We start from the raw sequence: 57,671 nt of genomic DNA, 5'->3' as shown, positions 1-57,671 counted from the left end.
AGTCATTATCAATGACTTTAGAATTGCGTCTGCCTCTTGTTATTTACCGCTTTCGGAAAGTAAATTAATTCCTAAGGAATTAGGAACAAGGCACCGGGCGGCAATTGGACTGGGAGAGAAAACAGATGCTTTGACATTAATAGTATCCGAAGAAACGGGCGCAATTAGTATTGTAAAGAATGATTTTTTACATCGTGATCTAGATAAAGAAGAACTACATGATTTGCTTAACAAATATCTTTATACAGAGATAGAAAAAAAAGACTCAAAAAGTCAAGATTCTAATATGTTTAAAACCCTCTTTAACAGGATGCGCTCAAGTAAAGGTGGCAAAAATAATGAATAAGATATTTGAAAAAAACTGGGCTGTGGGAATTATTTCATTAATTTTTGCTCTATTTATTTATACTTTTGTTACTAACGAAAACAATGCCCGTAATGCAGCCGTGAATTCTCAATTAGCTTCTAGTTTTAATACATCGGAGACTTTGTATAATGTGCCATTATATTTAGGCGATCATCCCGATGATATTTACGTTAGTGATCTTAAAGAAAGTGTGACCGTTCGTCTTGATGGCCCTAAAAACATTTTGAACCAAGTGACACGCGAAAACATTATGGTTCAAACTGAGAAAATTTTTAAAGGTCAAATTGGTGATCGAGAACTATTATTATTAATAGACGGCTTACCCGATGAAATCACTTATACCATCTCGCCTTCTAAAGTAAAAGTAGAGGTCCAACAGCGTAAAGTTGTGACGGTTGCTGTTGAAGTTTCACTTGATGATCTTCAATTAGAATCAGATTTTAAGGTAGAGTCTGTTAATATTGATCCAAAAGAAGTTAAATTAGTAGGCAGTCAAAGAGCCATTAATGCCATTGATTTTGTGGGCATTAGTATTCGCTCTAACCAACCGGTTGCAGAATCCTTTGCAGGTAATTATCGCTTACAAATTTTAGACAAAGATGGAAAGCCTCTCGATGTGAACTCAGAAACAATGGATATTAAAGCACAAGTGAACATTGTCCAAAACTCGAAAGAATTTCCTTTGAAAATTACTGCTATAGGAGAAGATAATACAAAAAATAATTATCGTTATTCCATTGTTGGTCAAGATAAAGTCACATTATTTGGTAGTCAGAAAATCCTTAATCCGATTAAAGAAGTAGAACTTGTTGTAGATGTTTCCGAACAGATAGAATCAGGTCAAGTTATAGGGTTACTGAATTTACCGAGTGGTATTTCGAGCGCGAGTATCAATGAGGCTAAAGTAGAAGTTATAATCGAGCCAGTGAAATTAAGTCAATAGTAACGTAATGAAAAGATTTAAGAAAGCTCACTTATAAGATTTAAAAAGGAGAAGAAAATGGGAAAATTTTTTGGAACGGATGGTGTTAGAGGAGTTGCTAATCAGGAATTAAGTCCAGAACTAGCATTCAAATTAGGTCGATATGGAGGATATGTTCTTTTACAGCACGCTGAATCTGTTGAAACACCAAGAGTCTTAGTTGCAAGAGATACACGTGTTTCTGGACAAATGCTAGAAGCTGCTTTAACCGCAGGTCTTTTGTCAGTTGGGATTGAAGTGATGCAATTGGGTATTGTACCCACTCCAGCCGTAGCCTATTTAACTAAAACGCAAAATGCTGTAGCGGGGATCATGATTTCTGCTTCACATAATCCTGCAGAAGATAATGGGATTAAATTTTTCGGTACCGATGGTTTTAAATTATCTGATCAGCAAGAAGAAGAAATAGAAGAACTACTAGATTCAGAAGAAGATAATTTGCCTCGACCAGTCGCTGAAGGCTTAGGCTTAATAGACGAATTCCATGAAGGAACTATAAAATACCTGAACTTTTTACAATCAACTATTTCAGTTGAATTAAGTGGATTGAGTGTCGCTATTGATGCGGCAAATGGAGCCACTTCACCCTTAATCAATCAATTATTTGCTGATTTAGACACTGATTTTTACACCATGGGTGATCGACCTAATGGGATAAACATTAATGATCAGGTTGGATCAACTCATCCAAAAGCTTTGCAAGAGCTAGTTAAGGAAAAAGAAGTGGATCTAGGATTAGCCTTTGACGGTGATGGAGATCGTTTAATTGCAGTTGATGAAAAGGGAAATCTAGTTGATGGAGATAAGATACTCTTTATTTGTGGAAATCATCTGAAGCAAAAAGGACGATTAAATGATAATACGATTGTCTCAACGGTTATGAGTAATATAGGTTTCCATAAAGCTTTAGAAGCCAATGAAATGGTTGCAATAAAAACGAATGTTGGAGATCGCTATGTTGTAGAAGCTATGCGTGAAGGTGGTTATACCTTAGGTGGTGAACAATCTGGACATATCGTCTTCTTAAATTTAAACACAACAGGAGACGGTCTATTAACAGCCGTACAATTAATGGCTGTTATGAGTGAAACGGGGAAGAAACTATCGGAATTAGCAGAAGAGGTCATCATCTATCCGCAAAAGTTAGTCAATGTTCGAGTTAGAGATAAACATACTGTTTTAGAAGAAGCAAAAGTTCAACAAGTCATTGAATCGGTTGAAAAAGAAATGGCCGGTGAAGGAAGAATTTTAGTTCGCCCAAGTGGAACGGAACCATTACTGCGAGTAATGGCCGAAGCTCCGACCGACGAATTAGTGGATAAGTATGTGCATAAAATTGCAGATGTTATTCGCCAAGTTAGAGGGATTGAATAAAATAAGCGCTTCATGAAATAGAATTTTCATGGAGCGCTTTGTTTTATTAAGCTAAACTAGAAAACTTTCGTCGATAAGCTGAAGGGGTCATATGATTACTTTCCTTAAATGTTTTTGAAAAGTGTGAAGGAGAATGAAAGCCAACTATATCAGAAATTTTTGAAATCGTAATAGACGTTTGAGCTAACAGTTTTTCTGCTTCAGACAGTCGCACATGAATTAAATAATCAATGGGAGAAAGTCCTGTTTGTTGTTTAAACAGTCTAATCATATAGTATTTATTGATATCAACAATATCAGAAAGCTGTTCAAGAGTTACTTTTTCAGAAAAATGTTCACGAATATAGTTTTTGATTATTTCGATTTCTTGGTGACGCACTTGAATAGAGGAGTCTTTAATGGACAGTTCATGGTGCCTCAGCACATGAACCATGACACACTCAATTAGTTTTCTTAAAACAAGTTCAGACCCTCTAAAGGGTTGTTTATATTCGATAAGGGCAAGATCTAAGTAATTTTTAATGGTCTGCGATTGATCGCAAACGATAAAAATATTATCCATTGATTCAATTTCAGCAGATGAAGTAAACAAAATTCCGGAAATTTCAACACGAAACCATTCTAATTTACGGATTGGTTGGATTTCAATCGAATGGTTAGGATTTAGGATGATGATATCACGTTTCTTAAAACCACCTATTTTCTCTTCAGAGATGAAATCAGCTGCCCCTTTATGAACATAAATTAAAACCAATTTATCTGAAGATTGGACTGTGAATCTTTGACTGGATGTGATTTTTTCGGATTGAATACTGTCTAGTTTAACAGAAGCTGAATTAATATCAGAAATATACATAGCGACCCTCCTTATTTTATATCTTCCCTACAATATATCATTTTAACAATATTATACACTAATTTTATTCCGATTGGTATAGTTAGAGTATTAAAAATTTTATATGATATTTTATTAATAAAAAGAAGCTTAACCATATAAGATTAAGCTTTGTGATATAAATTTTTTTAAACTTAATGAGAAATCATTTGAAAAACTTATTAAAACAATAAGAAAATCTTATATAATCAAAAAAATGGAATAGATGGACAATAAGGGTTATTTAAAATAGAAATAAGATACTAATAAAATCCTTTAAAATCAACTGTTAAAAGAAAAAATATTCTTTTATTTAGTAGCGCTTCAAGGATTATGGAGTCGTTTTATTTTGCATAAAATACTCTGTATAAAGATTGAGCCAGCGAATAATTTTATGATCAAATAATGTCAAGATGTCTGCATCGGGAATAATTAATAGATGGCGAATTAGAAAGGCCCCTTGATAATAGATTGATTGAATAAAATCGGAATTTTCATAAAGAGTGGTGGCGAATTCAGTGAGAATATACGCCAATGGGACGGTATCTTTTTTAATAACTGTTAATTTACCAGCTTCGAAGGCCACTTCTTTAGAAGTGGTAGTTTGCTCGGACAGCTCAGAGGTTTCGGATTTTTCCTGAGTTGTCGTTATTTTTTCTTGATTATGATTATCATTATCTTCTTGATCGTTAGTGACGGTTGTTAATTGATTGCTTGTGATTGTTGACTCATCTTTACTAGCTTGACGACTTGTTTGAGTACTTTCATTCGGATCGAAAGTAATCGGTGGAGTAGGAGCAATCACTTCCTGGGTGGTAGTTGTTGATTCATCCTCGGGTTTTTCAACGCTGGTGGTTTGTTTGTTGCTTGGGTTTTTAACGGGATTAGTCTCAACTGGACTGGATAGCCTGTGGAAGCCTGAAGCTTGCGTTTCAATATAGGGAGATTTGATGCTGATGATAAAAAAACACATCAACATTATAAAGCATAGAATAGTCTTTGAATGGTTTAATTTTAGCTTGTTTTTCTCACACACTTTTATGCTCTCCTCCCTAATGATTTGTTAATACTAGTTTATCATTAATTATTTAATTTATGTGGTTTGTTACCTGAATGTTGCCAGCTTGAGAAGAATGTCATTTAATGTTGCTTTGTTAAATATATATTTAATGATAAACTATTTAAAAGAAAAAAGCCTAATACTTAAGGAGGATTTATTATGAGAGTTGAAATCTATAACAGTTCAGAAGAGGCATCATTAAGAGCTTTAGAAATATTCAAGCTTAGTCAGCAAGAGGGGGCTGATGTATATGGTATGGCGACTGGATCGACCCCGGAAAGATTATATGAGCTTTTAAGTCAGTCGGATATGGACTTCAGTCAGGCTGTTGCAATTAATTTGGATGAATACGTTGGATTAGATGACGAGAATCCTCAAAGTTATGCTTTCTATATGAATGACCATCTCTTCAAAAACAAACCCTTTAAAGGCTCTTTTATTCCGAATGGACAGGCTAAAGATATCGATACTGAGTTAGCTCGATACGATCAAGTAATTAAAGACAATCCGGTTGATTTGCAACTATTAGGCTTGGGTTCGAATGGCCACATAGGGTTTAACGAACCTGGGTCCGATTTAGAAGCTGGCACATCCCTAGTGAGTCTGACGCAATCTACAATTGATGATAATCAACGTTTTTTTGGTTCTAAAGAAGAAACGCCTACCAAAGCAATTACGATGGGTGTGGGAGCTATTATAAAAGCTAAAAAAATAATAATTATGGCCTTTGGTAGTCAAAAGGCTCAAGCTGTACGAGGTATGATTGAAGGCCCTATTACATCAGACTTACCGGCTAGTGTTTTACAAAAGCATCGGAATGTTTACGTACTCTTAGATAGAGAAGCGGCATCCTCATTGACTCGTTAAAGTCTAAGAATAAATAATGGTGCTTCATCTTCGCTGATATTAAGTGTTAAAGATAATAGCTTTATATTCACTCTTTTATTGCAATCGCTTATAATAGATTTATATGAAAGGATGTGCTAAGGATATGTTTATGTATATTTTGTTAGGTGTAATAGGTATAATCGCTCTTTTTTGGGTAGGTGTTTATAACAATTTAATTAAAGCTCGTAACGGGGTAGAAGGTTCTTTTAGTCAAATTGACGTTCAACTTCAAAGAAGAAACGATCTGATACCGAATGTGGTTGAAACAGTTAAAGGATATGCTGAGCACGAACGCCAAACACTAGAAAATGTGACCAAAGCGCGTCAGCAGTTAGTTAATCTACCTGCTGATGCAAGTCCAGAAATGATCAATAGCAAATCTAACAGCTTAACTTCAGCATTATCACGTTTGCTTGTCGTAGCGGAACAATATCCTGATCTAAAAGCGAACGCTAATTTTCAAGAATTACAAAGATCACTTGAAGATACAGAAAACAAGATTGCAGTTTCTCGCCAACTTTATAATTCAAGTGTACAAACCTATAATGAGAAGGTTCAAGTTTTTCCTAACAATGTGGTAGCGGGAGTCCATGGATTTGGCGAGAAAACTTATTTAGAAGCTCCAGAAGCTGCTCGTCAAGCACCTCAAGTCTCTTTTGACTAATAATTTTATGCCTTCTTTAAAATTAGGCTTTGCATTGGCAATCAAAGAGAGTAGAATGTGAGTTACCGATCTTTAAAAGAAAGGAGGTAGAGAATGAATCGGATTAATCTTTATGTGCATTATGATGCCGTTACTAATTATTTTATGACGCGAGGAATAAGTCTAAAAATAATGGATTTCAATCGTCAATATTTACCACAAAATATTATTTTAGCGAATGCACCGGAAGAATTCGGTCGTTTTGACGTTCAAACGGATTTTAAAATTCTACGCAATCAGACAGAAGTTTTAGACTATTTTGAACTTTGTCAAAAAGAAGGGCGTCGAATGTCTAATTGGATTGATTTCGATAGTATGGAATTGATGCACCAATTAACCCCCGTTGAAATTTCAGAACTACTCTACCTTTTTCACGCTAATAAAGCCTTGAGATCACCTTTCTTTTATAAGTTGCAAAATAACTATGTTTATTTAACCATGTCAAATGGCCTAAATAAAACATATTATCGGCATATGTCTCACTTTTATGGGCGCTTTGCTCGGGCTCTAAGTGAACATCTGTCTAACATAATCAATGAAAATGTTGGGTGGTTTACAAGACGGAAAAAAGTAATAGCACCAATGCCCGTTAGACTAGTAGAGGAATTAAGCCCCCTATTTATGAATGGGTTAAAAATTGATTTAAAACAAGCCATTAAAGAAAATGATACTTGGAGTATCCCTCTATATATAATTGAGGATGAATTAACTTATTTAACACGTAATTTCGATCGTAAAGATGCTGTTGGACAGATAATTTACCAAGAATCAACCAGTCAATGGCGCATCGAAGACTTAAGCCAACAGTTGGAAGACAAGACGGAGGGAACTCAATGAAAATAATATTACTATATGGTGGGCAAAGTGCTGAGCATGAGATCTCTATTATTTCAGCTCATAATATTTCGCAAGCAATTATGTACAATTTATATACAGTGCAGCCGATTTATATCACCAAAGATGGGCAATGGATTCAAGGGCCGGAAATGAATGAACCTTCTTTAGGTGATCAGCAATTAATATTTAATGAATCCGATCATGCAAAGTGGTCAACCACAAATACACCTTCAAAAGGAGTGGTTATAAAACCGGGAGAGATTCAAGAGGAGGATGCCATAGTCTTTCCTGTTTTACACGGTCCTAATGGTGAAGATGGCACTATTCAAGGCTTTGTAGAAGTTTTAGATATGCCATATGTTGGAGCAGGGATTACCGCTTCAGCAAATGGTATGGATAAAATCATTTCTAAATCTTTATTTACCCAAGCAGGCATTCCTCAAGTTCCTTATGTTTCCTTTGATGATGTAGAGTGGAAAAATCAGCAAGAAAACTTAATTATTAAAGCTGAAGGAACATTACTGTACCCAATGTTTGTCAAGCCAGCTAATATGGGATCGAGTGTTGGGATTTCTAAGGCTCAAGATAAATATCAGCTAATTGAAGCAGTTAATGAAGCTTTGAAGTATGACCGTCGCATTGTGGTTGAGCAAGGAATTAGTGCTGATGAGTGTGAAGTAGCCGTTTTAGGTAATGAAGATATTCACGTGTCTTGTGTGGGACGATTGGTAAAAACCCAAGATTTCTACGATTATTCCGAAAAATATATTAATAATACGGTTGAAATGGAAATTCCAGCTGATTTACCTGAAAGTCTATCTGAAGAAATTCAAAACTATGCGAAAAAAGCTTATCGGGTGATTGATGGTTCTGGATTAGCAAGGGCCGACTTTTTTGTCACTGCTAACCATGATATTTACATTAATGAGCTAAATACCATGCCAGGATTCACCCAATACTCGATGTATCCAAGTCTTTGGAAAGCAACAGGCTTAGAATATCGGGACTTAATTGAAGAACTCATTCAATTGGGGTTGAGCCGACATAAAACAAGGTCTCAAATGAAAAGTTATAAAAGTTAGGGAGCGAGTCTTTGAAAGCAATTCAAATTAACGAAATCATCAAGACTTTAAAACTAAATCCGTTTAATTATCAGCCAGTCTTAGGTCAAGAAATTACTAGTGTAGAGTTTGACTCACGTAAGGTCAAAAAGGCTAGTCTTTTTGTGCCATTAGTAGGGGGTACTACGGATGGTCATGACTATATTCAAAATGCAATAGATAATGGTGCCATCGCTTGTTTTTGGTCACGTCCTATAGAAGAAGCACCCTCTGAACAATTAATTGTTATCAAGGTTGAAGATACATTAGCGGCCTTTCATCAATTAGCAAATTATTATCGTCATCTTATTCAGCCTATTGTGATAGGTATCACAGGGAGTAATGGTAAAACAACTGCTAAAGACATGACAGCCATGAGTTTAACTTCAAAATATAGTGTCCATAAAACCCAAGGGAATTATAATAACGAAATTGGTATGCCTTATACACTATTACAAATGCCTGAAGATACGCAGGTATGTGTCTTAGAGATGGGGATGAGTGACTTTGGAGAAATTAGTCGATTAAGTAAAATCGCTGAGCCTGATATTGCTGTAGTGACTATTATCGGAGAGAGCCACTTAGAATTTTTAGGGAGTCGGCAAGGCATTACACAAGCAAAATTAGAAATATTAGATGGTCTCACTTCCAATGGTATTTTCTTATACCCTGGCAATGAGCCTTTAATTGAAGCAGAGTTGCAAAAAAAACAGGTTAAAATTAAAAGTTACTGCTTTGGTTTTGAAAAAAGTGATGATTTTTATGCTTACGCTATTAATCAAGAATATAATAAAACTTTTTTCCGCACGAATATTGATGAAAATGTGCTATGTTCGATCCCAATCATTGGAGCCTATAATGTTACTAATGCTTTAATTGCTCTAAGCATTGCTAAACTATTAGAAGTTCCTACCGAACAAGCTATTTTCCAATTATCACAATTTAAACTGACAGCCAATCGGGTACAATGGTTAACCACTAAAAATGGCGCTAGACTTTTAAATGATGCTTACAATGCCAGTCCAACTTCCATGCGAGCTGTTTTAAATACTTTGGCTGATGTTGAAGTAGAAGGTGCGGGCCGTAAAATTGCTGTTTTGGGTGATATTAGGGAGTTAGGAGCCAAAAGTGAAGAATATCATCGTAGTTTAAAAGATTCACTGGACGTAAGCGTGCTAGATAAGGTATACTTGTTTGGCGACCAGATGGCTTATTTATACGATGAATTGCAAAAAACTTTTGCAAAGGAACAGTTGTTTTATGAAAAAGCAGATCATCAACGTTTGATAGACGCTCTTAGTATAGAGACATCAAATGAAGATGTCATCCTAGTTAAGTCTAGCTTCGGTGTTGACTTACTGAGCGTTGTGACGGCGTTAACTGGAATCAAAACACAATGATCAACCATAAGGTTTAAAAACTTTATAAACAGATGATAGTGGGGCTGGGGTAAATACCCAGTCCCTTGTTGAAATTCTTATCAATAGAAGAAAAGGAAGAATTATTTGAAATTTAAAGATTTACAATTAGATGAACGATTAGTTAAAACACTTGATGAGTTAGGTTTTGAAGAGCCAACTCCCATCCAGCAAAAAGCAATACCTGTAGCACTGGAGGGCCGTGACTTAATCGGTCAAGCGCAAACAGGAACAGGAAAAACAGCAGCCTTTGGTCTGCCTTTATTAAATAAACTGGAAACCAACCATGATAATATTCAAAGTTTAGTGGTAGCTCCAACAAGAGAACTCGCTATCCAAGTTCAGGAAGAGTTATTTCGTTTAGGAAAAGGCGTTCGTTCGCGTATTTATGTGGTCTATGGTGGCTCACCAATCGGTAAGCAAATTGAGCGTATTAAACGTAATAAACCACAAGTTATTGTGGGGACTCCAGGACGACTACTAGACTTAATCAATCGAAAAGTTTTGAAATTAGAGCATGTACAAACTTTGGTTTTAGATGAAGCCGACGAAATGCTAAATATGGGTTTTATTGAAGATATTAAGTCAATTGTTTCTAAAACACCTCAAGCAAGACAAACGTTACTCTTCTCAGCGACTATGCCACCAGCAATTCGAAACTTAGCAGATCAATTTCTTAAATCACCAGCTCATGTACATATTGAAACAAAACATGTAACAGCAGACTTGATTGAGCAATTTTATGCTAAGTGCCGTGACGATGAGAAATTTGATGCCTTATCACGTTTTCTTGACGTTCAAATGCCTAAGCAAGCGATTATCTTCTGTCGGACTAAAAAGCGTGTCGATGAAGTCGGCCGTGGTCTAAACCTAAGAGGTTACAATGCAGAAGTGATCCATGGTGATATTACTCAACAGAAACGGTCTAGCGTGATTAACGCCTTCAAAAAAGGCAATGTAGAACTCTTAGTCGCAACTGATGTTGCCGCCAGAGGATTAGATATTACAGGCGTTACTCACGTCTATAACTATGATATTACGCAAGATCCTGAGTCTTATGTTCACCGTATCGGGCGTACAGGGCGTGCAGGCAATGAAGGTTTGTCATTAACCTTTGTCTTACCGACTGAAATGCCTTATTTAAGAACCATCGAAAAATTAGTCGGTAAACAAATGCAACCGATGAAACCACCAACCATTCAAGAAGCACAGCAAGGACAAATCCACCAAATTATCGAACAGATTAATGAGCAATTAGAAGGCGACCAGGTTAATCATAGTCGGCAAAATGCTAAACTACTTTTAGCTAACTATGAAGCGGAAGATTTAGTAGCAGCCCTTTTAGGACAAATTGTTTCAGAAAGCCGTGAAATTGCCGTTTCGATTTCACCGCAAAAACCATTACCAAATGCAGACCGCAAAAAACGGAATAATCGTGACAACTATCGCAAAAAGTCTGGCAAATCAAACCGCAATAAATATTCCGGTGGTAATAAAGGCAACTATTCAAAGTCTAACAAGAAAAATTTTAAGATGAAGAAAAAAGAGCGTTAATATTTGAGGTATTATAATGGAGATAGGAATTGATATTGTAGAAATTGATCGGATTGCTAAGGCCCTAGCTAGACACAAAGCTTTTCCAAATAAAATATTATCAGATCAAGAACTACGAGTATTTGATAAATATTCCTCTCAGCGGCAGCTCATTTATTTGGCTGGCCGCTTTTGTGCTAAAGAGGCTTATGTTAAAGCTATGGGTACAGGGATTGGACACTTGAAGTTTTCTGATATTTCAATTATCAATGACGAGAGAGGACGACCTAAGATTACAGCAGGTCCAATAATAAAACATGCCAAAGTATCGATTAGTCATGGTCAAGATTACGCAACGGCTATGGTTGTAATGGACTGTGATCAGCAAACGATTGACCAAGCCTATCAAAAATTTATAAACAAGTCGTAAGGAGTCAAAAAATGTATCGAGCAAGTGAGCACCGCCCAACGCAAGCAGTCATTAGTTTAGAAAACATTAAACATAATATCAAGCTATACCAAGATAAGAAAGCTTCACATCAACAAATATATGCAGTAGTTAAAGCCAACGCTTATGGACATGGAGCAATTCCAATTGCTAAGGCAGCCATTGAAGCAGGTGTGAATGGATTGTGCGTTGCCACAGTAGATGAAGCCATCCAACTCCGCAAGCTGGGTCTGACTAAAATACCAATTTTAGTAATCGGCTTAACATTACCCTATGGAATAGCCGAGATTTTATATTATGATTTAACGATTACTGTTTCAGATTTAAGCTTTTTTGACCAGTCTTTCCACCAGCTTAAAAAGAATCAGCAAGAGAATCTGTTGAAAGAGAATCCATTAAAATTTCATTTGAAGCTGGATACGGGGATGTCACGAGTGGGGTTAAGGACCAAAGAAGAAGTACTAGCCTTTGTTGAAGGCGTTAAAGCTTATTCGTGGCTAAATTGGCAAGGGGTTTTCACTCATTTTGCAACGGCTGGTGGTGGCCCCTTAAGTTATATTGACTATCAATGGGAGCGTTGGCAAGCTTTAATTTCTTATATTCCTGATTTTGTGTCTTTAAGACACTTTGATAATTCAGCCATGGGACTTTATCCTGCAATTGGCGACCGATCAGATATTATACGCTTAGGTATTTCCATGTATGGTCTCAATAGTAGAGACTGTGTCCCTGAAGATTTAGTGACGGACCAGCAAATTACTGATTATCATTTAGATAAAGAGGGTTTACGCAGTAAAAATTCTACAAATGAACTTAATTTGAAGCCAGCATTTCAATTGTTGTCTGAATTGTCCTATGTGAAGAAAGTTGAAAAAGGAACGCGTATTTCTTATGGAGCAAGCTATGAAAGTCCAGAGGATGAATGGATTGGTACTATTCCGATTGGCTATGCCGATGGTTGGCTTCGCGCTTATGCTAAAATTCCTATTTTGGTAGAAGGATATGCATGCCCTGTTTTAGGTGTGATTAATATGGATCAATTAATGATTCGTTTACCCAAGGAATTCCCTGTGGGAACGGAAGTGACAATAATCGGTCAAGATGGTAAATATTATAATCACCCCTCTTTGTTGGCACATATGGCAGGAACTATTTCCTATGAAATATTATCATGTATTAGTGAAAGAGTTCCTCGAATTTATATATAGGAGGATAATATGTTAGAAGTAGCTATGAAAACAGTGGGTCCTATGCAGGAAAATACTTATGTAGTGATTCATCCCAATCAAGAGGTCATCCTTTTTGATCCGGGTGCAGAAGCGGATAAATTGATTGAATGGATTGATGGTCAAGGCTGGAAACCGAAAGCTATTCTTCAAACCCATTGCCATTTTGATCATATTGGTGGTTTAGACCAATTGAGAGATTATTATCACGTTCCAGTCTATGTACATACATTAGAAGCTGATTTCCTCGGTGATCCAGCCTTAAACTTGTCTACAATGCTTACTCAACCGATTATTCAGCGTAAAGCTGATCATCTTTGGGAAAGTATGGGGGAAGTTTCAATCGCTTCTTTTAAGTTTGAAGTGAAGCATACACCCGGACACAGTCCAGGTCATGTGATTTATCTATTTGATGAGGATAAATTTGTGATATCTGGTGACCTTGTTTTTGCAGGCAGTGTTGGACGTACGGATTTACCGAATGCTAGTCATCAACAATTAATGGAAAGTATTCAACGCGAAATTTTACCTTTGAGTGATAATTATCAGTTGTATCCTGGACATGGCAACCCAACGTTTGTAGCCCAAGAGCGCCAGAATAATCCTTATTTTCCTAAATAATTATAAAATCCCCGTTAACTCTTCTTCGAATAGAGATTAGCGGGGATAAATATTTTAAATGTACCAGAATTCAACCGTGTATTTACGGCGTTGCAAATCTTGAACGAGGTTTTGAAAGGTAAGACGGCTAGTATCTTGGTGGATTTGAAAGAGGATATAGGAACGGTTGTTAAAATCGGTCTTATCAATGGTCATTGAGGAAGAAATATCGCAATAACGGTTAACTAGACGGGCAATCTTAGTGAGATTGCCCTTTTTACCGAGGGCTTCTACTTTTAATATATAGCCTACGACCGGCATATCCCAAGCTTGATTTAAAAAGCTCAGAAAGTTTGTGTGTTCCACAATCCCTAAAAAGGTATGTTCCTTACTTAAGACAGCAACATAGGGTAGGTCTTTTATGGCAAAAAACAATTCCAAAATTGAATGGTGAATACGGATAATTTTGGTGGTGTTTTTTAAAAAGCGGGTCACGGGTAAAGAACTAAGATCAGCGTCAGGATGATGAAATTTATATTGATAAATATGGAAGCGGTAAATGTTACCACGGAAAATGGATTGGCTATCATCTACCACCGGGGCGCAACGAAGATTATTTTTTTCTAATAATTCAATAGCTTCTAGACAAGTGCATGTTTCCGGTAGAGTGAGAAGGGCATTTTTGGGTGTCATTAAGTCTTCAATCATTAGTTTCTCCAATTCTTTACTAATTATTTAGGTAAAAGTTGGCATCTACTCTCCTATTTTATCATAGTAATTAAAATGCGCAATCGTTCTCTCATAGTTTTTTAATAATTTGCTAGTTTCTATCCAGATAAAGTGTTGCTTTTTATATTGAAATTACCTATTATAAAAGTAGTCGAAATTTTTAGATGCATAAAGGAGAAATGAACTTAACTATGGACTCTTCGGAGAATTCACTGATAGCGCAATTAGTCTTAATTTTATGTTTAACCGCAATTAACGCTTTTTTCGCTGCAGCAGAAATTGCTTTTGTTTCAATTAACCAATCGAGAATGAGAACGTTAGCGGAAGAAGAGCAGAACAAAAAAGCACAACGAGTGCTGAGATTAATCGATAATGCAGATGATTTTTTAGCGACCATCCAAGTAGCAATTACTTTGGCAGGTTTCCTTTCATCTGCGTCAGCTGCAACAAGTTTTGCAGATTATATAGTAAGATGGATACCATTTTTTCCGGGTGCGAAGTCACTTTCAATAGTGATAGTAACGGTCTTGCTTTCTTATGTGACCTTGGTCTTGGGTGAGCTTTACCCTAAACAAATCGCTTTACAAATGCCTGACAAAGTAGCTATGGCTACTAGCGCCATTGTTGAATGGGTTCAAAAACTATTCACTCCATTTGTTGCCTTATTATCGGTTTCTACTGGCTTTTTAAAGCGGTTAACACCTATTGATTTCAATGCTGATAACGACCAGTTTACCCGTGAAGAAATGGTGGCTATTCTAACCCAAAGCCAACAAGAAGGAACAATCGATTTAGCGGAGTATTCAATGCTTGAAGGAGTCCTGTCGCTTGACTCTAAGCTTGCAAGAGAGGTCATGGTTCCACGGACCGACACACAAATGGTTGATATAGAAGATGAGTACGATGAAATTCTCACAACTATTTTAAATAGTCCTTTTTCACGTTTGCCTATTTATGAAGAAAGTAAAGATAATGTCATTGGTGTGCTCCATGTTAAGCAATTATTAAAAACGGCCAGTCAACAAGGTTTTGATCAGATTGATTTTTTAGAAATTGCTAACGATCCTCTATTTGTCCCTTCTACGGCCTATATTGATGACTTGCTGTTGGAATTCCGTCGAGAAGAGACCCATATGGCTATCTTACGAGATGAGTATGGTGGTGTCGAGGGAATCGTTACTCTTGAAGATTTAATTGAAGAAATAGTAGGTGATATCAATGATGAGTCCGATATTACCGCTTCTGTCGTTCGCAAGATCGATGATATGAATTATTACATTAATGGCGTTATGACCTTAGAAAAGTTCAATCATTATTTTGATGAGCACTTAGACTCAGAGGAAGTAGATACTATCGCTGGTTTGATGATTCAAGTGATTGGCTATGTACCAGATGATGACGAGCGTACATCAGTCAGAATGAATGACTATGTCTTAACGACCAGTAATGTTGAAAATGGAAGAATCCGTGGTATTCAAGTCACTCATGATTCAGCCTATGCTTTAGAAACAGATTATAGTCTCTATGAATTTGAGCACGATAGCGATCGTCGGGATAATGACTATGGTTTAGATACTGAAAAAAAATAAAACAAACCGCAGTGAACGAGTGAGTCAAAAGACCTTCTCGTTCACTCTTTATTTATAAGGAGATGAAAGTATGTTAAATGAAATGATGCATCGACCGGTAGTGATGGAATCCATCGTTCAATTTATGCGAGAGGGTCAATTGCCTTTTGAAGGACAAGTTGCAGAGATAGAAGCCTATGCTAACGAGAGAGGAATACCCGTCATTCCTCATGAAACAGCAAAGTTTATTGATTTTTTATGTGCAAGTCTTCAACCCCAGCGCATTTTAGAAATCGGAACAGCTATTGGTTTTTCTGCTAGTTTAATGGCTCAGCACTTACGAAATGATGGACACTTAACCACCATTGACCGCTACCCTGATATGTATGAAAGGGCAAAAGAAAATTTTGCTAAACAAGGGCTAAATAATCGTATTGAACTTCTTGAAGGAGATGCAGCAGACTTATTGCCCCAGCTAGATGAGGCTTATGATCTTATATTTATGGATTCCGCCAAGGCAAAATATATCGAATTTTTACCTGAGTGTATGCGTCTTTTGCGACTTGGAGGGATCTTGATTATTGACGATGTTTTTCAAGGAGGAACCATTTTACACGACGAAAAAGAGATTCCCAAACGGGTTCGTAAAATTCATCGTAAACTCAATGAGTTGCATCAAGTAGTTTTAACTTCCAAAGAACACCGTTCTTGTTTAATTCCTTTAGGAGATGGTTTGCTAATGATTCGTAAAGAATCAGATAAGATTGATTTTTAAAGCCAAAAACAAAGCAATTAAAAGTGTCGTATTTTGACTATTTACATGATAAAGGTATAATATGCATAGAAGAAAAAAGGAGTCGCAAGCTCAATAATAAACCCTTCCTCGTTAATTTTTTTATGAGAAGGAGATAAGGAGTGAAACAGCGTGAAATTAATTCTTGTTGTGGACGATGAGAAACCAATCTCAGACATCATTACATTTAATTTAAAAAATGAAGGATTTGAAGTAGAGACAGCTTATGATGGTGAAGAAGCTCTTGAAAAGTTTGCTGAAAAATCACCTGATCTCATTTTGTTAGATCTAATGCTCCCTAAAATTGAGGGACTCGAGGTGTGCCGTGAGATTCGAAAAACCAGTTCTGTGCCAATTATTATGTTAACCGCTAAAGACTCTGAAATCGATAAGGTTTTAGGCCTAGAGTTAGGTGCAGATGATTATGTGACAAAACCTTTTTCAAACCGTGAGTTGGTTGCTCGTGTTAAAGCTAATTTACGTCGAAATACTGTAAGAGAAGAAGAACTAGAAGCTGCTCAAAATAATGACATCGAAGTGGGAGACTTGATTATTCATCAAGATGCCTATATTGTTTCAAAAAATGGAGTTGAAATCGAGCTAACTCACCGAGAATTTGAATTGTTACATTACCTTTCTTTACATATTGGCCAAGTGATGACGCGTGAACATTTATTAGAAACTGTTTGGGGCTATGATTACTTTGGTGATGTTCGAACAGTGGATGTTACTGTAAGACGTTTACGTGAAAAAATTGAAGATTTACCAAGTCATCCGACCTATATTATCACTAGAAGAGGGGTTGGCTATTTTCTTAAGAACCCAGATCAAGAGTAGGGAGCAGTTTAATGAATCGTTCGTTTTTATGGATACAATCGATTTATGTGAAAATTCCCTTGCTATTTGTAGTGATTTTAGTAATCGTTTTTCAGTTTGTCAGTATCTATTTTATTGATCAGTTGGAAACACAGACCGTTACTGCAATGAAGGAACAGATAAATACGCAAATCGATTTTCTTACCAATAATGTTGTCCCCATTTTAGAAGATCAACAATTGACGACTGAAGACCGTAACCAGCGCCTAGAACAGGCGCTGGATTCTTTCAGTTCAACCTATTCCACTAAAATTCAAATTGTTAATTCACAAGACTATCTATTAGCTACTAATGACTTGGCTGAGCGTTCTTCGATTGGAACTCGCACGAATGATGAATTAGTCCGTAATGTTTTAATTAACCAACGTCCCTTAGAGGATGATTATTTCATTCGTTTTCAACAACCTTATCATGTGGTGAAGCCGATTCTTTCGAACAAGGGAGATCGAACCGTCATGCTAGGGGCTATTGCTGTGCAAACAGAAATGGACCGGATAAATGAACAAAGAGAGAAGGTAACAGATCTCTTTTTAAGAGCCATTTTAATTGCCATTTTAGCTGGTTTTATTTTAGCCTTTGTGCTTTCGCAAGGGATTACTACCCCGATTGAAAATATGCGGCAACAAGCTTTACGCATTTCGGAAGGAATATATGATTTTCCGGCTGAAGTCTTTGGACATGATGAAATAGGAGACCTTGCTGTAACCATTAATGACCTGGCTGTAAAAGTTAGAGATGCGCAAGAATCGACTGAATCGGAAAAGCAACGCTTAGATGGTGTTTTAAGACATATGACTGATGGCGTAATTGGTACCGATCGTCGAGGAAATATTCTCTTAGTAAATGATCGAGCCTTACTCTTATTAGACATGTATCAAAACGAAGCTGTAGGTCAGCCGATTTTAGAAACTCTAGGCATTAATGAAAATTATACCTTAGCTAAGTTTTTAAAAGGGGATCATGAGGTTTTGGTTAATCGCTTCGTCGATGGGATGAAGACGGTTTTAAAATGTGAGTTTTCAGTGATCAGGCGAGAAACAGGCTTTGTAACGGGCCTAGTTTGTGTGATTCAAGACGTTACTGAACAAGAGAAAAATGAACAAGAACGTCGTGACTTTGTTTCCAATGTTTCTCATGAATTAAGGACCCCGCTGACAAGTATCAAGTCTTATTCGGAAGCCCTAGTGGATGGAGCTTGGAAAGATGAAATGCTTGCTCCGGAGTTTCTTGAGGTTATACAATCAGAATCTAATCGCATGATTCGGATGATTGGTAATTTGCTAGATTTGTCTAAGCTAGATGGCGGTCAAGTGAAGCCAAACTTTGAATATATTGATTTTAAGCGTTTAGTTAACTATATCCTAGACCGGGCAGAGTTTACCTTAGAAAGTGAAGATAAACCTAAGTACCAAATTGTTCGTCATTTAACCTCAAAAGAAATTTATGTAGAAATAGATCAAGACCGTATTACTCAAGTGATTGATAACTTAATGAATAATGCGATGAAATACTCCCCTGATGGTAGTAAGATAATTGTAACCTTGGCGGATTATCGTGACCATGTTGTATTTAGTGTGAAAGACTCAGGCCTAGGAATTCCGCAAAAAGATCTTCCCTATCTGTTTGATCGTTTTTACCGAGTAGACAAAGCACGTTCGCGCCAACAGGGAGGTACTGGATTGGGGTTAGCCATTTCTAAAGAAGTAATTGAACTTCATGGCGGTAAAATTTGGGTTAAAAGTGAAGAGAATAAAGGTTCAATATTCCTTTTCTCTCTTCCATATACTGAGCTTGAGTTCGAAGATGATTGGGAGGATGCCTAATGAAAAAACGAATTTGGATTTCAGTTTCTTTAATAGTGGCTATTCTCATAAATATTGTTTTTTCTTATTTTCTAATTAATAATCAAGCTTTTAAAATGCTTTATCAAAAATATGCTGATTTACCTAAGTCAGATATGCAGATAGGTGAGGTAACGATTGATCAACCCTATTTTCAAACGCATCAGTTAGAACTTACCGACTTGGTCGCCCCTTACCAACTTATTATTAAAAATGAAGGTAAGTACTATCATGCTTATCAATCTCAAGTTCTTCAAGAAGTTCATAAATTAACTGATGAGCCCATCACTGTGCTAGTGGATAATCAACCACAAATTGATCCGATTCAATTGGATGAGATCATGGGCGAAGATCATATCCAATTTATCTATTTGACAAAAATTTCGCTACTTTTATTAGAAGATATGGTCGAAATACCAGAGGGTGCATCTACTCAATTCAAGGTCAACCGTGTCATCCTTCCCGTTGAAAAGCCAGGAAAAGTTTATTTTGTAGATTCTGTCAATAAATCCTTCTTGGAAGGGAGAATTAGACGATCGATAGATATTGAGCAATTGTTTGCCGCTATTGCTACAGGATCTGCTGATCGAATTGAAATGGCTGAATATGAGATTAATCGAGACACAGTGTATCTGCCTAAAGAATCCTTAGCTTCTCCAAGTCAAGTGTATTCTCTTGAAAAAGTACCTGAAAATTATTTTATTGATCCAGTATTTGAAGGAGCTAACTTTGATATTACTCAACCCGACTTAAATAATGTGCGTTCTTATCATACTTATAATAGTAGTTTGATGATTGATGATGACACCAATATTATGACTGTAAACCATCATAATAATCAAATTAACGGTCTTTTAAGGAGTGAAGAGGATTTAGTAACGCAAAAGGATTTAGTAACGCAAAAGGATTTATTGCAAAAAAGCTTAGAATTAGCTGAGCGGTTTAATTATTGGGGGGAAGATGTAAGAGTTTTTTCTGAGCAAAATAACCAGTTGATTTTGCGTCGCTTTTTAGCAGGGATGCCTATCTTTTCAGATCCTACTTTACCGGATTATGGAGCAAGCAAATTGAGATTCACTTCGCAACGCAGTCAATTAAAATTAGAAAAGTTACAAATGTCTTTAGTGATTTTAGGTGTAAACATTTCAGATTTATCTTCACCTCAGCTTGTTGAATCAGGAGCAGAAATTGCTGAGCTTTTAGAAGAACAGAATCTCAAATTCTCAAAATTTAATCAAATTATTTTAGGCTTCGAATGGCAAAAAGATATGGAAAACTTCAAGAAAGTGAATTTGGTACCAAAGTGGTTTTTTGTAGTAGGGACTCAAGTCTATTCGATTGATCAATTAAAAGATGGCAGTCTACGCATTATGCTGCAGCAAAGAGACGCCAGGACCAATGCTTAGCTGACTGAGGATAGAAGGGAGAAAAAATGGATTTCAAAAGGATACAAATTATATTGCTTGTTTTCTTTGTAATTTTTGATATGTTTTTAGCCTATCTCCTAGTAGAGCGCGGAGCATTTGGTCTCAACTTTCAAGACCCGACAGCTCAAATTAATCCCGTTCAGGAAATGAAAGATCGGGGAATTAAATTCAAGGATGCTGTTGAATTGAACGATAATGCTCCTGAATTGGCAGTGTTAAAAAACACCCCTAACAATGAATTGTGGAGTAAAAGACAACAATTACAAAATCAAATTGTTTCACTTGATCCAGATGGCGTCTTGGTTAGTGAATTCTCAAGTCCGGTCGAATTAGACATTTCTCTTGGAGAGGAAACATACAGTTTAACTAATGAAGATTTTGCATGGATTCATGAAAACATCTTAAAAGACCCTACTTACTTTATTAATGGAGAATTTTATTTAAATCATTGGTATTCTCCGCAAGAGCGAATGATTATCATTCGGATGGTGACTAAAAAAGGGGGAAGTTTAGAAGATTCTTCCATGAAATCGGCAGTACCAATTTCTGATGGAACAGCAGAGATTCGTATTTTATTAGATGAAAATTATGACATGATTTCTTATATGCAGACCTATCAAGAGCCTTTTGTACGTTTAGAAGATCAAAGACAATTAATCTCAACCAATGAGGTAATTGCTGTTGTAGAAAACCGAATTGATACCACCTTGCCCAACGATGCTGAAATAGTTTCAATGACTTTAGGCTATTTTCGTTCAGTTGAAACCAAGCAATTTAATTTATATTTACCCGCTTGGGAATTAATCTACTATCGTAAAGAGAGTGGTCAGACGATCTCAGTATTAGTGGATGCTATTAAGGGTAATGTTGTTAACAAAAAACCCAAAAATTAAAAGATAACTTTTTAAAAATTAGTAGTGAAAGAGTAAAGGTGTGAGATATGAAGACTTATTTTTGTTTGCAGACATTACGAAAACACATAATTTATAGCATCATTCTTTCTGTTTTTCTAATTGGAGGAGTTTTGCATCATACAGTAATTGCTCAAGAAAATGCCTATGAAGTCAAAGAACAAAGCATTGAAGCGACAATAGATGCTAAAGGTAGGACCCAAGTACGTCTATATTATCAAATCCAGGCTGAGTATCTGAATCAATTAGAATTAAGTATTCCTACTGAAAATCAGAATTTATCGTCTTATCGAATGGGAATGATCGAAAAAGATCAATCCATTAATTATCTTGCTGAAACTTCTAGTGGAGTAGCAGGAAGCTATCAAATGACTCAAACCCCACAAGAAGCAAGGCTGATTATAAGCTATCCGGTTGTCAATGATACAGTGGAGTATATTATTGAATATGATTTGGAGCAATCAGTGACTAACTACCAAGATGGTGCTTATTTTGAAGGAAGCTGGATTCCTTTAGTCGATACAGCCAAAGAAAGAAAAAGCCAACTGAAGTTGATGATGTCTTTTGCTGGCTTGATTGAGGAGGAAGCACTTTCTTATTGGTTACAAGGAGGAAAAGTAGAAAACAGCGAAATGCTTAATCAAGAAGGTCAAACCACTTTTACTTTGAATCTTTTCATCAATCACCCTACAGAGAATAATGACCTTCTTTCTCTTCATATGTTTTTCCCTAAATCGGTTACTCCCAATAATACCAATATAATCGATATTAAAGGGAAACAATCGATTGAAATTAGAGAAGCTCAAATTCAAAAAGATATCGCTGATCAAGTTAAACAAAAGGAGTATCAATTATTATTAAGAACCTTCTTAGCCATTCTTATTCCTCTTATTGCGACCCTCTTTCTTTATCGTAGCTACCAATTAAATAAAAAGAACGACACAATTCCCATGGTTGAGAAGACTAGATTAGGAATGATACCTGAACCGATGGATGTTTGTTTGATTAATGCGGTTGTTTATGATCAAGCCCCTGGGTCTAATGAGTTAGCGGCTAGTCTGTTAGAATTAGGAAGAAAAGGGTATTTGAAGATTCTTCCGGTTAGAATGAAAAATAGGAGTCACAGTCGAATAAGAAGCGGTTACACTCTGGCTTTTCAATTGTTAGAAGACCGATCAAGATACACCCACCTTCCGAGCCATGAACGCTATGCATTAGAGTTAATTAGCTTAAGTATGAAGGAAGGAGCAGTCATAACTTTAGAAGAAATTATTGTAAAAATTCGCCAACAAAAACAAATAAAGAAGAAATATCAAGATTTGTGGAAAAAATATACTGATGCCATTGAAGTGAAAAATGTTTCAGCGGATCATTTAAAAAATAAACACAAAAATTTTTCACCTCTTTTAGCAATTGCCAGTAATGTTTTGACAGTCCTCTTTGCTATAGGAATTTCTTACGACATGTTTAATCAGCAAAGAAGTCAATGGTTAGTTTGGATTTTATTAGCGCTTGCAAGTATGCTCATTATTCAATTGGTCTTCCTTTTCTTATTAAGCAAGCAAAAAAAACATCAAAAATCAAATAATCAACAAAGACTCGTTTGGAATTTATTTAAGCAAGACTTACGTAACATCAATCAAATTGATTTAAGGCGATTTTCAACTATTGATCAGTGGGAGAAAATAGTGATCTATGCTGTCTGTTTAGATGAAACAACAACCATTCAACAAGCCTTTACCCATCACTTTGATATGGCAGACTTAGAGAAAGTTAGTAGAAGTCAAAATGCTGATTTTTATCGTGTCCGAGGGTCCGTTGCGAATATATTACAACCAGCTATTAAAGAATGGATTGAATTAATTGATCCTAAAGGCAACTGGTTACGTCGCTTTTCAGAAGGTGACTAGTAAAAGGGGAGGTATTTTAATGTTTAAGCATTTCCTTCAAAAAATCTTGGTTTTTGTAGTCACACCGCTTTGTATTTTCGCTTGTCCATTAAACCCAATAATAAGTGCACAAGAAGTTGATTTTTCAATTACTGAGCAATTCATTAATGCCAAGGTAATGGAAGATGGAAGCGTTGAATTTACAGATTATCAATATTATGATGCAAATTTTATGAGCGGTGTCTTATTTGATTTAGATCATGAGGGCTATCAACTTTCAAACTTTTCGGTTGGCGTTAGTGAGGATAGAGAAAGCTCTATTGAAATTTTAGACATAGCAGACAATGAAAATAAAGGGACCTATCAAATGCATGAAGAAAACGGTAGACTTACAAGTAAGATCTTTTATCCCTTAGAAAAAGAAGGCAGGTATTTTGTTTTTCAATATACCCTCGAACAATTAGTCACCAATTATCAGGACACTGCAGAGTTCCTTAGAAAATTTGGACGCTCAGATTTTACAACAGATGTTCAAATTCGCATTGAACTGCCACAAAAAGCTGAAACTAAAGAAGAGGTTCGTGCATGGGGTTATGGGGCTCCTCAAGGGGAAGTGAAAATTGTTGAAGAAGACCAAAAAACAGTTGTCTATCTAGACGTTCCTCAGCGCACTGCCAGTCAGTTTGTTGAAGGACAGATTGTATTTCCTAAGGAGTGGACCTCCCTTAACTCGAATAAGATCGATGAAAAGCGATTAGACCAACTCTTAGCAGCTGCCCAAGCTCAAGTCGAAAAAGATGCTCAAAATGTAAATCAAATGAAAATGATTGCCTATATAATGGCTATACTTGGGTCAGTCGGACCGCCTTTGTTGCTTTTAATTAGTTTAATGAAATATCGTCATCAATCGAAGCAGTTAAATCCTCACCCCGTTTATGTACCAGATTATTTTTATGATCTACCTGAAGCTACCACACCTGGTCAGATGGCAACAAAATATCTTCGTGAATGGCCAAATGAAGATGACTTTGTTGCGACCCTTTTACACTTAGTTCAAAAAGGTTGGTTGAAAATAGAGGCCCTACCAGGTAAGAAACAGTCTGCTGAGACTGTAAAGATTATTCCTCTTTACTGGGGTCCGGATTATCCTGAGGGTATATTAGAGCATGAGAAATTTGTTTGGGATTACTTTACTCAAGCAAATGAAGGAGCGGGTGTTACTTTAGCACAATTAGACCAGTTAGCTGAAGATAATCCTTCATTTCGTAAGAAACAATATCGTTATTGGTTACGATTTAAAAATAAATTAGCAGTAGAAGGTGAACAATTTTTAGGCCAAGCCTTAGCTGAAACACGAAAGATTGAAATGGCCAATAATACAGCTCTTATTTTAATAATTGGTGGAATTATTATTAATTTACTCTTTCTATATAGTTTGGATATCGCTCGGTTATTACCAATGAAACTTATCGGGGTGATTATCGGAATTGGAACAGTCTTATCAGTTGGACTATACATCTATATGCGAATAATCATGAAAAAACGACCACTTATGACCACCGAACAACAAGAAATGAGGGATAAATGGCGTGCTTTCAGCAAGATGTTAAAAGATATTGGGCGTTTTAATGTTAGAGAAATTGCCTCTTTACCTCTTTGGGAAGAATATTTGGTCTTTGCAACTAGTTTAGGAGTAGCGGACAGGGTTGTTAAAGCGATTGAAATGGAGTTTAAGCCGAGTGAAATTCATGCCCAAGAGCACAGGCCCTATACATTGGCGCACCCATATTTCTATGGGTCTTTATTCCGCAATCAAGTGACTCAAACTATTCATTCTGTTTCCCCTCAAACAACAGCTCAAGGTGGTTTTGCAGGGAATAATAAGGGTGGATTCGGAGGTGGTTTCTCTGGTGGATCGATGGGTGGCTCCGGCGGTGGAACTTTCTCTGGAGGATTTTAGGTAAGTGTGTAGAACGGAACAGGAGTGAACGCAAATGAAAGAAGCAAAGTTAAAATTTGAGCAACAATTATATACCAACTATCAAAGTCAAACGGCTAAAGAAAAGATAGAAGATATTTCAGCTCAACGGACTGATTTAAGCTTCTCAATTTTAGCAAGTGGCTCAACTGGCAATTGCACTTATATTGAATCGGGCCAAAAAAGATTTCTAGTTGATGCAGGCTTAAGTGGGAAAAAAATTGAGGCTTTATTTAAACAAATCGATCGAGACATTAATCTAATCGATGCTATCTTCGTCACTCATGAGCACAAAGATCATATTCATGGGGTGGGAGTTCTTTCTCGACGGTACAATCTTCCTATATATGCTAATAGAGAAACTTGGAAGGCCATGGATCGAATGATTGGTGAGATTGCTCCAGAAAACAAACAGTATATTGAACCGGAGACCATGTTACAATTGGGTGATATTGATATTGTGAGTTATAATGTGAGTCACGATGCAGCCCAACCACAGTTTTATGCCTTTCAAAAAGGCAATAAACAATTTGTAATGTTGACGGATACAGGTTATGTTTCCGATCGATTGCGCAGTCAACTTAGGAATGCGGATGCCTATTTAATAGAGGCTAATCATGAAATTGAACTTTTGAGATATGGTCCTTATCCTTGGTCTGTAAAACAACGTATTCTTAGTGATAAAGGTCATTTATCTAATCAAGATGGAGCACTAGCTATCCGAGACTTAATGGGATCCAAAACCAAAGATATCTACCTCGGACATTTAAGTCAGGATAATAATACCAAAGAATTAGCCATGTTAACGATGGAAGACACTTTACAAGCTTATGATGTGGATACTGTAAGGGATTTAAAACTTCATATGACAGATCCAATTAAGGCCACACCTATTAAAAAAATATAAACAGATCTCAAATTTCTACAATTCACTTTAAAATTAACGATGATAATTCATACTTTCTTAAAAAAACAGTGTTATAGTTCATTCTGTAAGTATAATAGAAAGGACGTATAGTAAAATGAGAGAAGAATATAATCAAAATGATGGCACAAAACGTTGGCGTAAAATATTTGTGGGTCTTTCAGGCATGACTCTATCATTATTATTGGCAGGTAGTTTGAGTTTTAATAATGATTTTTCGGCCTTTTCACAAGAACCTTCTCAGGTGGAAAGCACCATTAAAACTGCCGACTCTGTTCAACTACCAGAAAATGAACAGAATATGGTAGACACAGTGGATCAGGCAAGTGAGGCAGTGGTGTCCATTGCAAACATGCAAAAAAGTTATCAAGGATTAGATCCTTTTTGGGAATATCAATATAACCAATACTTCATACCAGATGAAGAAGATCAAGATTTGCAAGTGATTGGAGAAGGGTCAGGAGTTGTCTATCGCATAGATGGCGATAAAGCATACATTGTTACCAATCATCATGTAATTGAAGGAGCAGATGCTTTAGAAGTTCGTTTAAAAAATGGTGAAACTGTCAAAGCAGAAATTATTGGAAGTGATGCCTTAAGTGATTTAGCTGTAATAACAATTGATGCTTCTGCAGCAAGTAAATCCTTAGAATTTGCTGATTCTGATAATGTTCAAGTTGGACAAGTCGCTATTGCAATTGGTTCACCTTTAGGTAGTGAGTTTGCAACATCAGTAACTAAAGGGATTGTTTCTGGTTTAGATCGATCTGTGCCAGTGGATTTAAATGGCGATGGTGTACCAGACTGGGATATGAGTTTACTGCAAACGGATGCGGCCATCAACCCTGGTAATTCAGGAGGAGCCCTTTTAAATTCTGCCGGCCAATTAATTGGAATTAATTCAAGCAAACTATCAGCGACCGATGTCGAAGGAATGGGCTTTGCCATTCCATCTTCAGATGTAGTGGATATTATTGGCCAACTTGAGAAAAACGGCGAAGTCGTTAGACCTGTATTGGGCATCCGTTATACTAGCTTGAGATTAGTCCATCCAGATTATCGCACCCAAGTAATGGGCTTGAATGATGAAGATGTAAAGGGGGCCTTTATCCGTGAAGTAGAACCTGAAGGGTCTGCTGCTAAAGCTGGTCTTAAAGAGTACGACTTGATACGTGCTATTGATGGCAAGGAAATAGAGACGATTAATGACTTGAAAAAATTCCTTTATGAATATAAAGTTGGCGATAAAGTGAAATTATCTATCCGCCGTGCTAAAGAAGACATGGAGATAGAAATCACTTTAGAAGCAGCGGTTGAAAACCCGACAGAAATTCAGCCTTTCCCATCCGAAGAAGAGTCTGAAGAATCGAATAGTGCAGTTCCTTACTAGTTTATCCACAAATATACAGGCTTATCCACAGCATTTAAAATAAACTGTGGATAAGTCTTTGTTTTATTAACAGTTATCCACCTAATGAAAGGAGTAAGGAATGATACGTGTTGATATAATCTGTGTGGGCAAAGTCAAAGAAAAGTACATTAAAGCAGGAATGTCTGAATATCTCAAAAGATTGTCAGCTTATGCAAAGGTTTCAATTCATGAAGTAGCTGATGAATCAACTAAAGAGCAAATGACTGACACGGAGGTTGAACAGCTTTTAGAACAAGAGGCTGAGCGCATAGAGAAGAAATTAAATAAACAAAGTAAAGTTTTTGTTTTAGCTATTGAGGGAGACTTAATATCATCAGAGGATTTAGCTGAATCAATCAATCAATTTGCTACTTATGGACACTCGCACATTAGTTTTATTATTGGCGGGTCTTTAGGATTGGCTGAACGATTAAAAAAAACAAGTGATAAAGCTATCTCATTTGGTAGAATAACGCTTCCTCATCAGTTGATACGACTAGTTTTAATTGAACAAATCTATCGAGCTTTCCGCATTTTAAACAATCATGCCTATCATAAATAAGTACAAAAAACCTCAGATGGCTAGTTTCCATCTGAGGTTGAATGTATTAAAGCCGATTTTGATAGACTGTTTTAGCCAATTCTAAAAGATAAAACTCCGCACCTTCCACACTTGGGTGAATAGCGTCTTCTCGAAAATATTCCGGATGACCTGTTGAGATAGCTCGCCAATCAACTAAATGAACATTAGAGTATTTTTGAGTAAGTGTTTGAATCACTTGATCAATTTGATCTAAAAATTCGATGTCAGAGTTTGAGTTAACTAAGTATATTTCTCGCTCACCAGCCATCTTTATCAATTTTTCAACGGCCGGAACATCCAACCCCCCGTTAGTTCCTAAGTTAACGACTAAGTTTTCCTTCACTAAACCCTGGTCTATAAGCGCTTGGAATTTATCGTAAGATGTCCAAATGTTTAAACTAACATAACCAAATGCATTAGCCTGATCAAAAAATGTGTTAATATTAGCTCCAATAAATTGAGCCACTGAATCACCGAATAATGTGACTGGAAGGTCATTAGCATAGAGTATTTCTTGCGGGCTGAGGATAGTTGCCAGCTTAGGAAATTGCTGTTGAATTTCTTCGAATCTTTGTCTTTTTTCTTGAGAAAGACTGGCAATCTGATTTAAGATAGAGTCTTTTTGGATAGATTGTATGACTTTATCCGCTAGTGTTGTTTGGTTGATGGAATATGAAAAATTACTAGCTGCTAGTTGATCAAAATCATTTAAACGTTTTTGAGATTTTTTAAATGACTGATCCACTTTATAATAAGGACTAAATGGATTGGGATTGGTAGCGTAGATTCCATATTGGAGATCAAATAAAGCTAGTGGTATATGATTATCACTTCGAAGCAGGCCAATCAAACTAGAAATTATTAAAAAAAGATAGCTTGTTGCAAAGGCAAAATCTTTTTTGTTGCTATTTGGGAAATGTAAATATCTTTTAACCCAGTAGAGCTTCCTTCTTAGGCTGATTTTGTTTGAGAAGAGTATATGGAAACGATTAGACTCAAAAATATAATAAAAAATAGAAGAAAAAAGGATAATTGAGCATAGGCCGATTAATTTTAAAATATTCATGTGATTAGCAAATAAACGTTGAAAACTAAAAGTGACAACTAATAAAGGATAATAGCAAAGATATATACTATAAGATCTTCTACCTAACCAAGTGAAAATTTTGTTACCTAATAACTTTTCAAAAACGATGAATTTCTGCCCAGCACCTAAAATAAATAGGGCAGTAAATAAATTAGAATAAGGAAGTCCTAATAAATAGCCTGCTGCTTCTTGATCGGATTGAGAAAGAAACTGAATAAGCAATAGAATTAGAGCTATTATCACGATAAAGAAGTAATGGATCCTTAATTGTCGTCTTTGAAGTTCTTCAACTGTTTCTTGGATTACTAGAATAAGGTAATAAGTCGCTATCCCTATCGCAAAAGAAGCATACCGCGTTTGAAAACTATAATAAATGTTTGAGGGATCCTTTTGATAGGAATAACCATTTGCAGTTAAGAAAGTACATAGACTAAAGATAAAGAGCCAAAATAGGCCTAAATAGATAGCAGGTACTTTTATTTTTTTGCTTAAGAAGACTAAGAGTCCAGTTATTAAAAAGGATTGGAGATAAACGGCTACATACCATAAGTGTGTTAAATAAGAAGTTACAGCCATATCCGTAAAGTAAGAGCGACCGTTTAGAATTTGAAAGTAATTATTGGCAAAAAGGAGACTAGCAAACAGTTCGTTGCGCATAGACTTAAGTATGAGAGGGTTAAAAATTTGAAGGAAAAATAAAATTAATATAATTAACCACATCATCGGAAAGAACAAGCGTTGGACTGTTTTTTTGAAAAGAAAGAATAATGATTGCCAAGACTCTACCCTTTTATCTTGGTAAAGTTTTATAGTTAAAAAATAACCTCCTAAAACGAGAAAAAGATTGACTGCCAAAAATCCACCGGGGAAAATAGTTGGCCATAAATGATAGAGAATAATAAAAAGAATTGCAATTCCTTTAATACCATCAAACGATTTAATTCTAGCCATAATAACCCTCCTTTATTGATTTGTTGAAATAATTCTAGCATAAAAAATTGAAAGAAAGGTGAAATTTTACAAACAGATTACATAAAACGGCCTAATATGTTTGAGAGGTTACAGATCCAAATCAATTCTTTGATTTGACTGTTCAAAGCTTGTTTAAGAAAAGTAGTTGATTTAAACTACAATTACTTAAGAAAATAAACTATTGAGGTGTATATAAATGAAATTTAATAAGAAAGTGAGTTTAGGTGCTTCTCTAATGCTGATGCTTACGCCTGTGGCGATTACATCTGCTCAGAATTGGAATGCGCGCACGGTTGAAGAAATAAGTGCTGAACTAATGGCAGATGAAGATAATCAAATGACTTACATTGTTAAATATGGAGACACCCTTGGAGCAATTGCTGAAGCGATGGATATTGATTTAGCTTTTCTTGCTGAAGCTAACCAAATTGAAAATGTTAACCTTATTTACCCAGAAACAAAACTAGTCGCTCAATATGATATTAATCATAAAGCTGAAAAGTTAAACGTTGAAACATCCGCTGGGGAAACATTTGAAATGGACATTCCAGTCAGTCTAACTCCAGAAGTTGAAACTGAAGATCAAGCAGTTGTTCTTGAAGAAGAAGTTGTAGTTGAAGAGATCATTTTAAATGTCAATGAAGCAGATGATTTTGAAGTGGAAGAAGAGTTAGCAATAGCTGAAGAAACAGTCCAATTAGAAGATGTTGCTGAATCATCTGAAGAGTTATTAAACGAGCTCCCTCTAGTAGAAGAAGTCTTAACTGACGAAGTCGTGGACAGGACTATTGAGGAAGTTTCAACTACTGGAGAAGTTACAGTAAACCCTGTAAGTGAAGAGGAAGTTATTGAAGCTGAAGAGCTTGAAGTTGAGACAACACAATCTAGTGCTGTTAAAATAGAAAGTGTTATTGAGGAAGTTGAACAACCACTAGCGTCAGAAGAGTTGACAAAAACAACAACAGCTATTCAAGAGGTCACTGAAGAAGTAGTAATAGTAGAAGAAGTGCCTGTTACTGAGAAAGTTGTAGAGGAAGTCATTGAAGAAGTAAGTAATGATTATACGACACCATCGACCTTAGCTGGTGTATCACAATCAGCGGCTAATTATGGTAGTCGAATTGCTAATCAATATGGAGTTGCTGCATACGGGCTAAGACCTGGAGATAGCGGAGACCATGGTAAAGGATTAGCTGTTGACTTTATGGTGCCCGTAGGTTCAGCATTAGGCGACCAAATCGCTGCAGATGCAGTAGCTAATATGGGTAATAGTAATATCGCTTATGTTATCTGGAAACAACAAATCTATGGCCATTGGACAGGCGGCCAATGGCAACAAATGGAAGATCGTGGTAGTGTGACACAAAACCATTATGACCATGTACATGTCTCATTTAATAACTAATTGATAATTAAAGTTCTCGCTATAATTAATGGTGAGAACTTTTTATTTTAAAAACAATCTAGGCAGTTTGACAAGCGCTTACAATGTTGTTATAATAAGTAGATGATAAAATAAATTCTAGAAGGGAGGACAAAATATGCGAAAAATTTATATACAAGAATTACAAGGTTTGTTTAAAAAAATTAACCAAATGTTTGATTTAACGCAAAGTATTTTTGATAACACCCATCAAGCAGTTATTGCCTCAGATAATGAGCTTGCAGTTTCAACGCTTGAAATGAATGAGAAAATTAATGAATTATCTGTTGAATTAGAAAAAGATGCCTATCTTATAGTCGCTTTACAGCAACCCGTTGCAGCAGATCTTCGTTACATATTTGCATTGCTAAATACTAGTGTTGAACTGAAGCGTATTGCAGAACATACTACTACAATTGCTAAACGTATCAAGCGAAATAAGCCTGATTTTTCAAATTATCAAGACGTGATGATTATTGTGAATCAAATGGTAGAACGTTTACAGTTAATGTTTGAACCATTAGCAGGTATCATCGAAAATGGTGATATTCAAGAGGCTAGTCAGATTGCCCTTATGGATAGCCAAATTGACAAACAGTATGATCTTGTTTTTGAAGAAGTTACTTTAAGAATGGCTACCAATGAAGATTGTATTCCAGCAGGAATCTTTACGATTGATTTAGTATCTAGTTTAGAACGTATAGGTGATTATATTACCAATATCTGTGAACATGTTTTATATTTAGAAACCGGTTCAACTGTATACTTAAATTAATTATTTTTACTTAGAGCAGAAAGATTCAGTAGGTCTCAAAAGACCTACTGTTTTTTTTGATTATGTCTAATTAGGTGAGCAGAACTAGGTCCGTGTGATAAAATAAGAATAGGAGGAGGGATTTTATGAAGCTTTATATGAAACAAAAAATGTGGTCATTTAAACAAGATTTTGATATTTATGATCAAAATAAAAGCCCAATATATCGAGTAGATAGTAAATTAATTTCAATCGGTCGAAAAACAAAAATTCTTGATGTTCAATCAGGAAAAGTTTTATGTGAAGTTAATCAAAAAGTTTTATCACTTTTACCGACAGTCGATGTCATCCAAGAGGGTAAATTCTTTTGTCGAATTCATAAAAAATTTACCTTCTTTAAGCCTCAGTATGTGGTAAAAGGGGTAGATTGGGTAGTTGATGGCAGTATTTTTCAACATGATTACATGATTAAAGACTCTAAAAGACAGCCAATAGCTCGTATAAAGAAAAAGTTTCTTTCTTGGTCAGATACCTTTGAAATGGACATCCTAGCTGAAAGTGTAGATACAGTTTTGGTTTTAGCAACTATTTTAGCCATCGATTTAGCAATGGACTTAGATTCTAATTAATAAAAACTGCCTGCTCACTCCATTTATAAAGTGAATAGGCAGTTTAATTATTGCTTAAGTATTGTTAGCTATTTTTCTTTCAATTTTAAAAGCGTTCATCATTTCATTACTTGCATCGTCAATTGGAACTTTTTCCTTTAGTTTTCCTTGCACGATGATTCGGTTAACAAAATCCTGAGTACAAGTAACCAAGGTAACAATTGGTTCAGATGAAGGGTTTAGCACTTCAACGGCTGAAGGGTCTACTACTAAAATGGAAGAAATTTCATAAACATAGATATTATCTAAATCAGTCATATAAATTTTCTGTCCTTTTTTTGCGTCTTTAAGTGGAGAAAAAAGTAAAGATTGATCATACATGTGATGGCTAGCTAGGGCATAATTGGATTCACCCATTTTTTGATCAGCCGAGAGCGTTCCTGCTCCGAAGAACATGCCTTCATTAGATGTTCCTTTATTAATTGGTAAGTTAATCTTTAATTCAGGGATTGAAATTCCGCCAATAACGGGTAGGTCCTTAGGATTCACACTACTAGAAATAACGGTAAAAGGATCTACTTGTTGAATATCCTCGAAGTCAAAAGTGACATCTTTTTGTTGGTTAGCTAGAATTTGATCACGAGTCATATTAGAAATTTGAATATCATTGGTTTTATTTTGAATGAGGTAGTTCTTTAAGGGGTTCACTAATAAAAGCCCTAGTGCCACAATAATTAATAGAACACCGATAAGAGTTGAAAAAGAAAAACGACGTTTTCTTTTTTGGTGCATCCGGCTACGCGAAGGGCCAGGGTTAGGTTTACGATTCATTATTTATTCCTCCAATACTATCAACAAAGTAATTAAACTTATTTTAACATTTTTGAATGTCAAATAAAATAAAACAGCTCAAATAACACACTTAATTCATAATTTTCGAATTAAAATCATAATAGCATATTTTTTTACAAGAATACCAATACAAGATGCATTTTTGGTGGAAAAGTTATAAAATAAGAAACAGAAAGTTTAGAGGTGACTTATGGAGAAGACAAAACGATTTTTTAAAGAGATTTTTTCTTGGTTAATATATATGGCTATTTGGTTAGCTGTATTATTTACCTTTTATCATTATGTTGCACAACCCTTTTCGGTAGATGGTTCCTCAATGGAACATACTTTGGAAGATGGCGAAAAGGTTTGGATGTGGAAACTATCAGATATCGAGCGTTTTGATGTTGTGATTTTCCCTCAACCTAATCCACTACCCGGTAAAGAACCCAAGCTTTATGTGAAGCGTGTGATTGGAGTTCCTGGCGATAAAATTGCTTATCAAGATGATCAGCTGATAATTAATGGACAGAGGGTGGATGAGTTTTACTTAGATGAAAAGGCGCAAGAGTATCAAGCGAATGGTGGTGGAAACTTTACCGAAGATTTTGAAATGTATAAATATACAGGTGAAGATGTAGTTCCTGAAGGCAAGTTTTTTGTAATGGGGGATAATCGGCAAAATTCTGTTGATGGACGAACTTTTGGCTTGATAGACTCTGATTCGGTAATTGGTAAAGCTACTTTTATTTATTGGCCACTAAAGAATTTTGGTAAATTGCCTGATTACGATCTCAATTCTCAAGGTGATGCTATTGTTTTAGAATAACTTAGGCTTGTTTTTATTCCTTGATTCTTTATAATAAGAAGTGAAAATAGACTAGTAATTTGTAGATGGTCCCCAGCAAGAGGCAGAGGATGGAAGTGTCTCCCCACTCAGCAAATGAACCTACTATCTTATTGAAATCAGGTGGCTCCTTTATCGCCTTGAGTGGGCATTTTTAAGATGCAAATAAGGTGGTACCGCGGAGACTGACTGTGCTTCGTCCTTGATAGGATGAAGGCAGTTATTTTTTATTTATAGGAGGAAAATAATGGTTACTCGTAAAGAAGATTTTTCGAAATGGTATTTACAAACAATTCAACAAGCAGATTTAATGGATTATTCACCAGTCAGAGGCTGTATAATCTTTAAACCAAATGGTTATGAAATCTGGGAACATATTCAAGAATATTTTAATAAGCGTTTAAAAGAAGAAGGTATTCGCAATGCCTACTTCCCAATGCTTATTCCTGAGTCTTTCTTTACTCGTGAAAAAGATCATATTGAAGGATTTAGTCCAGAACTGCCATGGGTAACTGAAGCAGCTGGTGAAGTTTTGGAAGAAAGATTGGCCTTAAGACCGACTTCAGAAACCATGATAGGCGATGCGTTTTCTAATTGGATTAATTCCTACCGTGATTTACCTTATGAAATTAATCAGTGGGCCAATGTTTTCCGTTGGGAAAAACGCACTTTGCCTTTTTTAAGAACTTCTGAGTTTTTATGGCAGGAAGGACATACTGCTCATGCTGATGAGGAAGATGCTCGTCATAGAACCATGCGTATGCTAGAAATCTATGCTGAATTATTAGAAGAATTATTAGCAGTACCGGTCTTCAAAGGTGAGAAGACTCCTTCGGAGCGCTTTGCTGGAGCGGTGCAAACATTTTCAGTTGAAGCCATGATGCAAGATGGTAAAGCTGTGCAAGCAGGAACTTCTCATTATATGGGAACTAAATTTGCAGAAGCTTTTAATATTCGTTATTTAAATAAAGATAATGAGCACGTTTATGCCCATACCACTTCTTGGGGTGTTTCGACCCGCTTAATCGGTTCAATGATTATGACCCATTCAGATGATCAAGGATTGGTTCTACCACCAGCCATAGCTCCTCAGCAGGTTGTTTTCATTCCCGTTGGACCTAAGAAAAAATTAGACCAAGTGCTTGAAAAAGTAAAAGACTTAGACGCTCAATTAAAAGCAGCAGGTGTTAGAACTTATATTGATGATTCAGATAACTCAGCAGGTTATAAGTTTAATGAGTGGGAGTTGCGTGGAGCGGCTATTCGTATAGAAGTGGGTCCAAGAGACATTGAAAATAATCAAGTGATTATGAAAGCCAGAGATGAAGATGAAAAAAATGCCATCACAATGGATGGCTTGGCTGAACAAGTTCATCAAGCTTTAGCCTTAATGCAAAATCGTCTTTTAGAAAAAGCTCGCCAACGCAATCAGGCCAATATGTATACTCATATTGATACTCTAGATGAATTGATTGACCATATTGAAAATAAAAAGGCAGCCAATGAAACCCCAGGTTGGGTATTAGTTGGCTGGGATGGTAGTGAGGAATCAGAAGCTAAGATTAAGGAATTAACAGGCTTTACAACACGTAATTTACCATTTGAAAATTATTTTGCAGGTGAAAATGCTCTGGTTAAGAAAGATAAATGCCTTGTATCTGGGAAGCCAGCTAAAGAAACAGTTTGGATTGCAAGAGCGTATTAAAAAATAACCAATAGGTTGAAAGGAGACCATGATGAGAAGTTTAGCATTAGATACCTCATCCGATGTTTTATCTCTAGCTCTTTTTGAAGAGGATCAATTGATCATCGAAGTCAATTCGAATGTCTCCAAGCAACACGGGGCCTTCCTTCTACCCTTGGTGGAACAGCTATTACTTGCTGTTAAGTGGGAGAGGGAAACCATTGACCAAATTTGGTTAGGGAGAGGTCCTGGTTCATATACAGGCTTGAGGATTGGAGCAACAATGGCGAAGGTTTGGACTTCCACCAAAAAAAGTCATTTAGAGAGTTTTTCCAGTCTAGCGATTATGGCAGGTCAAGTGGCCGATGATGGTGGGAAAACTTGGATTATTCCTATTATGGATGCGCGAAGAGGGACAGCCTACACAGCGGCCTATCACTGGCAAGATGGTTTATTGAAAAATAAAATTAAAGATGATCATGTTGACTGGCAAGATTGGATTCAAGAGAAACTCTTGCCACAATTTAACGAGACAGACCTTAAGCAGTTAATATTCCTGAGTGCCCATGAAAATAATCTTACTAACTTTGTTAAAGAAAGCCTTTCTCAGCAAAGTATTCAGCATCGATTTGTAACAGGTCAATATGCTTGGCCAAAGGTTGGTAAAGTGCCTTACATTGAACGAAAGCATGTTGAAGATGTAGATATTTTTGAGCCTTTCTATGCACATTTGACTTTAGCAGAACAAGAATGGGCAGCCAAACAAACTAATCAAATCCAAGAAAAGAATGAAAGTTATGTTGAGCAAACTAATGAAACGAGTATTTAATCCTTTTAAAGAGAAAACTAAAGTAAGACATAAAGCAATGACTCAAATTAGCCCTTATATTGATTCTTTAGCGCTAATAAGGCAAAAAAAACAAAAAAACATCCAATGCAGAGTAAGATTAGCCAAAAAGACTGACTTACAAGCTTTAGTGCAGTTAGAGCAAAAAGGTTACGCAGGTTATATTGCTTGGGATTTATCTGATTTTGAAAGGGATTGGCATAAAAATCCACAGATTTTATACTTAGTTATTGAAGCAAAAGACTTAGCAACTGATAAGTCAAAAATTATTGGAATGATTACGGGTAGGTGTTTAATTAATAATACCCATATTAGCCAATTAGTCATTGATCCTGAGTGGCAATCACACGGTTTGGGTTCTTATTTATTAAAGATTTGGCTTCAAATCAGTCGTGAATTGGATAGAAAGTCGGTAACTTTAGAAGTAAGAGAAAGCAATACGCATGCCCAAAAAATCTATTATCAACAAGGCTTTGTCCTTGAGAACAAAAAACCTTTCTACTATGAAGATAATGGCGAAACGGCTCTCTTTCTCCGCTGTCATTTGTAAGGAGATAAAGAAATGATGCTTAAAGAAATCGCAAAAGCAGATAAAGAACCTGCTTTACTTCAGCAAATCTTAGCCATTGCTCAAAGTTTTAATTGGTCAGCGGATGCCACCATTCAAGAATGGCAGAGTCCTTATGCTAGATTATGGATTTGGACCGACGCCCAAGAGTTAGTGGCTTGTTGTGGCGGACAAGTCCTTTTTGAAGAAGCAAGCATACATTATTTTTGGGTTGGTCCTCTATACAGAGGCAAAGGGAGGGGAAAAGCTTTTTTAAGAGCTCTTCTAGATCAATTTCAAGAAAATAAAGTAGAAAAAGTTAACTTGGAAGTTCGAGTCAGTAATCAGGTGGCTATTGCCGTATATCAAGCAGTGGGATTTAAGATAATTGATGAACGGCCTAACTATTATCATGATCCGGTTGAAGATGGCTGGGTTATGCAGTTAACATTTGAGTAGGAGGAATAGCCAATGCAAGAAGAAAATTTAATATTAGCCATTGAATCGTCTTGTGATGAGACGAGTGTAGCCTTGATAGAAAATGGCTGTCATATTAAAGCGAATATTGTTGCCTCCCAGGTAAAGAGTCATATGCGATTTGGCGGTGTTGTCCCTGAGGTAGCTAGTCGTCACCATGTCGAACAAATCAGTCAAGTTTTGAAGTTAGCATTAGAAGAAGCCCAACTAGAATCGATTGATCAGGTAGATGCGATCGCAGTGACCCAAGGTCCTGGGCTAGTTGGCCCTCTATTAATTGGAGTTACTGCAGCTAAGACATTGTCCTATTTATATAAAAAGCCTTTAATTGCTGTCAACCATTTAGCTGGACATATTTATGCCAGCCGCTTTATTAAAAACTTAGAGTTTCCATTAATGGCTTTAATTGTCAGTGGTGGACATACTGAGTTGGTGGTTATGAAGTCGGCGAATAATTATCAAGTCATTGGTGAAACGCAAGATGATGCGGTAGGAGAGGCTTATGATAAGGTAGGCCGCTTGCTAGACTTACCTTATCCAGCAGGTAAGTATCTTGATCAAATGGCTAAAGAAGGAAACCCAGAAATTTATTCAATCCCTCGTGCCATGTTAAATGAGAATAACTTAGATTTTTCATTTTCAGGTATGAAGAGTGCGGTGATGAACCTGGTTCACAACGCTAACCAAAGAGGAGAAAGCATCCAGCCAGTTGATTTAGCAGCGAGTTTTCAACGTGCCTGTGTGGATGTTTTAACGGGAAAAGTTAGCAAGGCTTTGGAAAATCGTCCAGAGATTAAGCAATTTGTTTTAGCCGGCGGAGTAGCCGCCAATAGTGAATTGAGAGCAAGCATACAAAGCCTGTTTGAAGCTCACTACCCTAATGTAGAACTTTTAATTCCACCTTTAGCATTATGCGGAGATAATGCAGCCATGATTGGAGCAGCTGCCTATCCAAAGTTATTAAAGGAAGAATATACGGATTTAGCAGCCAATGCCAGACCAGGTATGACTCTATAAAGAACACACACACTGAAATTTTCAGTGTGTGTTTTTAAATTTATTTTAAATCGGGGTATTTTTCAAGATAGTCTTCAATAGCCAGACTGTATTCTTCCCATTGTGTAACTAACTGATTACTAGTTTCTTGCTTTTCTTTTATTTTCTGATCAATAGCAATTAATGCTTGATGATCGTTAGCATTTGCTGCTTCGAGCATCATTTCTTTATCTTTTTCGATCATTTCTTCAAGAGCTTCGTTATCAGTCCAAGCTTCGTCTGCTAATTTCTGTAGTCTTCTTAGTTCACTTTTTATTTTTTTATTTTCTTCATAAGACAGCTGACCAGCAGAGATAAGTTCTTCTTTTTGCCCATTCTTATTTTCCTCAGCTGCTTCAAAGGCTTCAAATTCTTCTTTTTTAGCTAAATAGTAATCATAATCGCCAAGATAAAGCTGGCTCTTGTCAGCAGCTATTTCTAAAACATGAGTAGCAATCCGATTAATAAAGTAACGATCATGAGAAACAAATAGCAGCGTTCCGTTAAAGTTAATGAGTGCTTCTTCTAAGACTTCTTTCGAATCAATATCTAAGTGGTTGGTTGGCTCATCCAACAATAGGGTATTATCGTGATCAGCCGCTAAAAGAGCTAAGGCTAAACGAGCTTTTTCACCACCACTGAGCAGACTGACTTTCTTTTCCACCGTTTCTCCACTAAAAAGAAAAGAGCCTAAAATGGAACGGATTTTCCACTCATCTGTTGTATCATGAGCACGCCAAAGGGTCTCGAGTACGGTAACGTCGCCAGACAGATGGTTGACGTTTTGGTCGTAGTAGCCAATTTGGACATTGGTTCCCTTCTTAATTGTACCATCGATAACTGGAAGATAGCCTAAAAGAGTTTTTAGAAGAGTTGTTTTCCCAATTCCATTAGGACCAACAATAGCGATAGCATTTTGCTTGGTCAGGTCAAGGTTGATGTTTTGACAAAGAACATCTGTAGGAGAATAACCAATACTCAAATTTTCTGCCTGAATAACTTTTTCACCCGATTCTTTGGCAATTGAAAATTGAATACGAGGAGCCTTAGCATCTTGTTTAGGTGCTTCAATGCGGTCCATCTTTTCTAACTGTTTGCGTCGGCTTTGGGCTCTTTTAGTAGTGGAAGCACGGGCAATGTTTTTTTGGACAAATTCTTCTAAACGATTAATCTCAGCTTGCTGTTTGAGATATTGTTTTTGAGCGTGTTCCATGCGAGCTGCTTTTTCTTGGACATAAAAAGAATAATTACCTTGATAATGATGTAGATGGTGGTCGCGAATTTCATAGATTTGAGTTGCGACTTTATCTAAAAAATAGCGATCGTGAGAAACGATTAAAAGTGCGCCTTGATAGGTGGTTAAAAACTTTTCTAACCAGCTTAAAGTCTGCATGTCTAAATGGTTGGTAGGCTCATCCAGAATTAATAAGTCATAGTCTTGTAATAAGAGTCTGGCTAAGGCGATACGAGTCTTTTGGCCTCCAGATAGACTTTGAATGGGTTGATCATAATCCTCCGGATAAAAACCAAACCCATGAAGAACAGTTCGAATAGTAGATTCGATTTGATAGACATTTTTTGCTTGTAATTCCATTTGAATTTGATCATATTGGGCCAAGGTCTCTTGATATAAAATAGATTGAGTATCACCTTGATCAGCTAGATTCGCTAGTTTGTCAGCAATTTCTTGGGCTTGGTCTCTCATAACTAATTTTTTAGAAAAAAGAGACAGCATTTCATCCCAAACAGTTAAAAGAGAATCTACTGCTATATGTTGTTCTAAGTAACCGATGTTTAGCTTTTTAGCACGACTAAATTGACCATCATTGATGGGTTCATCACCAATGATTTGTTTAATTAGAGTTGACTTACCCGTTCCATTACGTCCGACCAATGCAATTCGGTCACGTTCTTGAATCGAAAAGTTAACGTCTTCGTATAAAGTCACATCGGCAAAACGACGACTGATATTGTTTGCTTGTAGTAAAATCACGGGCCATCCCCCTTTGTTCAATCTCTCCCATTATAGCACGCTTATTAAACTCTCACTAGTTTCGATTCAACTGGCTTTTTAAAAAGTTTGTGAATTTTTTTTAAAAAAGACTCTCTACTGATTGGCATTATCTTCGTTTGATGATATACTAGACTTATCAAATTGTGAGAAAACACACAAACAAGTGAAAGTTAGGATGAACGGAGGAAGTAGAATGGTGAAAGAAATCCCACGAGCGACGGCCAAGCGTTTGCCAATTTATCATCGTTATTTGCGATACTTATACAATGCTGGTAAGACGCGCATTTCATCAACCGAACTCAGTGATGCTGTTAAAGTTGACAGTGCGACCATTCGGCGTGATTTTTCTTATTTTGGAGCCCTTGGGAAAAGAGGCTATGGTTATGATGTGGAATATTTGCTTCAGTTTTTTGGGAAGACACTCAATCAAGATCGTCTAACAACCACTGCCTTGATCGGAGTTGGATCATTAGGGAATGCCTTATTAAACTATAACTTTAGAAAATCTAATAATGTCAGAATTGGTGCCGGTTTTGATGTCAATCCTGATTTGATTGGAACTGTCCATTCGGGCATTCCTATCTATTCGATTGATGAGTTAGAAGAGCAATTAGAAATCCAAGCAATCGATGTGGCTATCTTAACTGTTCCTCAAGAATATGCAGACGAAATAATGGAACGATTAATAGCTGCTGGTATAAAGGGAGTTTTGAACTTTACCCCATTACGTTTTGAAGTACCTGAAAGTGTTCGCGTACAAAATGTTGATTTAACCAATGAACTGCAGACCTTGATTTATTTCATTAACCAAGAAGAAATTGCTGATCAGTTAGCAAGAGAATAGAAAATGATTGGACTTCTTACTATTTATAGTGAGAAGTTTTTTTATGGTTTTAGGAAAAAATAATGAGATTTTTATATCTATTTCTTGCTTTTTAATCAAAGATGGTCTAATATATTAATTGTGATTAGCACTTATATCAACAGAGTGCTAAATAATAAAATTTGGAGGGATTTTCATGTTGAAACCTTTAGCAAAACGTATTGTTCTAAAACCAAAGGAAGTCGAAGAAACAACAGCAAGCGGCTTTGTGTTACCTAGCTCTGCTCAAGAAAAACAACAAATTGGTGAAGTAGTATCGGTTGGTCCTGAAATAGAATCAGAAGACGGAATTAAAGTTGGCGATCAAGTTATCTATAAATCTTATTCAGCGACCGAGATTGAAGACCAAGGTGAAAAATTTATTATTATCGAATTAAAAGAAGCTTTAGCAATTATTGAATAAAAGATATTTAATAAAGAACTCAATAGAAAAAGATATAAAGGAGCGGTATAAATGGCAAAAGAATTGAAATTCTCAGAAGACGCACGTGCAGCTTTATTGCGCGGGGTAGACTTATTAGCAGATACGGTTAAAACAACAATGGGCCCTAAGGGACGTAACGTTGTCTTAGATAAGACTTACGGTTCTCCACTTATTACAAACGACGGGGTAACCATTGCGCGTGAAATAGAATTGGAAGACCGTTATGAAAATATGGGTGCTCAATTAGTGCAAGAAGTAGCTTCAAAAACCAATGATATAGCTGGAGACGGAACAACGACTGCCACTGTTTTAACTCAAGCAATTGCACGTGAAGGAATGAAGAACGTTACAGCAGGTGCTAACCCAGTTGGTATTCGTCGTGGAATTGATAAAGCAACTAAGACAGCTGTAGCAGCTTTAAAAGAATTATCACAACCTGTATCTTCTAAAGAAGCGATTGCACAAGTAGCAGCCGTATCATCAGGAGACCAAAAGGTTGGCGAATTGATTGCTGATGCTATGGAAAAAGTCGGCAACGATGGTGTAATCACTATTGAAGATTCTCAAACCATTGAGACTGAATTATCAGTTGTAGAAGGTATGCAATTCGATCGTGGTTACTTATCACAATATATGGTAACCGATAATGAAAAAATGATTTCAGATTTAGAAAATCCATATATCTTAATTACAGACCGCAAGATTTCTAACATTCAAGATGCGCTTCCAGTATTAGAAGCAGTAATGCAATCTGGCCGTCCGTTATTGATTATTGCTGAAGATGTTGAAGGGGAAGCTTTACCAACTTTAGTTTTAAATAAATTACGCGGAACTTTAAATGTAGCTGCAGTTAAAGCACCAGGATTTGGAGACCGTCGTAAAGCGATGTTAGAAGATGTTGCGATTCTTACTGGAGCTACTGTAATTTCTGAAGAATTAGGCTTTGAATTAAAAGATGCAACCATCGACCACTTAGGTTCAGCTGGAAAAGTGACTGTGACTAAAGATGACACAACGATTGTTGAAGGTGCTGGTTCATCCGAAGCTATTAAAGAACGTGTAGCTTTAATTCGTCACCAAGCAGAAGAAACTACTTCAAGCTATGACAAAGAAAAATTACAAGAACGTTTAGCCAAATTAGCTGGTGGTGTAGCAGTCATTAAAGTCGGAGCAGCAACTGAAACCGAACAAAAAGAAGTTAAATTACGTATTGAAGATGCATTAAATGCCACTCGCGCTGCTGTTGAAGAGGGAATCGTAGCGGGTGGAGGAGCAGCTTACTTAATCATTAAAGATCAAGTAGCTGCCACAGAAACAGAAACTGATGATGAAGCAACTGGGGTGAAGATTGTGGTTCGTGCTTTAGAAGAACCTGTTCGTCAAATTGCTGAAAATGCAGGTCGTGAAGGCTCAGTGATCGTCAATAAAATTATTTCTTCAAAAGAAGGAACAGGCTATAATGCAACAACGGATCAGTTTGAAGATATGATTCAATCTGGTATTGTTGATCCAACTAAGGTAACTCGTTCAGCCTTACAAAATGCTGCATCAGTAGCAGCTTTATTATTAACAACTGAAGCTGTCGTAGCTGAAATTCCTAAAGACGAACCTGAAATGCCTGCCCAACCAGGTATGGGTATGATGTAAGTCAATTAAATAAATTGATTAGGCAAACGATTTAAGGTGGTTTTAACCTTAAATCGTTTGCTTTTTTTATTTTCCTGACTATAATTAGATAGTTTTAATGAAATTTGTCCTTAAACACATTGAAAGTGCCTAATAATATCGGTAAAATGATAGAGATAATATGGCTATCAAAATTAGGACGTACTAGAGAAAGATAATGTTCTATATAGCTAATAGATTATAGTGAGGAATGAAAGCATGTTAAGAAACCAAGAGACGTTATCACTTCGTTTCGTTCAATGGGTAGAAAACCTACCTTTTGCCCACAAACGATTGATATGGGCAGTCAGTGACCTTTTAGCTTTTTGTCTAGCAACAATTGTTGCTTTAGTCATTTTTTTAGGTATATTCAAAGTCCCAATGCAGTTTTATGTGGGACATTTATTATTGTCCTTTGGTTTATATTATGCAGTCTCTAAACATTTTAAAGTCGATTCACGTATAAAGCGCTATGCGACTATGGTCGACTTTTCGCTTTTATTTTTAATTGTTATTTTTGCCAATTTAGTTTCTGGGTTGATTTTATCTATAGTGCTTAAATGGCTTTCTTTTCGCTATTTAATTATAGTAGCAGGTCTAGCAGGAGTTGCAATCAGTGCTTTACGAATATTATGGCAATATATTTATCACACTAAAAACAGAGTCACTAATATCGATAACAAAAATAGAGAAAATATTGTATTAATTGGAGCAGGAGACGGTGGATCACTTTTTATGAATGCTTACCAACGTCATCCAAGAAACGAAAAAGTGGTTGCTATCCTAGATGAAGACCACTCTAAAATTGGTATGAACATAGGAGGCGTCGAGGTAGTAGGGGGCTTAGAACAACTTACGGAATTAACTAAGCAGTACAATATCGTAAAAGCTGTCATTGCTATTCCTTCCCTGAAACCAGAAAAATATGAAGAGATACTTCGTTATTGTAACGAATTAGGTGTGCGCGTCTATAATATGCCAAAAGTTGAAGACGTTTTATTAGGAATCCATCAACCAAAAGAATCCATGCGTGAAATTAAGATTTCAGACCTTTTGGGCCGTCAGGAAATCGAACTAGACGAAATTGCTATGAGAAAGGAATTAGAAGGGAAAACCATTCTAATAACGGGAGCAGGAGGGTCTATCGGATCTGAAATAACCCGTCAAATTTCTAAACATAATCCAGCAAAAGTTATTTTATTAGGGCATGGGGAGAATTCTATCTATCTTATCTATCATGAAATGATTAAAACTTATAACGAACGTATGATTCAATATATTCCGGTTATTGCGGATATCCAAGACTATGACCGTCTATTAGAAATATTTAAAGAATATCAACCTGATATTATCTATCACGCGGCTGCTCACAAACACGTACCTTTAATGGAAGCTAACCCGGTCGAAGCTTATAAAAATAATATTTTGGGCACATACAATGTCGCACGAGCTGTCGATCAAGCTAGAGTGTCTAAAATGGTAATGATATCTACGGATAAAGCGGTCAATCCCCCTAATATTATGGGAGCGACTAAACGAGTAGCTGAGTTAATTATCACTGGCATGAACAAGCAGTCAGCATCCCTTTATTGTGCAGTTCGTTTTGGAAATGTACTGGGCAGTCGAGGCAGTGTTGTTCCTGCTTTTAAAAAGCAAATAGCCGCTGGAGGTCCTGTGTTAGTTACAGATTTTAGAATGATTCGCTATTTTATGACTATTCCAGAAGCCAGCCAATTAGTTGTTTTTGCTGGAACTTTTGCCCAAGATGGTGAAGTTTTTATCCTTGACATGGGGGAACCTGTTAAAATTCTTGATTTAGCCAAGAAAATGATTCTCCTTTCCGGGCATACAGTTGAAGAAATCGGTATTCGAGAGTCAGGTATTCGACCAGGTGAGAAGCTTTATGAAGAATTATTGACCGGATCAGAACTTGTTGAAAATCAATTAAATGATCAAATATTTGTTGGAAAAGTTGTACCAATTCCACTACAAGAGACTTTGGAATTTGTAGAAAGTTTGAAAGAGGCGGTTCATCAGCCTAAAATTATGAAAGAAAAGATAATAAAATTTGCTAATGATAGCACACAATACGGAGGTTAACATGCAACAAGAAGAAATTAGCTTAAAAGATTTATGGAAATTATTTACTAAGCATGCTTTTAAAATATTTAGTTTAATTCTCTTAGGGATCATTTTGGCGATTGCTTTTATGATTTTATTTGTAACACCTAATTACCGCTCAACGGCTCAGCTTTTAGTGAATCAATCAGAAGATCGAATGGGACAATCGCCTATCCAATACAGTGAATTACAAGCTAACTCACAGTTGATTAATACTTACCGCGATATTATCACGGGTGACAGTGTTCTTAATCGAGTGAGCGATGATGCCAATAAGGCTTATTCGGTAGGAGATTTAAAAGATGCTATTACGGTGGAACAATCACCAAACTCACAAGCTTTTTATGTTTCCGTTCAGCTTGAGTCTCCTCAAGCTGCTCAAAATGTTCTTTATAATGTGATTACAGTTTTTGAAGAAACAGTCAGCGATATTTATGGGGGAGAAGATACCAACATTTTTATTCTTTCTCCAGCTTCTTTTAACCCAAACCGAGTTTCTCCTAGTTTGCCAATTTATTCAATTATTGGGGCCCTAATGGGTCTGGCGATTGCCATCTTAATTATTTTATTATCCGAAATTTCTGACACAACCGTCAAAGATGATGAATTTATGGCAAGTCTAGGAATGAATGATTTAGGACATATTTATCAACTTTCAAATAAAGAAATGAAAAGTTCTCGTATAGCAAGTAGTAAATCACAAAAACGGACTAGAAAGAAGGTTTAGCATGTTTAATACTCGAAAGAAAAAAGAAAGCAAATTATTAAAAGATCAAGAATTTGGAACCTCTTTAATTACTTATACATCTCCTCAATCTATTAATGCGGAGCAATTTCGTGCCATCCGTACGAATATTGAATTTGCTCAAGTCGATCGGAAGCTTAAGAGTTTACTAATTTCTTCTTGTATTCCGGCTGAAGGCAAGTCGACCGTTTCAGCAAACTTAGCGGTTGTTATGGCTCAAACAGAGAAAAAGGTTTTGATTGTTGATGCGGATATGCGTAAGCCAACCCTTCATCGAACTTTTAGAATCGATAATAAAGAAGGACTGTCAACCTTAATTGCCAATCCTGAGGTCAAATTTAATCAGGTAGTTCAACATAATCCCGAAACAGGTCTTTACTTATTGCCGTGTGGACCTATTCCGCCGAACCCTTCAGAATTACTCGGTTCAGCTCGTATGACATCCATTATGCATGAGTTGAATCAATATTTTGATTTGATAATCTATGATACGCCACCTATTACTGCTGTGGCTGATCCACAAATTTTAGCAACACGTGTGGATGGTATTTTGATGGTATTACGTTATGGCTATGTTCGTCGTGAGGAAGTACGCCAAGCGAAAGAAATCTTAGATAATGTCAATGCGAATATTTTAGGATATGTTATGAATGGTGTTCCGCGTGAAGAAGGATCAGGCTATTATTCATATTATGGTTATGGTTACGGTCATGATTCCGAAAAAGATAGCAAGGGTGAGTAATAAAAATGATTGTTGATTTACATTCACATCTTATACCCGGAGTAGACGATGGGGCGCAAACGCTAGAAGATTCTATTTACCTAGCTAAAATGGGTCAAGAAGAAGGGGTCCAACATATTGTTTTAACCCCCCACCATCGTAATGGTCAATTTATTAATCATAAAGAGGATGTTATAAAATTTACGGACAAATTATCTGCTGATTACGAAAGAGCTGGCCTACAAGTTAAAGTGTATCCCGGTCAAGAAATACGCTTAACCAAGCAATTTATGGAAGATTATTATAATGGTGATTTATTATCTCTAGATGGATCGGATAAATATTATTTGATTGAATTTCCAACTGCTAAAGTCCCAGAATTTGCGCCTAAAATGCTATTGCAGTTAATTGATATGGGAATAACACCTTTAATTGCGCATCCAGAAAGAAATCATCAATTAGCTGAAAATTATGAGGATTTATATGACTTAATTCAGATGGGATGTTTATCACAAATCACTTCTTCTTCTTATGTGGGCTTATATGGTGAAAAATTTCAAAAAACAGCAAGAGAAATGCTTGAACTTAATTTAGCACATGTTATTGCTTCTGACGTCCACCATGTGGATTTTCGACCATTTAATATGAAGGCTGCATTTAATCAACTAGAACAAGATTTTGGTCAGGCAAAGGTCGACTACTTCTTACAAAATGCTCGGGATATCTTTAACGGAGATCCCATTCATAAGTTAGAAGCTAAACACTCAAAATCAATAAGAAAAAAGAAAAAAAGATTCTTTGGACTCTTTTAAAAAACTTGATTGTCGTTTAGTAGCGACAATCAAGTTTTTTTATTTTCTAACTAAAAAGTTTATGCCTATTTATAGGCTGAAATCTACAAAGCGATTAAAAGAGTAGATAGAAGGAGGGTTATGAGGGCGATTGCTATTAAAAGATAAAGCTTGGTATCGAATGGATAAGGGATAGATAAAAGATAAGTTACGATCAGTATTTAATTGATAGTAGAAGAAGCCGTATTTGATAACCGTTTGTCGATTAGTATGATCTTCGAGTGTATTAAAATAGGAGCAATAGCGTAAATTGAGCCAAAGAAGGCTATCTAAACAACTATTAAAAGGTATGAAGAGGTGTTGGTCTTGGAGTATATTGTGTGAAATTTGTTCTAAGGATTGGTTGGAGTACCAAAAATCTCCGTTGCTATCAATGATTAGAGTATTAACATTGATATGGGCTGAACTTAAGTCGCATAAGAGTATGGGGATAATTGAATAATGAGATGGGAGGTAATGAGCTTTACTTAGCGCTTGATGAAGAAATGCAAAATAATGACGATGACACGGAGCAACTTTAATACTTATCTTAAAATTTAACGACAAGAATATCACCACCAAAAAATATTTATCAAACAAGTTGAAAATACCATATAGTAATTCTTATTTCAATAGAAAGGCGAACCAAAATAGCCACTTATATAAAATTTTATATAGCATAAGGATTCATATAAAAAATAATAAATTGAATAGATAATCTTACTGTCGTGTTAATAATTAATGACAAAAGTATGAATCTAAAATGATTTCCGCTAGAATAACTTTGCCTGCTTATTGGGTCATGTTATACTATAGTTACTAAACAAAACTATTAAAAAAGGGGGTTCTCATAGATGAAGAAAACAATTCAACAGCTGATCAATAAATCGGCTATTTGCTTGTCTGTTATCACTTTAATGGGCTTGACTCAAGCATCAGCCAATACCACCCATGTGGTCGAAAAAGGCGATACGATTTATAGCATAGCTCGTAAATATGGTTTGTCTGAACAAGACTTAATGGCTTTAAATGGCTTATCAAGTACAACTATCGATATAGGTGCTCAATTGATTGTGAGTATGGATGGAGGAGACAAAAGTAGTAATCAAGAGGAGGCAGGTTATTATGTCGTAAAAAAAGGGGATACCCTCTATTCCATTGCAAATAAATTCGGTTTATCCGTCGATCAATTACGATCTTTTAATGGTCTCACAGGTAACTATATAGATGTAGGTGATCGTTTAGCTTTAAATGGTTCAAATACAACAGATCAACCAAGTCAGCCACCGGTAGTGAAAGAAGATCCAGCCACTTATGTGGTTCAAAAAGGCGACAGTCTTTATAAAATTGCTAATGCCTACGGCTTAACGGTTAGTCAGTTAAAGGCTATGAACGGGCTGTCCTCCGACTTTATTGATGTAGGGGACTTATTAGCAGTAGCTGATGGAGGAACTACTTCTGTAACACCTGGGGGATCTAATCAAGGATCCAACAATCAAGGTTCGTATGTTGTTAATAAAGGCGATAGCCTTTATACCATTGCTTTAAGATATGGTGTGACTGTTAATCAGTTAGTGGCATGGAACGGCTTAGTTTCAGATTTAATCTATCCGGGAGATAAACTAGCAGTAACATCTAACGGATCAACTGATCTTACAAATCCCAACCGTCCAAGTCAACCGTCTTACTCATCCAATGCTTACACGGTTGTGGCGGGGGACAACTTTGATACTATTGCTCAAGCCTATGGTATGACTGGCCGTCAACTGATGGCTTTTAATGGTCGAACAGATACCATGATCTACCCTGGTGAAGTGATTTATTTACCAAGCTCAGGCTCCAATTATGTACCAAGTCAAACTAACACAACTTCTAATAACTCAACAGGTAATCAATTAACCACCACGCCAGATACATCCAGTGATTCTCAACCACAAAGCGATGGGCTAGGTATTAATAATGAAAAACCAAAGACTCTTAAAAAGGAGCCGCGCGAAGTGAATATTCGCAAACCTAAAACTTTACAAAAAGATGAAGATAAACTCACTGATCCGAGAACCAAGGCGCTAGATCCTGAAAGTATTGACTTGCCGACTCATGAAGTGACTGAAGGGGAAAAATTGGCTGATATTGCAAAGGCTAATGACATTAATGAAAATGATTTACGCCAATGGAACGGCCTCTTAAATGATGCGATTGAAGTAGGAGATATTCTTTACTTGAAGGATCCAAGCCAAGCGATTACAGTCTTTAAACAAGCTCGCCCATTAGAAGAAATTTATCCAATTAAGCATACTTTAATGGAAGACGAAAGAATTCAAGACTTATTAGAGGTTTACCCAGTAACAGAAGCTCAAATTATTGAATGGAGCGAATTAGAAGAAGGTAAAGAAATTGAGCAAGGAACAGAATTAACCCTTTCCCATCCTGAAAAGGCACCGAGTATTTATAAGGTGACTGAAGAAGATTCCTTAGAAAGTATAGCGAATCAATTCGAAGTTTCGGTTGAAGCGCTTCGTGAATGGAACGGTTTACTTGACAACGTGGTCTATATTGGTGAAGAAATTGCTGTCACTAATCCATGGGTAGACTACCATCAAGTAGCTCCTGGCGAGACACTCGAAGTTTTAGCAGACAAGTATGAAGTAAGTATTGACCAATTGAGACAGTGGAACGATTTACCAGCTGAATCAATGGTTGTAAATGGCGTGTTAATTGTATCGAATCCGAAAGCTTTTGAATTAGAAGATGAAGATAAGGATAGCGACGCTGAGAGAACTGAAGAAACAAGTGCTGAATAAAAATAGATAAAGACAAAAAACATCGCAAGCCTTGGCTGCGATGTTTTTTATTGCAATGAAAAATATAAACTCTTTACGAAGAAAGACTGAACCAAGCCGCGTGTTGTCCAGAAACAGCACCTGTTGCAAAAGCAGCTGTAATGTTATAGCCACCTGTATATCCATTAATGTCAATGATTTCACCACAGAAATAGAGGCCTTTCATTAATTTAGACGCCATGGTTTGAGGGGTGATTTCTTTTAAGTTAACCCCTCCACCCGTTACAAAACCTTTTTCAAGTGGTTGACTGCCATAAACAGTGAGTGGAAAAGCTTTGACTCGTTTCCACAGCGCTTCTTGAATAGAATGGTTGACTTGCTTATAAGCTGACTTTTCTTGGATTCCTACTTGTTTTTGAATCAAGCCATTTAGTTTGTCAGGTAACCATTGGCGCAGAATGTTATCAACTTGCTTTTCTCTTTGTTCTTCTGCCAGTTTCTTGAGCTCTTCATATGAAATATATGGGATAAGATCAATGGTTAGATTCGCAATTTTTTCTTGGCTTTCTTTAAGGTATAAATTGACATGGCCGGAGCATCTTAAAATAGCTGGTCCTGAATAACCAAAGTGGGTAAAAATCATATCCATTTGATGGGAAACAATTGTTTTCCCTTTTTTATCTAGTACTTTGACATTAACGTCCCTCAATGAAATACCTTGTAATGACTTGTCTTGAATAAAGGAATCGTTGGATAATAAGGGGACTTCAGTGGCATAAAAATCCGTCAAACTGTGACCAGCGTCTTTGGCCCACCGATAGCCATCTCCCGTCGAACCGGTGCGAGGATAGGCCTTGCCGCCTGAGGCCAAGATGACAGCTTTGGCAGTATATGTCGCTTTGCTGGTTTGAACACCTCTAACAGAAGCTGTTTCCTGATTATAAAGAACTTCTTCAACAGGTTCACCAGCAATTACTTCAATGGCATAATGTCTCATCTCATTAATTAAACAGTCGCGAATGGTGCGAGCAGAGTTCGAAATGGGAAACATCCGCCCATGATCTTCTTCTTTTAAGCGAACACCTCGTGTTTGAAAAAAATCGATTATATCTTGTGAATCAAATTGTTCTAATACAGAATAAAGAAACTTACCATTACCTGGAATATGGTCAATGAATACTTCACGAGGTGAACGATTGGTGACATTACAGCGGCCTCCTCCGGTAAGAATTAATTTGCGTCCTAATTTATAATTTTTTTCAAGTAACAGCACACGCGCGCCATTCATGCCAGCGTGGATTGCTGCCATCATTCCGCTAGTGCCTCCACCAATAACAATAACATCAGGGCGATTCATCATTTTCCTCCTCGCTAGGCATTTGTTTTGATTGTATCATAGGAAAAAAATAAAAGGCAAAGTGTTTCCACTTGCCTTTTAGTATATAGAATTTACTATACCATTGGATAGACAGGAATTTTAGCTCGTGTTGCTAATTGTTTAGCGAAATAATCACTTAAGAAATAATCAACCATGCCGTGGATAAGAGTTCCTCCACCCACTAGAACAATTAAAACATATAAGAAGTTTTCACTGGCTTGGCTAAAACCTACTTGGGTGATCACATAGACGACGAATACTTCAGCAACTGCATGAATTAAGTTGATGATGAAAGAAAACGTCCATTTATTGCGACTTGTTGCTAACCATTGCGGTTTTTGTTGAAGCATTTTAGCGCCAACAAAAGCAAATACAACGTGCGAAGCAGCTCTTGCAACAATAATCATAGGAAAGCCAGCTAATTGAAATCCCAGACTAGTACCTAAACTTACTAAAACAGCTGTAAAAGGCGAAATAAACATGGCCATAAAAATTGCCACATGACTAGCCAAAGTATAAGAAGCAGGAGGAATCACAATTTTAAGTGGCATAACCATTGGTATGATAATACCAATTGCTGTGAGTAAGCTAGCGAACGTCAATTGGCGTGTTTTAGATAAGCGAGTAGTTTGAGACATAAGAACCTCCAAAAAATTTACTATAAAAGCAGTTTAACAACAATCTATAATGGTGTCAAGACACCTATCTACACATAGAGGATTTTTTCTTGTGACAAAGCATTTTCGATTAGCTTAAATTCTTTTAGACTAGGCACCTGTATGGTATGTGAATGAATACCATCCGTTAAGGATGCTAACATTTCACCTTCATAAGTTGCCATACGTTCTAGAAAGGCTTCAAGATCAGCTTGCGAATGAATATGAAGGGCAGCAGACAATAAACCATAAACCGGATGCTCTATTTGCACATCAAGCACTTTACCCTGATAGGCTAATATTGTTTCTAACTCTAGCCGCATTTGACTATCATCATGACGACAAACAATCACCCCCGTATACCCCTTAGTAGCAGTATTGTTAATCGGGGAAGAAGGAATTAAATATCCCTGATTAGTGGCTAAAATTTCTACTTTATGATGGGCACGTAATAAAGCAATATCTCCAACAATTACCTGACGACTGACTTGATAACGACTAGCTAACTCATTGGCCGTTATCGCTTCGCTTTGTTCTTTTAAGAATGCTAAAATGGCTTGGCGTCTTTCTTGAGCTTTCATAAATTTCACTTCCTTTGAAATGATTATACCATGAAGGCAAATGACTGTTGATCGAAAGCAAAATAAATTTGAAGCAGTGTGAGAAAATCGCTTGACATTAGGGGTTAATAAGGAATATAATAGTTGACGGTATTGTTTACCCCACACATGAGCCCCGGAAACTCATCGTAACCGTAAACAACTAGACAAATATTGGAGGAAAACAACGTGCGTCAAACATATATGGCTAAAAAGAACGAAGTTGAACGCAACTGGGTATTATTAGATGCCACAGATATCCCATTGGGACGCCTTTCAACTGTTGTTGCATCAATCTTACGCGGAAAAAATAAACCCACCTATACCCCACACGTGGATACAGGTGACTTTGTAATCGTAATTAATGCTGAAAAAATTGCCTTAACTGGTAAAAAAGCAACAGACAAGAAATATTATAATTACTCAGGACATCCTGGTGGAATGCGTGTCACTACAGCAGGTGAAATGCGCGACAAGAAACCTACACGCTTAATCGAACGTTCAGTAAAAGGAATGTTACCAGACAACCGTTTAGGTCGCAAACAATTCACTAAACTTTTTGTCTATGAAGGTTCAGAGCATAACCATGCCGCTCAACAACCTAAAAAATTAGACATCAATACATTAATATAAGGAGGGATTAAATGGCTACAGTACAATACTTAGGAACAGGTCGTCGTAAAAACTCATCAGCACGCGTACGCTTAGTACCAGGAACTGGTGAATTCACTGTGAATGGTAAGCCTTTGGAAGAATACATTCCATTTGCTCACTTACACGAAGTAATCAACCAACCATTCAACGCTACTGAAACTTTAGGATCTTATGATGTTATTGTGAACGTAAAAGGTGGAGGCTTCTCTGGTCAATCAGGTGCCATTCGTCACGGAATCGCACGTGCATTATTAAACGTCGATCCAGACTTCCGTCCTGCATTAAAATCAGCTGGACTTCTAACACGTGACCCTCGTATGGTAGAACGTAAAAAACCAGGTCTTAAGAAAGCTCGTAAAGCTTCTCAATTCTCAAAACGTTAGGACAGTCGTTGCGAACTTGTTCCCTTACGAATGTGCTATGGGACGGAGATTCCGCAGGAATCGAGTACCAATCATTATTACAGCAGATATTCAAGACACTTTCCTTTATTGGAAGGTGTTTTTTGTTTTTAAATTTTATTTGTTATTTTTAATTTTATATAGTATACTTAAAAAATATAAGAAGGAGAGTGAGTAAATGGGAAATATGTCAGACGGTTTTTCAAGTATACTATACATGGTATTTGTAATTATTTTTATTGTAGGTATGTGGAAACTTTTTGAAAAGGCTGGTGAAGCTGGGTGGAAGTCACTGATCCCTATTTATCAACTATATATTCAATTTAAAATTGTATACGGTAATGGATGGAAAGTGTTATGGCTATTAGTTCCGCTAGCAAATATCTATTTTATCATCATGTTTTGTTTAGACTTAGCAAAAGTGTTTGGAAAGGGTGTTGGATATGGTCTCGGGCTTCTTTTCGGATTCCCACTTTTTTCAGTAATTTTAGGCTTTGATGATTCAGAATATTTGGGACCAAAACGTAAATAAATGATGCACCTATTTTTATTATATGAATATCATTTATACTTAAACATCTTCCGTTAGGGAGATATCAGTATGTAGATAAAACCCTCTAGATCACAGCTTATAGTGATTTAGAGGGCTTTTTTATGTATAATAAAAAGAAAATGGGTGATTTCCATGATGTCAGTTAATGCCGATAGTAAAACATTTGAAGCACGTAATCAGATCGCTTTTCATGCCCTTGAAGAACTCGTTCTTGAAGACCATCTTCTGAGAAAAATTGATCGCCCTATAAATTTTTCATTCAACTATGCTTTAGTAGAAGATGTCTATTGTTTGGATAGTGGACGTCCAAGTTTTAATCCGATTACGCTTATCAAAATCTCATCATTCAACATCTCTAAGGTATTCTAAGCATGCGCCAAACCATTCAAAAAATTCAAGTGAATGTTGCTTATCGCTGGTTCTTAGGATTATCTCTCACGGATTCAGTGCCCCATTTTTCAACCTTTGGAAAGAATTACAAGTGGCGTTTTGAAGGAACAAGTATCGCCCAACAGATTTTTAGCCAGATACTCACGCAGTGTTTGGAGGCAGGAGCAGTCGATACCCAAGCAGTTTTTATGGATGTACTCACGTCAAAGCTTGTGCGAATGGCCGGAAATATACCAACGAAGAAGTGCCGGTACAAGCCAAATGGTTGGCAGATGAAATGCTGGAAGCTGTTCAAGCAGATCGGATGATTCATAGAAAAAAGTCGCTAAAAAACACAAAAAAGGAGACCTTAACAAAGTCCCAAACAATCAGTCCCAATGATCCGGAGGTAGGGTGGTTTCATAAAGGGGATCATGGCCAAGTTTTTGCCTATACTATTCAAACAGCTTGCGATCGCAAGGGGATGGGTATTAGCTTATAGTGTCCATTCAGGAAATACCTACGATACATTGGCTTTCCCCTTCTTATTTGAAAAAATCCCTTCTTTTAATCCGACTTATTTAATAGCAGATGCAGGGTACACAACGCCTATCAATGCACATTTTCTATAAAAATATGAAAATACACTGGTGTTCCTTATACGCGACCAAGACGCAAACTAAAAATAGAGATGTTGCTTATGACGCGTACTATAATTGTTATTTAGATATAAATTGCAAATACAACTTAGCCACCTAGTACAAAGGAGTCCTCGCCCATGAGAAGTGTGAGTTCAATGATCCGTGTAGTTGTTTAATCTTTCTGTGAGGGTTTGATAAGGAGCTGAGCCATGGTAGCCTGATGGGCTGAGCGGTTTATCTGGCGTTTATGCTAGGAAACCATGGCGAAGGAGGCTCCTTGTCAAGCCCTCACGTCAAGCTGTTTTCTGTTCATTCTTCCACGCCTTAACAAACACTTCGTGAGCCGTGGCGTAACCTAATAGCTTCCGTGGCCTATCATTCATCCATTGTTGAATGCGATCAATATCTACCTGTGTATACCTAGCTAAAGACTCCCCTTTTGGTATATAGCGTCGAACGAGACGGTGTTGGTTTTCACTGGTGCCACGCTCCCAAGATGAGTAAGGGTGAGCGAAGTAGACCTCAGCTACAGAGGAGACGGCTTTTGTGAGTGAGCTGAATTCTGAACCGTTATTACTTGTAAAAGTCTTAAAAAGTCGCTCAGCTTCCTCTCCTAGGGAGTTTATGAGTTGAGTGATCGCTTGATAAACGACCTGACTTGTCTGATTCTTAATCAAAATAAGCCACTCAAAGCGTGAGTGTCGTTCAACCAACGTCAATAAGGCAGGGTCCTCTTCACCATGCGGACCTACCACAGTATCGATTTCCCAGTGTCCCCATTCCT

The 57,671-nt window shown here is 36.6% G+C and carries 57 protein-coding genes and 1 pseudogene (1 of these 58 running past the window's edge); 47 read left to right on the top strand and 11 right to left on the bottom strand.

From position 1 onward, the window contains the following. The 3 genes in view from cdaA to glmM are tightly spaced (at most 57 nt apart) and all read left to right on the top strand, a layout consistent with a single transcriptional unit that may run on beyond the window. Positions 1-346: the final stretch of a diadenylate cyclase CdaA gene (gene cdaA / locus ACQV2X_RS05335; protein WP_428873962.1), read on the top strand. 518 nt of this gene lie to the left of the window's left edge; the window shows 346 of its 864 coding nt (coding positions 519-864); its start codon lies off the left edge, out of view; the stop codon is at positions 344-346. Next, positions 339-1,310 (top strand): CdaR family protein, encoded by a 972-nt coding sequence (locus tag ACQV2X_RS05330; protein WP_428873963.1) that lies wholly within the window; start codon positions 339-341, stop codon positions 1,308-1,310. Before cdaA ends, ACQV2X_RS05330 begins: the two co-directional genes overlap by 8 nt. Before the next feature lie 57 nt (positions 1,311-1,367). After that, positions 1,368-2,723 (top strand): phosphoglucosamine mutase, encoded by a 1,356-nt coding sequence (glmM, locus tag ACQV2X_RS05325; protein ID WP_428873964.1) that lies wholly within the window; start codon positions 1,368-1,370, stop codon positions 2,721-2,723. Positions 2,724-2,769: 46 nt separating this feature from the next. On the opposite strand, the gene ACQV2X_RS05320 is transcribed toward glmM, so the two are convergent. Continuing rightward, positions 2,770-3,579 (bottom strand): helix-turn-helix domain-containing protein, encoded by an 810-nt coding sequence (locus ACQV2X_RS05320; protein ID WP_428894295.1) that lies wholly within the window; start codon positions 3,577-3,579, stop codon positions 2,770-2,772. Between the two features lie 349 nt (positions 3,580-3,928). Continuing rightward, positions 3,929-4,633, bottom strand: coding sequence for a hypothetical protein (locus tag ACQV2X_RS05315; protein ID WP_428894294.1), 705 nt, complete (start codon positions 4,631-4,633; stop codon positions 3,929-3,931). 183 nt (positions 4,634-4,816) lie between these two features. Between ACQV2X_RS05315 and ACQV2X_RS05310 the strand changes: the two genes are divergently transcribed. The 9 genes from ACQV2X_RS05310 to ACQV2X_RS05270 all read left to right on the top strand — a co-directional run bounded on the left by ACQV2X_RS05310 (position 4,817) and on the right by ACQV2X_RS05270 (position 13,431). Next, positions 4,817-5,524 carry a glucosamine-6-phosphate deaminase gene (locus ACQV2X_RS05310; RefSeq protein WP_428873967.1) on the top strand — a complete coding sequence of 236 codons (708 nt, stop codon included), beginning with the start codon at positions 4,817-4,819 and terminating at the stop codon, positions 5,522-5,524. Between the two features lie 124 nt (positions 5,525-5,648). Beyond that, positions 5,649-6,209 (top strand): LemA family protein, encoded by a 561-nt coding sequence (locus ACQV2X_RS05305; protein WP_428873969.1) that lies wholly within the window; start codon positions 5,649-5,651, stop codon positions 6,207-6,209. Positions 6,210-6,302: 93 nt separating this feature from the next. Beyond that, positions 6,303-7,085, top strand: a complete 783-nt coding sequence (locus tag ACQV2X_RS05300; RefSeq protein WP_428873970.1) for a hypothetical protein — start codon at positions 6,303-6,305, stop codon at positions 7,083-7,085. Continuing rightward, positions 7,082-8,167 (top strand): D-alanine--D-alanine ligase, encoded by a 1,086-nt coding sequence (locus ACQV2X_RS05295; RefSeq protein WP_428873971.1) that lies wholly within the window; start codon positions 7,082-7,084, stop codon positions 8,165-8,167. The genes ACQV2X_RS05300 and ACQV2X_RS05295 overlap by 4 nt, the downstream gene beginning before the upstream one ends. An 11-nt stretch (positions 8,168-8,178) precedes the next feature. After that, positions 8,179-9,585, top strand: coding sequence for a UDP-N-acetylmuramoyl-tripeptide--D-alanyl-D-alanine ligase (locus ACQV2X_RS05290; RefSeq protein WP_428873972.1), 1,407 nt, complete (start codon positions 8,179-8,181; stop codon positions 9,583-9,585). A 105-nt stretch (positions 9,586-9,690) separates the two neighbouring features. Next, positions 9,691-11,157, top strand: coding sequence for a DEAD/DEAH box helicase (locus ACQV2X_RS05285; RefSeq protein WP_428873974.1), 1,467 nt, complete (start codon positions 9,691-9,693; stop codon positions 11,155-11,157). A 16-nt stretch (positions 11,158-11,173) separates the two neighbouring features. After that, a complete protein-coding gene (gene acpS / locus ACQV2X_RS05280) occupies positions 11,174-11,566 on the top strand; it encodes a holo-ACP synthase (protein ID WP_428873975.1) in 393 nt (130 codons plus the stop codon). Between the two features lie 11 nt (positions 11,567-11,577). Continuing rightward, complete coding sequence (gene alr, locus ACQV2X_RS05275) at positions 11,578-12,792, top strand: alanine racemase (protein ID WP_428894293.1); 1,215 nt, start codon at positions 11,578-11,580, stop codon at positions 12,790-12,792. A gap of 9 nt (positions 12,793-12,801) precedes the next feature. Next, entirely contained in the window at positions 12,802-13,431 is a 630-nt protein-coding gene (locus ACQV2X_RS05270; protein WP_428873977.1) for an MBL fold metallo-hydrolase, read from the top strand. 54 nt (positions 13,432-13,485) lie between these two features. On the opposite strand, the gene cbpA is transcribed toward ACQV2X_RS05270, so the two are convergent. Further along, complete coding sequence (gene cbpA, locus ACQV2X_RS05265) at positions 13,486-14,118, bottom strand: cyclic di-AMP binding protein CbpA (protein ID WP_428875121.1); 633 nt, start codon at positions 14,116-14,118, stop codon at positions 13,486-13,488. A gap of 212 nt (positions 14,119-14,330) precedes the next feature. On the opposite strand from cbpA, the gene ACQV2X_RS05260 reads away from it, so the two are divergent. The 11 genes from ACQV2X_RS05260 (at position 14,331) to rlmH (ending at position 28,320) form a co-directional block, all read left to right on the top strand. After that, the gene (locus tag ACQV2X_RS05260; RefSeq protein WP_428874023.1) at positions 14,331-15,728 is read left to right on the top strand and encodes a hemolysin family protein; all 1,398 of its coding nucleotides are present in this window, start codon (positions 14,331-14,333) and stop codon (positions 15,726-15,728) included. A 70-nt stretch (positions 15,729-15,798) separates the two neighbouring features. Beyond that, a complete protein-coding gene (locus tag ACQV2X_RS05255; protein ID WP_428873979.1) occupies positions 15,799-16,482 on the top strand; it encodes an O-methyltransferase in 684 nt (227 codons plus the stop codon). Positions 16,483-16,632: 150 nt separating this feature from the next. Continuing rightward, the gene (yycF, locus tag ACQV2X_RS05250; RefSeq protein ID WP_428873980.1) at positions 16,633-17,337 is read left to right on the top strand and encodes a response regulator YycF; all 705 of its coding nucleotides are present in this window, start codon (positions 16,633-16,635) and stop codon (positions 17,335-17,337) included. An 11-nt stretch (positions 17,338-17,348) separates the two neighbouring features. Further along, positions 17,349-19,199 carry an ATP-binding protein gene (locus tag ACQV2X_RS05245; protein WP_428873981.1) on the top strand — a complete coding sequence of 617 codons (1,851 nt, stop codon included), beginning with the start codon at positions 17,349-17,351 and terminating at the stop codon, positions 19,197-19,199. Then, complete coding sequence (locus ACQV2X_RS05240) at positions 19,199-20,623, top strand: two-component system activity regulator YycH (protein WP_428873982.1); 1,425 nt, start codon at positions 19,199-19,201, stop codon at positions 20,621-20,623. The genes ACQV2X_RS05245 and ACQV2X_RS05240 overlap by 1 nt, the downstream gene beginning before the upstream one ends. Positions 20,624-20,649: 26 nt before the next feature. Next, positions 20,650-21,537, top strand: coding sequence for a two-component system regulatory protein YycI (gene yycI, locus ACQV2X_RS05235; RefSeq protein ID WP_428873984.1), 888 nt, complete (start codon positions 20,650-20,652; stop codon positions 21,535-21,537). 131 nt (positions 21,538-21,668) lie between these two features. Continuing rightward, positions 21,669-23,465, top strand: coding sequence for a DUF2207 family protein (locus ACQV2X_RS05230; RefSeq protein ID WP_428873985.1), 1,797 nt, complete (start codon positions 21,669-21,671; stop codon positions 23,463-23,465). A 19-nt stretch (positions 23,466-23,484) separates the two neighbouring features. Then, a complete protein-coding gene (locus tag ACQV2X_RS05225; RefSeq protein WP_428873986.1) occupies positions 23,485-25,404 on the top strand; it encodes a DUF2207 family protein in 1,920 nt (639 codons plus the stop codon). 34 nt (positions 25,405-25,438) lie between these two features. Further along, entirely contained in the window at positions 25,439-26,329 is an 891-nt protein-coding gene (locus ACQV2X_RS05220) for an MBL fold metallo-hydrolase (protein WP_428873987.1), read from the top strand. A gap of 115 nt (positions 26,330-26,444) precedes the next feature. Then, entirely contained in the window at positions 26,445-27,737 is a 1,293-nt protein-coding gene (locus tag ACQV2X_RS05215) for a S1C family serine protease (RefSeq protein WP_428873988.1), read from the top strand. A 103-nt stretch (positions 27,738-27,840) separates the two neighbouring features. After that, complete coding sequence (gene rlmH, locus ACQV2X_RS05210) at positions 27,841-28,320, top strand: 23S rRNA (pseudouridine(1915)-N(3))-methyltransferase RlmH (RefSeq protein WP_428874024.1); 480 nt, start codon at positions 27,841-27,843, stop codon at positions 28,318-28,320. 46 nt (positions 28,321-28,366) lie between these two features. On the opposite strand, the gene ACQV2X_RS05205 is transcribed toward rlmH, so the two are convergent. Next, positions 28,367-30,379 carry an acyltransferase family protein gene (locus tag ACQV2X_RS05205; RefSeq protein ID WP_428873989.1) on the bottom strand — a complete coding sequence of 671 codons (2,013 nt, stop codon included), beginning with the start codon at positions 30,377-30,379 and terminating at the stop codon, positions 28,367-28,369. Between the two features lie 217 nt (positions 30,380-30,596). Here ACQV2X_RS05205 and ACQV2X_RS05200 point away from each other — a divergent pair, with 217 nt between their 5' ends. The 3 genes from ACQV2X_RS05200 (at position 30,597) to ACQV2X_RS05190 (ending at position 33,206) form a co-directional block, all read left to right on the top strand. Then, a complete protein-coding gene (locus ACQV2X_RS05200; RefSeq protein ID WP_428873990.1) occupies positions 30,597-31,805 on the top strand; it encodes a LysM peptidoglycan-binding domain-containing protein in 1,209 nt (402 codons plus the stop codon). A gap of 136 nt (positions 31,806-31,941) precedes the next feature. Then, positions 31,942-32,598: a phosphate signaling complex protein PhoU gene (gene phoU / locus ACQV2X_RS05195; protein WP_428873991.1), complete on the top strand. Its 657-nt coding sequence runs from the start codon at positions 31,942-31,944 to the stop codon at positions 32,596-32,598. A gap of 125 nt (positions 32,599-32,723) precedes the next feature. Continuing rightward, on the top strand, positions 32,724-33,206 hold the full coding sequence (locus ACQV2X_RS05190) for an LURP-one-related/scramblase family protein (protein WP_428873993.1): 483 nt from the start codon (positions 32,724-32,726) through the stop codon (positions 33,204-33,206). A gap of 54 nt (positions 33,207-33,260) precedes the next feature. Here ACQV2X_RS05190 and ACQV2X_RS05185 read toward each other — a convergent pair whose 3' ends face one another. Continuing rightward, positions 33,261-34,016 carry a class A sortase gene (locus tag ACQV2X_RS05185; RefSeq protein WP_428873994.1) on the bottom strand — a complete coding sequence of 252 codons (756 nt, stop codon included), beginning with the start codon at positions 34,014-34,016 and terminating at the stop codon, positions 33,261-33,263. Between the two features lie 211 nt (positions 34,017-34,227). On the opposite strand from ACQV2X_RS05185, the gene lepB reads away from it, so the two are divergent. The 6 genes from lepB to tsaD all read left to right on the top strand — a co-directional run bounded on the left by lepB (position 34,228) and on the right by tsaD (position 39,435). Next, a complete protein-coding gene (gene lepB / locus ACQV2X_RS05180; RefSeq protein WP_428873995.1) occupies positions 34,228-34,845 on the top strand; it encodes a signal peptidase I in 618 nt (205 codons plus the stop codon). A gap of 265 nt (positions 34,846-35,110) precedes the next feature. After that, positions 35,111-36,568 (top strand): proline--tRNA ligase, encoded by a 1,458-nt coding sequence (gene proS / locus ACQV2X_RS05175; RefSeq protein ID WP_428873996.1) that lies wholly within the window; start codon positions 35,111-35,113, stop codon positions 36,566-36,568. 31 nt (positions 36,569-36,599) lie between these two features. Next, positions 36,600-37,376: a tRNA (adenosine(37)-N6)-threonylcarbamoyltransferase complex dimerization subunit type 1 TsaB gene (tsaB, locus tag ACQV2X_RS05170; RefSeq protein WP_428873997.1), complete on the top strand. Its 777-nt coding sequence runs from the start codon at positions 36,600-36,602 to the stop codon at positions 37,374-37,376. Further along, positions 37,360-37,944 carry a GNAT family N-acetyltransferase gene (locus ACQV2X_RS05165; protein ID WP_428873998.1) on the top strand — a complete coding sequence of 195 codons (585 nt, stop codon included), beginning with the start codon at positions 37,360-37,362 and terminating at the stop codon, positions 37,942-37,944. The genes tsaB and ACQV2X_RS05165 overlap by 17 nt, the downstream gene beginning before the upstream one ends. A 12-nt stretch (positions 37,945-37,956) precedes the next feature. Continuing rightward, on the top strand, positions 37,957-38,400 hold the full coding sequence (gene rimI / locus ACQV2X_RS05160; RefSeq protein ID WP_428873999.1) for a ribosomal protein S18-alanine N-acetyltransferase: 444 nt from the start codon (positions 37,957-37,959) through the stop codon (positions 38,398-38,400). Positions 38,401-38,412: 12 nt separating this feature from the next. After that, entirely contained in the window at positions 38,413-39,435 is a 1,023-nt protein-coding gene (gene tsaD / locus ACQV2X_RS05155) for a tRNA (adenosine(37)-N6)-threonylcarbamoyltransferase complex transferase subunit TsaD (RefSeq protein WP_428874001.1), read from the top strand. 40 nt (positions 39,436-39,475) lie between these two features. On the opposite strand, the gene ACQV2X_RS05150 is transcribed toward tsaD, so the two are convergent. Continuing rightward, positions 39,476-41,446, bottom strand: a complete 1,971-nt coding sequence (locus ACQV2X_RS05150; RefSeq protein ID WP_428874002.1) for an ABC-F family ATP-binding cassette domain-containing protein — start codon at positions 41,444-41,446, stop codon at positions 39,476-39,478. 214 nt (positions 41,447-41,660) lie between these two features. On the opposite strand from ACQV2X_RS05150, the gene ACQV2X_RS05145 reads away from it, so the two are divergent. The 7 genes from ACQV2X_RS05145 to ACQV2X_RS05115 all read left to right on the top strand — a co-directional run bounded on the left by ACQV2X_RS05145 (position 41,661) and on the right by ACQV2X_RS05115 (position 48,838). Next, positions 41,661-42,311, top strand: a complete 651-nt coding sequence (locus ACQV2X_RS05145; RefSeq protein WP_428874003.1) for a redox-sensing transcriptional repressor Rex — start codon at positions 41,661-41,663, stop codon at positions 42,309-42,311. A gap of 175 nt (positions 42,312-42,486) precedes the next feature. Beyond that, the gene (locus ACQV2X_RS05140; RefSeq protein WP_428874005.1) at positions 42,487-42,753 is read left to right on the top strand and encodes a co-chaperone GroES; all 267 of its coding nucleotides are present in this window, start codon (positions 42,487-42,489) and stop codon (positions 42,751-42,753) included. Positions 42,754-42,804: 51 nt separating this feature from the next. Next, positions 42,805-44,421, top strand: coding sequence for a chaperonin GroEL (gene groL / locus ACQV2X_RS05135; protein ID WP_428874006.1), 1,617 nt, complete (start codon positions 42,805-42,807; stop codon positions 44,419-44,421). 237 nt (positions 44,422-44,658) lie between these two features. After that, positions 44,659-46,539: a polysaccharide biosynthesis protein gene (locus ACQV2X_RS05130; RefSeq protein WP_428874007.1), complete on the top strand. Its 1,881-nt coding sequence runs from the start codon at positions 44,659-44,661 to the stop codon at positions 46,537-46,539. Between the two features lies 1 nt (position 46,540). Beyond that, a complete protein-coding gene (locus ACQV2X_RS05125; protein ID WP_428874008.1) occupies positions 46,541-47,287 on the top strand; it encodes a YveK family protein in 747 nt (248 codons plus the stop codon). Between the two features lies 1 nt (position 47,288). Continuing rightward, positions 47,289-48,047, top strand: coding sequence for a CpsD/CapB family tyrosine-protein kinase (locus ACQV2X_RS05120; RefSeq protein WP_428874009.1), 759 nt, complete (start codon positions 47,289-47,291; stop codon positions 48,045-48,047). Positions 48,048-48,052: 5 nt separating this feature from the next. After that, positions 48,053-48,838 carry a tyrosine-protein phosphatase gene (locus tag ACQV2X_RS05115; protein ID WP_428874010.1) on the top strand — a complete coding sequence of 262 codons (786 nt, stop codon included), beginning with the start codon at positions 48,053-48,055 and terminating at the stop codon, positions 48,836-48,838. A gap of 69 nt (positions 48,839-48,907) precedes the next feature. On the opposite strand, the gene ACQV2X_RS05110 is transcribed toward ACQV2X_RS05115, so the two are convergent. Next, complete coding sequence (locus tag ACQV2X_RS05110) at positions 48,908-49,423, bottom strand: hypothetical protein (RefSeq protein WP_428874012.1); 516 nt, start codon at positions 49,421-49,423, stop codon at positions 48,908-48,910. A gap of 287 nt (positions 49,424-49,710) precedes the next feature. Between ACQV2X_RS05110 and ACQV2X_RS05105 the strand changes: the two genes are divergently transcribed. Beyond that, entirely contained in the window at positions 49,711-51,657 is a 1,947-nt protein-coding gene (locus ACQV2X_RS05105) for a LysM peptidoglycan-binding domain-containing protein (protein WP_428874013.1), read from the top strand. A gap of 73 nt (positions 51,658-51,730) precedes the next feature. Here the strand turns inward: ACQV2X_RS05105 and ACQV2X_RS05100 are convergent, their stop codons facing one another. The 3 genes from ACQV2X_RS05100 to ACQV2X_RS05090 all read right to left on the bottom strand — a co-directional run bounded on the left by ACQV2X_RS05100 (position 51,731) and on the right by ACQV2X_RS05090 (position 54,251). After that, a complete protein-coding gene (locus ACQV2X_RS05100) occupies positions 51,731-52,993 on the bottom strand; it encodes an NAD(P)/FAD-dependent oxidoreductase (protein WP_428874014.1) in 1,263 nt (420 codons plus the stop codon). Between the two features lie 95 nt (positions 52,994-53,088). Further along, positions 53,089-53,652 (bottom strand): hypothetical protein, encoded by a 564-nt coding sequence (locus ACQV2X_RS05095; RefSeq protein WP_428874016.1) that lies wholly within the window; start codon positions 53,650-53,652, stop codon positions 53,089-53,091. A gap of 68 nt (positions 53,653-53,720) precedes the next feature. Beyond that, positions 53,721-54,251, bottom strand: coding sequence for a 3H domain-containing protein (locus ACQV2X_RS05090; RefSeq protein WP_428874017.1), 531 nt, complete (start codon positions 54,249-54,251; stop codon positions 53,721-53,723). 207 nt (positions 54,252-54,458) lie between these two features. Here ACQV2X_RS05090 and rplM point away from each other — a divergent pair, with 207 nt between their 5' ends. The 7 genes and pseudogenes from rplM to ACQV2X_RS05055 all read left to right on the top strand — a co-directional run bounded on the left by rplM (position 54,459) and on the right by ACQV2X_RS05055 (position 56,878). Further along, on the top strand, positions 54,459-54,902 hold the full coding sequence (rplM, locus tag ACQV2X_RS05085; protein WP_428874018.1) for a 50S ribosomal protein L13: 444 nt from the start codon (positions 54,459-54,461) through the stop codon (positions 54,900-54,902). Positions 54,903-54,913: 11 nt separating this feature from the next. After that, positions 54,914-55,306, top strand: a complete 393-nt coding sequence (gene rpsI / locus ACQV2X_RS05080) for a 30S ribosomal protein S9 (RefSeq protein WP_090289633.1) — start codon at positions 54,914-54,916, stop codon at positions 55,304-55,306. Between the two features lie 196 nt (positions 55,307-55,502). Further along, a complete protein-coding gene (locus tag ACQV2X_RS05075) occupies positions 55,503-55,856 on the top strand; it encodes a DUF5684 domain-containing protein (protein WP_428874019.1) in 354 nt (117 codons plus the stop codon). A 153-nt stretch (positions 55,857-56,009) separates the two neighbouring features. Beyond that, entirely contained in the window at positions 56,010-56,246 is a 237-nt protein-coding gene (locus tag ACQV2X_RS05070) for a hypothetical protein (protein ID WP_428874020.1), read from the top strand. A gap of 2 nt (positions 56,247-56,248) precedes the next feature. Next, positions 56,249-56,347 (top strand): annotated as a pseudogene (locus tag ACQV2X_RS05065) (transposase); the annotation flags it as partial. 68 nt (positions 56,348-56,415) lie between these two features. Beyond that, entirely contained in the window at positions 56,416-56,748 is a 333-nt protein-coding gene (locus tag ACQV2X_RS05060; protein WP_428874027.1) for a hypothetical protein, read from the top strand. After that, positions 56,681-56,878 carry a hypothetical protein gene (locus ACQV2X_RS05055; protein ID WP_428875144.1) on the top strand — a complete coding sequence of 66 codons (198 nt, stop codon included), beginning with the start codon at positions 56,681-56,683 and terminating at the stop codon, positions 56,876-56,878. The genes ACQV2X_RS05060 and ACQV2X_RS05055 overlap by 68 nt, the downstream gene beginning before the upstream one ends. Positions 56,879-57,180: 302 nt before the next feature. Here the strand turns inward: ACQV2X_RS05055 and ACQV2X_RS05050 are convergent. Continuing rightward, the coding region (locus ACQV2X_RS05050; RefSeq protein WP_428894292.1) for an IS30 family transposase at positions 57,181-57,671 on the bottom strand (491 nt) is incomplete at its 5' end.

The organism is Facklamia sp. P12945, assembly GCF_050409485.1.
Taxonomy (GTDB): Bacteria; Bacillota; Bacilli; order Lactobacillales; family Aerococcaceae; genus Facklamia.
The sequence above is the reverse complement of the archived record's forward strand: the minus strand, read 5'-3'. Positions and strand labels throughout refer to the sequence as shown.

Bases quoted from the DNA above. Each gene is read 5' to 3' on its own strand.
- ACQV2X_RS05305 (WP_428873969.1), top strand. From the start codon at position 5,649: ATGTTTATGTATATTTTGTTAGGTGTAATAGGTATAATCGCTCTTTTT.
- ACQV2X_RS05095 (WP_428874016.1), bottom strand. From the start codon at position 53,652: ATGTCTCAAACTACTCGCTTATCTAAAACACGCCAATTGACGTTCGCT.
- ACQV2X_RS05330 (WP_428873963.1), top strand. From the start codon at position 339: ATGAATAAGATATTTGAAAAAAACTGGGCTGTGGGAATTATTTCATTA.
- ACQV2X_RS05140 (WP_428874005.1), top strand. From the start codon at position 42,487: ATGTTGAAACCTTTAGCAAAACGTATTGTTCTAAAACCAAAGGAAGTC.
- tsaD (WP_428874001.1), top strand. From the start codon at position 38,413: ATGCAAGAAGAAAATTTAATATTAGCCATTGAATCGTCTTGTGATGAG.
- ACQV2X_RS05270 (WP_428873977.1), top strand. From the start codon at position 12,802: ATGTTAGAAGTAGCTATGAAAACAGTGGGTCCTATGCAGGAAAATACT.
- ACQV2X_RS05300 (WP_428873970.1), top strand. From the start codon at position 6,303: ATGAATCGGATTAATCTTTATGTGCATTATGATGCCGTTACTAATTAT.
- ACQV2X_RS05190 (WP_428873993.1), top strand. From the start codon at position 32,724: ATGAAGCTTTATATGAAACAAAAAATGTGGTCATTTAAACAAGATTTT.
- acpS (WP_428873975.1), top strand. From the start codon at position 11,174: ATGGAGATAGGAATTGATATTGTAGAAATTGATCGGATTGCTAAGGCC.
- tsaB (WP_428873997.1), top strand. From the start codon at position 36,600: ATGAGAAGTTTAGCATTAGATACCTCATCCGATGTTTTATCTCTAGCT.
- ACQV2X_RS05295 (WP_428873971.1), top strand. From the start codon at position 7,082: ATGAAAATAATATTACTATATGGTGGGCAAAGTGCTGAGCATGAGATC.
- ACQV2X_RS05130 (WP_428874007.1), top strand. From the start codon at position 44,659: ATGTTAAGAAACCAAGAGACGTTATCACTTCGTTTCGTTCAATGGGTA.
- lepB (WP_428873995.1), top strand. From the start codon at position 34,228: ATGGAGAAGACAAAACGATTTTTTAAAGAGATTTTTTCTTGGTTAATA.
- ACQV2X_RS05215 (WP_428873988.1), top strand. From the start codon at position 26,445: ATGAGAGAAGAATATAATCAAAATGATGGCACAAAACGTTGGCGTAAA.
- ACQV2X_RS05200 (WP_428873990.1), top strand. From the start codon at position 30,597: ATGAAATTTAATAAGAAAGTGAGTTTAGGTGCTTCTCTAATGCTGATG.
- ACQV2X_RS05260 (WP_428874023.1), top strand. From the start codon at position 14,331: ATGGACTCTTCGGAGAATTCACTGATAGCGCAATTAGTCTTAATTTTA.
- ACQV2X_RS05310 (WP_428873967.1), top strand. From the start codon at position 4,817: ATGAGAGTTGAAATCTATAACAGTTCAGAAGAGGCATCATTAAGAGCT.
- phoU (WP_428873991.1), top strand. From the start codon at position 31,942: ATGCGAAAAATTTATATACAAGAATTACAAGGTTTGTTTAAAAAAATT.
- ACQV2X_RS05145 (WP_428874003.1), top strand. From the start codon at position 41,661: ATGGTGAAAGAAATCCCACGAGCGACGGCCAAGCGTTTGCCAATTTAT.
- ACQV2X_RS05120 (WP_428874009.1), top strand. From the start codon at position 47,289: ATGTTTAATACTCGAAAGAAAAAAGAAAGCAAATTATTAAAAGATCAA.
- ACQV2X_RS05225 (WP_428873986.1), top strand. From the start codon at position 23,485: ATGTTTAAGCATTTCCTTCAAAAAATCTTGGTTTTTGTAGTCACACCG.
- ACQV2X_RS05255 (WP_428873979.1), top strand. From the start codon at position 15,799: ATGTTAAATGAAATGATGCATCGACCGGTAGTGATGGAATCCATCGTT.
- ACQV2X_RS05320 (WP_428894295.1), bottom strand. From the start codon at position 3,579: ATGTATATTTCTGATATTAATTCAGCTTCTGTTAAACTAGACAGTATT.
- cbpA (WP_428875121.1), bottom strand. From the start codon at position 14,118: ATGATTGAAGACTTAATGACACCCAAAAATGCCCTTCTCACTCTACCG.
- rimI (WP_428873999.1), top strand. From the start codon at position 37,957: ATGATGCTTAAAGAAATCGCAAAAGCAGATAAAGAACCTGCTTTACTT.
- ACQV2X_RS05240 (WP_428873982.1), top strand. From the start codon at position 19,199: ATGAAAAAACGAATTTGGATTTCAGTTTCTTTAATAGTGGCTATTCTC.
- ACQV2X_RS05070 (WP_428874020.1), top strand. From the start codon at position 56,010: ATGATGTCAGTTAATGCCGATAGTAAAACATTTGAAGCACGTAATCAG.
- ACQV2X_RS05105 (WP_428874013.1), top strand. From the start codon at position 49,711: ATGAAGAAAACAATTCAACAGCTGATCAATAAATCGGCTATTTGCTTG.
- ACQV2X_RS05090 (WP_428874017.1), bottom strand. From the start codon at position 54,251: ATGAAAGCTCAAGAAAGACGCCAAGCCATTTTAGCATTCTTAAAAGAA.
- glmM (WP_428873964.1), top strand. From the start codon at position 1,368: ATGGGAAAATTTTTTGGAACGGATGGTGTTAGAGGAGTTGCTAATCAG.
- ACQV2X_RS05055 (WP_428875144.1), top strand. From the start codon at position 56,681: ATGGCCAAGTTTTTGCCTATACTATTCAAACAGCTTGCGATCGCAAGG.
- ACQV2X_RS05125 (WP_428874008.1), top strand. From the start codon at position 46,541: ATGCAACAAGAAGAAATTAGCTTAAAAGATTTATGGAAATTATTTACT.
- ACQV2X_RS05220 (WP_428873987.1), top strand. From the start codon at position 25,439: ATGAAAGAAGCAAAGTTAAAATTTGAGCAACAATTATATACCAACTAT.
- ACQV2X_RS05075 (WP_428874019.1), top strand. From the start codon at position 55,503: ATGGGAAATATGTCAGACGGTTTTTCAAGTATACTATACATGGTATTT.
- ACQV2X_RS05185 (WP_428873994.1), bottom strand. From the start codon at position 34,016: ATGAATCGTAAACCTAACCCTGGCCCTTCGCGTAGCCGGATGCACCAA.
- proS (WP_428873996.1), top strand. From the start codon at position 35,111: ATGGTTACTCGTAAAGAAGATTTTTCGAAATGGTATTTACAAACAATT.
- alr (WP_428894293.1), top strand. From the start codon at position 11,578: ATGTATCGAGCAAGTGAGCACCGCCCAACGCAAGCAGTCATTAGTTTA.
- rpsI (WP_090289633.1), top strand. From the start codon at position 54,914: ATGGCTACAGTACAATACTTAGGAACAGGTCGTCGTAAAAACTCATCA.
- ACQV2X_RS05165 (WP_428873998.1), top strand. From the start codon at position 37,360: ATGAAACGAGTATTTAATCCTTTTAAAGAGAAAACTAAAGTAAGACAT.
- ACQV2X_RS05115 (WP_428874010.1), top strand. From the start codon at position 48,053: ATGATTGTTGATTTACATTCACATCTTATACCCGGAGTAGACGATGGG.
- groL (WP_428874006.1), top strand. From the start codon at position 42,805: ATGGCAAAAGAATTGAAATTCTCAGAAGACGCACGTGCAGCTTTATTG.
- ACQV2X_RS05100 (WP_428874014.1), bottom strand. From the start codon at position 52,993: ATGAATCGCCCTGATGTTATTGTTATTGGTGGAGGCACTAGCGGAATG.
- ACQV2X_RS05205 (WP_428873989.1), bottom strand. From the start codon at position 30,379: ATGGCTAGAATTAAATCGTTTGATGGTATTAAAGGAATTGCAATTCTT.
- ACQV2X_RS05245 (WP_428873981.1), top strand. From the start codon at position 17,349: ATGAATCGTTCGTTTTTATGGATACAATCGATTTATGTGAAAATTCCC.
- yycI (WP_428873984.1), top strand. From the start codon at position 20,650: ATGGATTTCAAAAGGATACAAATTATATTGCTTGTTTTCTTTGTAATT.